Origin of the sequence: Nocardioides sp. LS1, from assembly GCF_003865225.1 — a bacterium.
Lineage (GTDB): Bacteria > Actinomycetota > Actinomycetes > Propionibacteriales > Nocardioidaceae > Nocardioides > Nocardioides ginsengisegetis.
The window spans coordinates 283,681-339,525 of the sequence record NZ_BIFF01000006.1 but is presented as its reverse complement, the minus strand read 5'-3'; the positions used below and the strand labels follow the sequence as shown (position 1 = coordinate 339,525).

At 72.4% G+C, this 55,845-nt stretch carries 57 protein-coding genes (2 of these 57 cut by a window edge); 29 read left to right on the top strand and 28 right to left on the bottom strand.

Annotated elements, in window-relative coordinates; translation table 11 throughout:
* Positions 1-817, bottom strand: the 5' portion of a protein-coding gene (locus EJF31_RS19155) for a hypothetical protein (protein ID WP_125038759.1). Its footprint begins 152 nt before the window's first position; the window shows 817 of its 969 coding nt (coding positions 1-817); the start codon lies at positions 815-817; the stop codon falls past the left edge of the window.
* Positions 818-951: 134 nt separating this feature from the next.
* Between EJF31_RS19155 and EJF31_RS19150 the strand changes: the two genes are divergently transcribed.
* A complete protein-coding gene (locus tag EJF31_RS19150; protein ID WP_125038758.1) occupies positions 952-2,736 on the top strand; it encodes a proline--tRNA ligase in 1,785 nt (594 codons plus the stop codon).
* Positions 2,733-3,437, top strand: coding sequence for an HAD family hydrolase (locus EJF31_RS19145; RefSeq protein ID WP_125038757.1), 705 nt, complete (start codon positions 2,733-2,735; stop codon positions 3,435-3,437). Before EJF31_RS19150 ends, EJF31_RS19145 begins: the two co-directional genes overlap by 4 nt.
* Before the next feature lie 154 nt (positions 3,438-3,591).
* Here EJF31_RS19145 and EJF31_RS19140 read toward each other — a convergent pair whose 3' ends face one another.
* Both EJF31_RS19140 and EJF31_RS22445 read right to left on the bottom strand, forming a co-directional pair.
* A complete protein-coding gene (locus tag EJF31_RS19140; protein WP_125038756.1) occupies positions 3,592-4,035 on the bottom strand; it encodes a DUF4439 domain-containing protein in 444 nt (147 codons plus the stop codon).
* Complete coding sequence (locus tag EJF31_RS22445; RefSeq protein WP_125038755.1) at positions 4,032-4,568, bottom strand: hypothetical protein; 537 nt, start codon at positions 4,566-4,568, stop codon at positions 4,032-4,034. The genes EJF31_RS19140 and EJF31_RS22445 overlap by 4 nt, the downstream gene beginning before the upstream one ends.
* A 100-nt stretch (positions 4,569-4,668) precedes the next feature.
* On the opposite strand from EJF31_RS22445, the gene rimP reads away from it, so the two are divergent.
* On the top strand, positions 4,669-5,175 hold the full coding sequence (rimP, locus tag EJF31_RS22440; RefSeq protein WP_125038754.1) for a ribosome maturation factor RimP: 507 nt from the start codon (positions 4,669-4,671) through the stop codon (positions 5,173-5,175).
* Positions 5,175-6,182, top strand: a complete 1,008-nt coding sequence (nusA, locus tag EJF31_RS19125) for a transcription termination factor NusA (protein WP_125038753.1) — start codon at positions 5,175-5,177, stop codon at positions 6,180-6,182. The genes rimP and nusA overlap by 1 nt, the downstream gene beginning before the upstream one ends.
* Positions 6,183-6,186: 4 nt before the next feature.
* Here nusA and EJF31_RS19120 read toward each other — a convergent pair whose 3' ends face one another.
* Complete coding sequence (locus EJF31_RS19120) at positions 6,187-6,915, bottom strand: alpha/beta hydrolase (RefSeq protein ID WP_185736352.1); 729 nt, start codon at positions 6,913-6,915, stop codon at positions 6,187-6,189.
* Here EJF31_RS19120 and EJF31_RS19115 point away from each other — a divergent pair.
* The 6 genes from EJF31_RS19115 to EJF31_RS19090 all read left to right on the top strand — a co-directional run bounded on the left by EJF31_RS19115 (position 6,881) and on the right by EJF31_RS19090 (position 13,820).
* Positions 6,881-7,339 (top strand): YlxR family protein, encoded by a 459-nt coding sequence (locus EJF31_RS19115; protein ID WP_307718984.1) that lies wholly within the window; start codon positions 6,881-6,883, stop codon positions 7,337-7,339. The two genes, EJF31_RS19120 and EJF31_RS19115, sit on opposite strands and share 35 nt — an antisense overlap.
* Positions 7,340-7,467: 128 nt before the next feature.
* On the top strand, positions 7,468-10,410 hold the full coding sequence (gene infB / locus EJF31_RS19110; RefSeq protein WP_125038751.1) for a translation initiation factor IF-2: 2,943 nt from the start codon (positions 7,468-7,470) through the stop codon (positions 10,408-10,410).
* An 80-nt stretch (positions 10,411-10,490) separates the two neighbouring features.
* Entirely contained in the window at positions 10,491-10,952 is a 462-nt protein-coding gene (gene rbfA / locus EJF31_RS19105) for a 30S ribosome-binding factor RbfA (RefSeq protein ID WP_125038750.1), read from the top strand.
* Positions 10,949-11,854 (top strand): tRNA pseudouridine(55) synthase TruB, encoded by a 906-nt coding sequence (gene truB / locus EJF31_RS19100; RefSeq protein ID WP_260430968.1) that lies wholly within the window; start codon positions 10,949-10,951, stop codon positions 11,852-11,854. Before rbfA ends, truB begins: the two co-directional genes overlap by 4 nt.
* 26 nt (positions 11,855-11,880) lie before the next feature.
* Positions 11,881-12,825, top strand: a complete 945-nt coding sequence (locus EJF31_RS19095) for a bifunctional riboflavin kinase/FAD synthetase (RefSeq protein WP_125038749.1) — start codon at positions 11,881-11,883, stop codon at positions 12,823-12,825.
* Entirely contained in the window at positions 12,822-13,820 is a 999-nt protein-coding gene (locus tag EJF31_RS19090; RefSeq protein ID WP_125038748.1) for a hypothetical protein, read from the top strand. The genes EJF31_RS19095 and EJF31_RS19090 overlap by 4 nt, the downstream gene beginning before the upstream one ends.
* Before the next feature lie 76 nt (positions 13,821-13,896).
* On the opposite strand, the gene EJF31_RS19085 is transcribed toward EJF31_RS19090, so the two are convergent.
* Genes EJF31_RS19085 through EJF31_RS19070 form a run of 4 tightly spaced genes read right to left on the bottom strand, consistent with a single transcriptional unit; the run spans position 13,897 to position 18,015 of the window.
* Positions 13,897-14,154 (bottom strand): HPr family phosphocarrier protein, encoded by a 258-nt coding sequence (locus tag EJF31_RS19085; protein WP_125038747.1) that lies wholly within the window; start codon positions 14,152-14,154, stop codon positions 13,897-13,899.
* Positions 14,155-14,192: 38 nt separating this feature from the next.
* Complete coding sequence (locus EJF31_RS19080; protein WP_125038746.1) at positions 14,193-16,283, bottom strand: fructose-specific PTS transporter subunit EIIC; 2,091 nt, start codon at positions 16,281-16,283, stop codon at positions 14,193-14,195.
* 2 nt (positions 16,284-16,285) lie between these two features.
* Positions 16,286-17,245 (bottom strand): 1-phosphofructokinase family hexose kinase, encoded by a 960-nt coding sequence (locus EJF31_RS19075; protein ID WP_125038745.1) that lies wholly within the window; start codon positions 17,243-17,245, stop codon positions 16,286-16,288.
* A complete protein-coding gene (locus tag EJF31_RS19070) occupies positions 17,242-18,015 on the bottom strand; it encodes a DeoR/GlpR family DNA-binding transcription regulator (RefSeq protein ID WP_260430967.1) in 774 nt (257 codons plus the stop codon). Before EJF31_RS19070 ends, EJF31_RS19075 begins: the two co-directional genes overlap by 4 nt.
* 95 nt (positions 18,016-18,110) lie before the next feature.
* Here EJF31_RS19070 and ptsP point away from each other — a divergent pair, with 95 nt between their 5' ends.
* The gene (gene ptsP / locus EJF31_RS19065; RefSeq protein WP_125038744.1) at positions 18,111-19,820 is read left to right on the top strand and encodes a phosphoenolpyruvate--protein phosphotransferase; all 1,710 of its coding nucleotides are present in this window, start codon (positions 18,111-18,113) and stop codon (positions 19,818-19,820) included.
* Here the strand turns inward: ptsP and EJF31_RS22185 are convergent, their stop codons facing one another.
* The 9 genes from EJF31_RS22185 to EJF31_RS19020 all read right to left on the bottom strand — a co-directional run bounded on the left by EJF31_RS22185 (position 19,821) and on the right by EJF31_RS19020 (position 31,560).
* Positions 19,821-20,255 carry a LuxR family transcriptional regulator gene (locus EJF31_RS22185; protein WP_221767663.1) on the bottom strand — a complete coding sequence of 145 codons (435 nt, stop codon included), beginning with the start codon at positions 20,253-20,255 and terminating at the stop codon, positions 19,821-19,823.
* Between the two features lie 29 nt (positions 20,256-20,284).
* Positions 20,285-21,724 (bottom strand): M20/M25/M40 family metallo-hydrolase, encoded by a 1,440-nt coding sequence (locus EJF31_RS19055; protein ID WP_125038743.1) that lies wholly within the window; start codon positions 21,722-21,724, stop codon positions 20,285-20,287.
* Positions 21,725-21,728: 4 nt separating this feature from the next.
* Positions 21,729-22,970, bottom strand: coding sequence for a hypothetical protein (locus EJF31_RS19050; RefSeq protein WP_185736351.1), 1,242 nt, complete (start codon positions 22,968-22,970; stop codon positions 21,729-21,731).
* Position 22,971: 1 nt separating this feature from the next.
* Positions 22,972-25,071 (bottom strand): hypothetical protein, encoded by a 2,100-nt coding sequence (locus EJF31_RS19045; RefSeq protein ID WP_125038742.1) that lies wholly within the window; start codon positions 25,069-25,071, stop codon positions 22,972-22,974.
* Entirely contained in the window at positions 25,068-25,616 is a 549-nt protein-coding gene (locus EJF31_RS19040; protein WP_125038741.1) for a hypothetical protein, read from the bottom strand. Before EJF31_RS19040 ends, EJF31_RS19045 begins: the two co-directional genes overlap by 4 nt.
* Before the next feature lie 5 nt (positions 25,617-25,621).
* Positions 25,622-26,941, bottom strand: coding sequence for a hypothetical protein (locus EJF31_RS19035; protein WP_221767662.1), 1,320 nt, complete (start codon positions 26,939-26,941; stop codon positions 25,622-25,624).
* Entirely contained in the window at positions 26,925-27,839 is a 915-nt protein-coding gene (locus tag EJF31_RS19030; protein ID WP_125038740.1) for a hypothetical protein, read from the bottom strand. Before EJF31_RS19030 ends, EJF31_RS19035 begins: the two co-directional genes overlap by 17 nt.
* A 31-nt stretch (positions 27,840-27,870) precedes the next feature.
* Positions 27,871-29,166 (bottom strand): hypothetical protein, encoded by a 1,296-nt coding sequence (locus EJF31_RS19025; protein ID WP_125038739.1) that lies wholly within the window; start codon positions 29,164-29,166, stop codon positions 27,871-27,873.
* Between the two features lie 237 nt (positions 29,167-29,403).
* The gene (locus tag EJF31_RS19020; RefSeq protein ID WP_260430966.1) at positions 29,404-31,560 is read right to left on the bottom strand and encodes a molybdopterin-dependent oxidoreductase; all 2,157 of its coding nucleotides are present in this window, start codon (positions 31,558-31,560) and stop codon (positions 29,404-29,406) included.
* 132 nt (positions 31,561-31,692) lie between these two features.
* On the opposite strand from EJF31_RS19020, the gene EJF31_RS19015 reads away from it, so the two are divergent.
* The 4 genes from EJF31_RS19015 (at position 31,693) to EJF31_RS19000 (ending at position 36,378) form a co-directional block, all read left to right on the top strand.
* Positions 31,693-31,938 (top strand): DUF6458 family protein, encoded by a 246-nt coding sequence (locus tag EJF31_RS19015; protein ID WP_125038737.1) that lies wholly within the window; start codon positions 31,693-31,695, stop codon positions 31,936-31,938.
* Positions 31,939-32,137: 199 nt separating this feature from the next.
* Positions 32,138-32,413, top strand: coding sequence for a 30S ribosomal protein S15 (gene rpsO, locus EJF31_RS19010; RefSeq protein ID WP_125038736.1), 276 nt, complete (start codon positions 32,138-32,140; stop codon positions 32,411-32,413).
* 355 nt (positions 32,414-32,768) lie between these two features.
* Complete coding sequence (locus EJF31_RS19005) at positions 32,769-35,003, top strand: polyribonucleotide nucleotidyltransferase (protein WP_125038735.1); 2,235 nt, start codon at positions 32,769-32,771, stop codon at positions 35,001-35,003.
* Positions 35,004-35,010: 7 nt separating this feature from the next.
* Entirely contained in the window at positions 35,011-36,378 is a 1,368-nt protein-coding gene (locus tag EJF31_RS19000) for a pitrilysin family protein (RefSeq protein WP_125038734.1), read from the top strand.
* Here the strand turns inward: EJF31_RS19000 and EJF31_RS18995 are convergent.
* The 3 genes from EJF31_RS18995 to EJF31_RS18985 form a co-directional block, all read right to left on the bottom strand.
* Positions 36,375-36,914 (bottom strand): hypothetical protein, encoded by a 540-nt coding sequence (locus EJF31_RS18995; protein WP_125038733.1) that lies wholly within the window; start codon positions 36,912-36,914, stop codon positions 36,375-36,377. The two genes, EJF31_RS19000 and EJF31_RS18995, sit on opposite strands and share 4 nt — an antisense overlap.
* Positions 36,907-37,515 carry a transposase gene (locus EJF31_RS18990; protein ID WP_125038732.1) on the bottom strand — a complete coding sequence of 203 codons (609 nt, stop codon included), beginning with the start codon at positions 37,513-37,515 and terminating at the stop codon, positions 36,907-36,909. The genes EJF31_RS18995 and EJF31_RS18990 overlap by 8 nt, the downstream gene beginning before the upstream one ends.
* An 81-nt stretch (positions 37,516-37,596) precedes the next feature.
* Positions 37,597-38,112, bottom strand: coding sequence for a trans-aconitate 2-methyltransferase (locus EJF31_RS18985; protein ID WP_125038731.1), 516 nt, complete (start codon positions 38,110-38,112; stop codon positions 37,597-37,599).
* A gap of 112 nt (positions 38,113-38,224) precedes the next feature.
* On the opposite strand from EJF31_RS18985, the gene dapB reads away from it, so the two are divergent.
* Positions 38,225-38,968: a 4-hydroxy-tetrahydrodipicolinate reductase gene (gene dapB, locus EJF31_RS18980; RefSeq protein ID WP_125038919.1), complete on the top strand. Its 744-nt coding sequence runs from the start codon at positions 38,225-38,227 to the stop codon at positions 38,966-38,968.
* A 133-nt stretch (positions 38,969-39,101) separates the two neighbouring features.
* Positions 39,102-40,703 (top strand): M4 family metallopeptidase, encoded by a 1,602-nt coding sequence (locus EJF31_RS18975; protein ID WP_125038730.1) that lies wholly within the window; start codon positions 39,102-39,104, stop codon positions 40,701-40,703.
* A 398-nt stretch (positions 40,704-41,101) separates the two neighbouring features.
* On the opposite strand, the gene EJF31_RS18970 is transcribed toward EJF31_RS18975, so the two are convergent.
* The 4 genes from EJF31_RS18970 to EJF31_RS18960 form a co-directional block, all read right to left on the bottom strand.
* Positions 41,102-41,404: an AzlD domain-containing protein gene (locus tag EJF31_RS18970; RefSeq protein WP_125038729.1), complete on the bottom strand. Its 303-nt coding sequence runs from the start codon at positions 41,402-41,404 to the stop codon at positions 41,102-41,104.
* On the bottom strand, positions 41,401-42,069 hold the full coding sequence (locus tag EJF31_RS18965) for an AzlC family ABC transporter permease (protein ID WP_260430985.1): 669 nt from the start codon (positions 42,067-42,069) through the stop codon (positions 41,401-41,403). Before EJF31_RS18965 ends, EJF31_RS18970 begins: the two co-directional genes overlap by 4 nt.
* A 35-nt stretch (positions 42,070-42,104) precedes the next feature.
* Positions 42,105-42,323: a hypothetical protein gene (locus EJF31_RS22435; protein WP_182539300.1), complete on the bottom strand. Its 219-nt coding sequence runs from the start codon at positions 42,321-42,323 to the stop codon at positions 42,105-42,107.
* A gap of 101 nt (positions 42,324-42,424) precedes the next feature.
* Entirely contained in the window at positions 42,425-42,970 is a 546-nt protein-coding gene (locus tag EJF31_RS18960) for a GNAT family N-acetyltransferase (protein ID WP_125038727.1), read from the bottom strand.
* An 86-nt stretch (positions 42,971-43,056) separates the two neighbouring features.
* Here EJF31_RS18960 and paaA point away from each other — a divergent pair, with 86 nt between their 5' ends.
* The 6 genes from paaA to EJF31_RS18930 are packed head-to-tail and all read left to right on the top strand — an operon-like array spanning position 43,057 to position 47,699.
* Positions 43,057-44,064, top strand: a complete 1,008-nt coding sequence (gene paaA / locus EJF31_RS18955) for a 1,2-phenylacetyl-CoA epoxidase subunit PaaA (RefSeq protein ID WP_260430965.1) — start codon at positions 43,057-43,059, stop codon at positions 44,062-44,064.
* Entirely contained in the window at positions 44,061-44,363 is a 303-nt protein-coding gene (paaB, locus tag EJF31_RS18950; RefSeq protein WP_125038725.1) for a 1,2-phenylacetyl-CoA epoxidase subunit PaaB, read from the top strand. Before paaA ends, paaB begins: the two co-directional genes overlap by 4 nt.
* Complete coding sequence (gene paaC, locus EJF31_RS18945) at positions 44,360-45,103, top strand: 1,2-phenylacetyl-CoA epoxidase subunit PaaC (RefSeq protein WP_125038724.1); 744 nt, start codon at positions 44,360-44,362, stop codon at positions 45,101-45,103. The genes paaB and paaC overlap by 4 nt, the downstream gene beginning before the upstream one ends.
* Entirely contained in the window at positions 45,103-45,591 is a 489-nt protein-coding gene (gene paaD / locus EJF31_RS18940; RefSeq protein WP_148099315.1) for a 1,2-phenylacetyl-CoA epoxidase subunit PaaD, read from the top strand. The genes paaC and paaD overlap by 1 nt, the downstream gene beginning before the upstream one ends.
* Entirely contained in the window at positions 45,591-46,661 is a 1,071-nt protein-coding gene (gene paaE, locus EJF31_RS18935; RefSeq protein ID WP_125038723.1) for a 1,2-phenylacetyl-CoA epoxidase subunit PaaE, read from the top strand. The genes paaD and paaE overlap by 1 nt, the downstream gene beginning before the upstream one ends.
* Before the next feature lie 33 nt (positions 46,662-46,694).
* Entirely contained in the window at positions 46,695-47,699 is a 1,005-nt protein-coding gene (locus EJF31_RS18930; protein ID WP_125038722.1) for an aldo/keto reductase family protein, read from the top strand.
* On the opposite strand, the gene EJF31_RS18925 is transcribed toward EJF31_RS18930, so the two are convergent.
* Both EJF31_RS18925 and EJF31_RS18920 read right to left on the bottom strand, forming a co-directional pair.
* Positions 47,617-48,504, bottom strand: coding sequence for a hypothetical protein (locus EJF31_RS18925; RefSeq protein ID WP_125038721.1), 888 nt, complete (start codon positions 48,502-48,504; stop codon positions 47,617-47,619). The two genes, EJF31_RS18930 and EJF31_RS18925, sit on opposite strands and share 83 nt — an antisense overlap.
* Positions 48,501-49,094 carry a DUF3043 domain-containing protein gene (locus EJF31_RS18920; protein ID WP_260430964.1) on the bottom strand — a complete coding sequence of 198 codons (594 nt, stop codon included), beginning with the start codon at positions 49,092-49,094 and terminating at the stop codon, positions 48,501-48,503. Before EJF31_RS18920 ends, EJF31_RS18925 begins: the two co-directional genes overlap by 4 nt.
* Positions 49,095-49,242: 148 nt before the next feature.
* Between EJF31_RS18920 and EJF31_RS18915 the strand changes: the two genes are divergently transcribed.
* The 5 genes from EJF31_RS18915 (at position 49,243) to EJF31_RS18895 (ending at position 53,102) form a co-directional block, all read left to right on the top strand.
* Entirely contained in the window at positions 49,243-50,028 is a 786-nt protein-coding gene (locus EJF31_RS18915) for a PspA/IM30 family protein (RefSeq protein ID WP_185736350.1), read from the top strand.
* A complete protein-coding gene (locus EJF31_RS18910; RefSeq protein WP_125038720.1) occupies positions 50,025-50,303 on the top strand; it encodes a hypothetical protein in 279 nt (92 codons plus the stop codon). The genes EJF31_RS18915 and EJF31_RS18910 overlap by 4 nt, the downstream gene beginning before the upstream one ends.
* Before the next feature lie 42 nt (positions 50,304-50,345).
* Positions 50,346-51,254: a zinc metalloprotease HtpX gene (htpX, locus tag EJF31_RS18905; RefSeq protein ID WP_125038719.1), complete on the top strand. Its 909-nt coding sequence runs from the start codon at positions 50,346-50,348 to the stop codon at positions 51,252-51,254.
* A gap of 1 nt (position 51,255) precedes the next feature.
* Positions 51,256-51,828 (top strand): hypothetical protein, encoded by a 573-nt coding sequence (locus EJF31_RS18900; RefSeq protein ID WP_125038718.1) that lies wholly within the window; start codon positions 51,256-51,258, stop codon positions 51,826-51,828.
* 74 nt (positions 51,829-51,902) lie between these two features.
* Entirely contained in the window at positions 51,903-53,102 is a 1,200-nt protein-coding gene (locus EJF31_RS18895; protein WP_260430984.1) for a GAF domain-containing sensor histidine kinase, read from the top strand.
* Between the two features lie 12 nt (positions 53,103-53,114).
* On the opposite strand, the gene nadA is transcribed toward EJF31_RS18895, so the two are convergent.
* Together nadA and EJF31_RS18885 are read right to left on the bottom strand one after the other, a co-directional pair.
* Entirely contained in the window at positions 53,115-54,287 is a 1,173-nt protein-coding gene (gene nadA, locus EJF31_RS18890; protein WP_125038716.1) for a quinolinate synthase NadA, read from the bottom strand.
* A 20-nt stretch (positions 54,288-54,307) separates the two neighbouring features.
* A complete protein-coding gene (locus EJF31_RS18885; RefSeq protein ID WP_260430963.1) occupies positions 54,308-55,216 on the bottom strand; it encodes a GNAT family N-acetyltransferase in 909 nt (302 codons plus the stop codon).
* Positions 55,217-55,250: 34 nt separating this feature from the next.
* Here EJF31_RS18885 and EJF31_RS18880 point away from each other — a divergent pair, with 34 nt between their 5' ends.
* Positions 55,251-55,845, top strand: partial view of a glycerate kinase gene (locus EJF31_RS18880; protein WP_125038715.1) — the 5' portion only. 491 nt of this gene lie beyond the right edge of the window; only the first 595 of its 1,086 coding nucleotides appear in the window; it begins with the start codon at positions 55,251-55,253; its stop codon lies beyond the right edge, outside the window.

The following is a 55,845-nucleotide window of genomic DNA, read 5'->3' as shown; positions in this document are numbered from 1 at the left end:
GCAGCAGCGTGCCGCCGACCTTGTGCAGCTCGACGACTCCGGGGCCGAGGCCGTCGGTGAGGATGTGCACGGTGGTGACCCGGTTGCCCGACGGCGAGAAGTCCATCACCGCCTGCTCGCAGCTGCGCCAGATCCGGGTGGCCGGGTCGGAGAGCGTGGAGACCACCGAGCAGCCGCCCTGGTACGGGTCGCCGGTCAGCACGGCCAGCCGGTCGGCCGGGATGCTGGCCTCGTAGCCCGTCAGGGTTGAGATCCGCTTGGTCGAGTTGCTCCCGGTGCTCCACCAGAAGGTCCGGCTCGGCAGGCTGCCGCTCAGCACCATCTTCGACCCGTCGGCGTCGAGCACGGAGATGTAGCCGGCGAAGGTGCGCTGGGCGACGGGCGTGCCGTCCGCGGAGCTCCAGGCCTTGACCTGGCTCTGCTTCGTCTTGTCGAGGTAGCGCGACCGGACCAGTCGGTCGCCGTCCCGCGAGAGGCTGATCGAGGAGGGCTCGACGCCCTTCAGGACCGTCGTGCGCAGTCCGTCCGGCGTCACACGCACGACCTTCTCGGAGGTCGTGCTGCCCTGGCGCCAGGTGCCGACGACGTAGTCGTCGCCGGACATGCCGAGGTAGATCACCTCGCGGCCCGCGAACGAGAAGTGCCGGTCGCCGTCGATCAGGTCCGAGCCGTAGACGTGGGGAACGGTCCCGGCCGGGCCGCGCTCCAGCGTGCCGGGGCGGATCACGGTGGTGGCGTCGGCGGCAGCGGCGGGCGCCACGAGGGCGGCGAGACCGGCGAGGGCGGCCAGGGTGGCGGTCAGACGGGAGTGCTTCATCGTGGGCTCCGAGGGTCGAGTCGTGGTGTGCTTCCGGATCGTCCGGCAGCCCAATGACGCCGGGGCGCGGGGAAAGGTTGCGTCCCGGCGGAACTGGTTCGCGGGCCACCACACCCCGCAAGTAGCCTTCCCCCATGATCATGAGGATGTCGAGCCTGTTCGTGCGGACCCTGCGAGAGGACCCCGCGGACGCCGAGGTGCCGAGCCACCGTCTCCTGGTGCGCGCCGGCTACATCCGCCGTGCCGCGCCCGGCATCTACACCTGGCTACCGCTGGGCCTGAAGGTGCTCCGCAAGATCGAGCAGATCATCCGCGACGAGATGGACGCCATCGGCGCCCAGGAGCTCTCCTTCCCCGCGCTGCTGCCCCGCGAGCCCTACGAGGCGACCAACCGCTGGACGGAGTACGGCGACGGCATCTTCCGGCTCAAGGACCGCAAGGGCAACGACTACCTGCTCGGCCCCACCCACGAGGAGATGTTCACCCTCGTGGTGAAGGACCTCTACTCCTCCTACAAGGACCTGCCCCTCTCGATCTACCAGATCCAGACCAAGTACCGCGACGAGGCGCGTCCCCGCGCGGGCCTCCTGCGCGGCCGCGAGTTCGTCATGAAGGACTCCTACTCCTTCGATGTCGACGACGCCGGCCTGGACGCCAGCTACCAGGCCCACCGCAACGCCTACATCCGGATCTTCGACAAGCTCGGCTTCGAGTACGTCATCGTCAAGGCCGAGGCCGGGGCCATGGGCGGCTCCAAGTCCGAGGAGTTCCTGGCCAAGGCCGAGGTCGGCGAGGACACCTACGTCCGCTGCACCCGCTGCGACTACGCCGCCAACGTGGAGGCCGTGGACACCACGCCCGCCGCGCCCACGGCGTACGACGACGCGCCCGCCGCCCACGTGGAGCAGACCCCCGACACCCCGACCATCGACACGCTGGTCGACCTCCTCAACGAGAAGTTCCCCCGCGACGACCGCCCCTGGCACGCCGGGGACACGCTCAAGAACGTCGTCTTCTCGCTCAGGCACCCCGACGGCACCACCGAGGCGCTGGCGATCGGCCTGCCCGGTGACCGCGAGGTCGACGCCAAGCGCCTGGAGTCGAAGCTGGGCGAGGGCGTCGTGTTCGAGCCCTTCGGCGACGCCGACTTCGCCTCGCGCCCGAGCCTGGCCAAGGGCTACATCGGCCCCGGTGCGCTCGGCGAGAAGAAGCCCGCCGAGGTCCGCTACCTCCTCGACCCGCGCGTCGGCGAGGGCAGCTCCTGGGTCACCGGTGCCGACGTCGCCGGCAGCCACGTGCTCGACCTGGTGGCCGGCCGCGACTTCAGCGGCGACGGCGTCATCGACGTCGCCGAGGTCCGCGACGGCGACCCCTGCCCCGCCTGCGGCGACACCGACGGCGGCGTCCTCGAGTCGGCCCGCGGCATCGAGATGGGCCACATCTTCCAGCTCGGCCGCAAGTACGCCGACGCCCTGGACCTCAAGGTCCTCGACGAGAACGGCAAGCTCGTCACGGTGACGATGGGCTCCTACGGCATCGGCCCGTCGCGCGCCGTCGCCGCGATCGCCGAGGGCACACTCGACGAGATCGGCCTGTGCTGGCCCCGCGAGGTCGCCCCGGCCGACGTCCACCTCGTCGCCGCCGGCAAGGACGAGGAGGTCTTCGCCGCCGCCGACCGCATCGCCACCGAGCTCTCGGCGCAGGGCATCGACGTCCTCTACGACGACCGCACCGGCAAGGTCAGCCCCGGCGTGAAGTTCAAGGACGCCGAGCTGATCGGCGTCCCGACGATCGTGGTCGTGGGCAAGAGCCTGGGCACCGACGGCACCGTCGAGGTCAAGGACCGCGCCACCGGCGAGCGCGAGCAGGTCGCGGCCGACTCCGTCGTCGACCACGTCGTGGGGCTCGTCCGCGCGTGACCGGGATCGAGGCCGTCCTCTTCGACTGGGGCGGCACGCTCACCCAGTGGCACGACATCGACTTCCACGCGGAGTCGCTGGCGCTCGCCCAGGCCGTGGTCAACGCCGAGCACCCCCACGAGGAGATCACCGCCCGGCTGCACGCGGCCGGGTCGCTGGTCTGGGGACGCTCGCGCGACCACCAGCAGAGCGCGACCGTGGCCGACCTGTTCGACGAGGCGGGCCTCGACCACGACCCGGCGCTGCTCACGGCGTACTACGACTTCTGGGAGCCGCACACGCTCACCGACCCGGAGGTGCGCCCGCTGTTCGAGGCGCTGCGCGCCGACGGCGTGAAGGTGGGGGTGCTGTCCAACACGATCTGGCCGCGTGAGTGGCACCGCGGCTTCTTCGAGCGCGACGGCGTCCTGGACCTGATCGACGGCGACGTCTACACCTCCGAGATCCCGTGGACCAAGCCCTCACCGAAGGCGTTCGCAGCGGCCATGGACGCCGTCGGCGCCACCGACCCGGCCCGGTGCGTCTACGTGGGGGACCGGCTCTTCGACGACATCTGGGGCGCCCACCACGCCGGACTCCGGGCCATCCACGTCCCGCACAGCTCGATCCCGCCCGAGCAGGTCGGGCACACCGAGGGCGAGCCGGACGCCGTCGTGCACCTCCTGTCCGAGATCCACGAGATCGTCGGTTCCTGGGCCTGAGACGCCCCGACTGCACGTTTGTGCAATGCACAAACGTGAGGAACCGTTCCGATGGCGGCCTTGACCTGCGGCGTTGCATGATTGTGCACAACGGAGGAGTCGGCAGTCCCCCCACACATCGCCGGCTCCACCCGACGGCCTCGTTGTCCAGGCCTCAGCGGTCCGCGTACTCGTTTGCCCCGGGGAGCATCTCGGGAGTTCCCCGGAAGACGAGTTCGCGGACCGCTGCGTCGTTCACGGCCTCCACGGCCCGACGCCGGTCCGGCCCCGTCGTGCGGGCCACCACCCAGGCATAGGTCTCGGCCGTCGCGCGCTCGAGGTGCAGCGCGGCCCGGGTGAGCGCGGTCGCGGTCCCGAGGTGGGACGGCAGCTCGTACGCCGGCTCGGCGGCCACCGGAGTCGCCCCCGCGTCGACGACGGCTCGGGCCAGCGCGTCGCGGCGGCCCCGGTGCACCGCGTAGGCCGCGGTCAGGTCCGTGCGCAGGCGCGGATCGGTGACGGGGTCCGCCTGGCCCGCGAGGGCGGCGTACACCCAGACGGCGGCGTGCTCGGCCGCCAGCGCGGTCTGGAGGGCGTCCACCCGGGAGTCCGCGGTCATGCCGGGACCTGCGTCCCGGCCGGAGCGAGATCGTGGGCGAGGCGCTGGGCGACCCCCGCCGACATGCAGGCCAGGAGCCGGGCCAGGCTGCCGCTCTCGGCGGCCACCGCCCAGTCCGCGAGCCGCCGCTGGCCGCGTTGCTCACGGCCCCGCACCTCGGCGAGCGCCTCGTTCGCCGACGCGAACGAGGGCGTGGAGCCCGCACCGGCGGGCGAGGAGGACGGCGTCGGATCACCCAGGACCTCCCGGTGCGCGTCGTGCAGCGCGGCCCACGGGGCCAGCCGCCCGCGCAGTCCGGGGAAGCCTGCGGAGACCGCCGCGACGAGCGCGGCGAGGTCGTCGATCTCCGCCAGGGCCCGGTCCACGAGGGCCGCGTCGGGGTCCGCGGACCCCGACGCGGAGGGGTCGCCCGAGCCGTCGCCGGACAGGTCCAGGTCGCAGCCCGCGAGGACCCCGGATCCCAGCAGCAGAGCGGCGATCGCCCCCCGCCGACTGGCGGGCAGGGGGGTCTCGACAGGGGGAGTGACCGGCACGGCAGCGACCCTATCCCCGTGCGGTCGGCGGCAAGATGAAGGTGGGCCGGGACAACGGCTATCGTGGTCGCCGACAACAGCACAAGGAGGTCGCCCACTCGTGAGCAGCGCCAAGCAGGACGCCATCCGGGACCGCATCGAGGCGGAGCTCGCCGACCCCCTGAGTGCCCTGGGCCTCGACATCGAGGCCGTGGAGATCACCCCTGCCGGCAAGCGCAGGGTGCTGCGCATCGCCGTGGACAAGGACGGCGGGGTGACCCTCGACGACGTCGCCGACGCGACGCGCGAGGTCAACAGGGTGCTGGACGAGGAGAGCGACGTGATGGGGGAGCACCCCTACACGCTCGAGGTCACCTCGCGGGGTGTCGACCGGCCGCTCACGTTGCCGCGCCACTGGCGCCGCAACGCCGACCGGCTGGTCAAGGTCACCCTCACCGACGGTGATGCCGTCACGGGGCGCATCGGCGCCTCCGACGACGAGCGCGTGACGCTCGACGTCGACGGCACGGACCGTGAGCTCGCCTACACCGAGGTCGCCAAGGCCCTGGTCCAGATCGAGTTCAACCGCAAGCACGCACCAGAAGACGAAGAGGACGAGGACGCCTGATGGACATCGACCTGAGCATCCTGCGCATGCTCGAGAGGGAGAAGGAGATCTCCTTCGACGTTCTCGTGGAGGCCATCGAGCAGGCCCTGCTGACGGCGTACCACAAGACGCCCGGCGCCCAGGAGAAGGCGCGCGTCGAGCTCGACCGCAAGACCGGGCACGTGTCGGTCATGGCCACCGAGGTCGACGACGAGGGCAACCCGGTCGGCGAGTACGACGACACCCCGGACGGCTTCGGCCGGATCGCGGCGACGACCGCGAAGCAGATCATGCTGCAGCGTCTTCGCGACGCCGAGGACGACATCAAGTTCGGTGAGTTCTCCGGCAAGGAGGGCGACATCGTCTCCGGCGTCATCCAGCAGGGCCGCAACCCCGACGACGTCATGGTCGACCTCGGCCGGGTGGAGGCGCTGCTGCCGATGGGCGAGCGGGTCCCCGGCGAACGCTACGAGCACGGCACCCGCATCAAGTGCCTGGTCGTCTCGGTCCGCAAGGGCATGCGCGGCCCGCAGATCACGCTGTCGCGCAGCCACCCCAACCTGGTCAAGAAGCTGTTCGCCCTCGAGGTCCCGGAGATCGCCGACGGCAGCGTCGAGATCACCGCGCTCGCCCGCGAGGCCGGTCACCGCACCAAGATCGCGGTCGCCTCGCGTGCCCAGGGCGTCAACCCCAAGGGCGCCTGCATCGGCCCGATGGGCCAGCGGGTCCGCAACGTGATGTCCGAGCTGCACGGCGAGAAGATCGACATCGTCGACTGGTCCGAGGACCCGGCCGAGCTCGTGGCCCACGCGCTGTCGCCGGCGCGGGTCACCTCGGTGGAGATCGTCGACCTGGCCGCCCGCTCGGCGCGGGTCGTCGTGCCGGACTTCCAGCTGTCGCTCGCCATCGGCAAGGAGGGCCAGAACGCCCGCCTCGCCGCGCGCCTGACCGGCTGGCGCATCGACATCCGCTCCGACGAGGCGCCGGCCGAGCCGGTCGCGCCGCCGGTCGCGCCGCCGGCGGAGTAGCCCCTCAGGGGCGGAGGAACTCCTCGATCGCCGTCCAGTACGCCGGGTCGTCGACCAGGCTGGCGTGGTCCGCGTCGGGGAAGTCCACCACCCGGGTCGAGCCCGGGAGCGCCTCCAGCAGCCGGTCGGTGCGCGGCGGCCTCACGAGGTCGTCGCGCCCGGCCCGCAGCACCAGCACCGGTGCGGCCAGGGCGGGGGCGGCGCTCGCCGAGTCCCACCGGTCGTGCACCAGGCGGTGCATCGGGAGCCGGGAAAACAGGTCGCCCGCCGTGGCCACGAGGCTGTCGAAGGGCGTGACCAGCACCAGCCGGCCCACCGGCCGGCGGACCGCGACCTGCGTCGCGACGCCGCTGCCGAGGCTGCGCCCGATGACGTCCACGGGGTGGCCGGGATGCCGCCCGGCGACGTGGTCGACCAGGGCGAGCGCGTCGTCGCGGAGCGCCCGTTCGCTGGGCCGGCCGCCGCTGGCGCCGTAGCCGCGGTAGGCGAGCAGGTAGGACGTGTGGTCGGGGAGGCGCTCGGCGAGGACGCCGCGCAGGTCGTGGACGCCCTCCCCGTTGCCGCCGTAGTAGACCAGCGCCCGCGGTTGCCCGGGGTTGACGACCCAGCCGCGCAGGTCGACGTTGCCCCTCCGCAGGTGCAGCGTCGTGCCCGCGGCCGGGACGCGGGTGCCACGGCTGGGGTAGACGAGGCGTCGGGTGACGGGAGTGAGCATCGTGGCCAGGGGTCGCACGCGCCGTACGCTAGCCAAACCCGGGCCCCCCGTGGGCTGTTCCGCACACCGCCGGTTCGATAACCGATGGCCGCGCACGGTAGGGTTGTCGACAGTGGCTCGTGAACACATCTCCCCTGCATGCCCGGATTCCCCTGCCCCCACGGGGCCGGTCCGGACGTGCGTCGGATGTCGCCAGCGGGCCGCGAAGAGCGAGTTGTTGCGGGTGACCGTCGGCTCGGACGCGCACGGCCACCCCGCCGTCGTGCCCGATCCTGGCGCCACCTCACCCGGCCGCGGAGCGCACCTGCACCCCACGGCCGAGTGCTACGAACTCGCGGTGCGCCGGCGAGCTTTCGCCCGGGCCCTGCGACATGCGGGCCAGGGCGGGCTGACCAGCGCACCGCTCGGGGAGTACCTCGACTCGCCAGCACATCAACCGTGATCGACCAACAGGAACTGGAGCAGCAGCTCATGAGCACTCGATGAGTAACTCGCGATGAGTTTGCACAACCACTAACGGTCCGATTCACCCCCACCGACAGGCGAGGGGCTCGGGCCAGAAGGAGAAACGTGGCTAAGACCCGAGTCCACGAACTCGCCAAGGAGTTCGGTGTCGAGAGCAAGTTTGTTCTCGAGAAGTTCAAGGAGATGGGGGAGTTCGTCAAGTCGGCGAGCTCCACTGTTGAGCTGCCTGCGGAGATGCGTTTCCGCAAGGAGTACGGCGACAAGCTGAAGACCGAGGCGCCTGCCGCCCCGGCGTCGGCCCCGTCCGAGAAGGCCGCTGACAAGCCGGCTGCCCCCCGCAAGGCTCCGGCCAAGAAGGCCGAGCCCGAAGCCCCCGCTGCCGAGCCCGAGGCCCCCGCGGCCGCCGCTCCGGCCGCCGAGACCGAGGCCCCCGCGGCCCCGGCCGCCAAGGCCGCCCCGGCGCCCAAGGCTCCCGGCCCGCGTCCCGGCCCCAAGGCCGCCCCCGCCCCGGCTGCGGAGACGCCCGCGAAGGTCGAGCCCGCCCCGGCCGCGCAGGCCGCGCCCCCGGCCGAGCCCGAGGCCCCCGCGGCCCCGGCAGCCTCCGCAGGTGCGACGCCTAAGGCGCCGTCTCCTGCCCCTCGTCCGGTCGGCCGCCCCGGCGCGCCGCGTCCGGGCAACAACCCCTTCGCCTCCAGCCAGGGCATGGGCCGTCGTCCGTCGGCTCCCGGCGGCGACCGCGGTCCTGCCCAGGGTGGCGGCGCCGGCGCTCCTGCCGGTGGCGGCGCCCCCGGTGGCTCCGACCAGCGTCCGCCGCGCCCGCCGGCCGGCCGTGACGGTGGTGCTCCGGGTCGCCCGGGCATGCCGCGCCCCAACCCGGCGATGATGCCCAAGTCCCCGGCTGCCTTCGGCTCCGGCCCCGGTGGTCGTCCCGCCGGTGGTCCCGGTGGCGCCCGTGGTGGTGCCCCGGGTCGCGGTGGCGCTCCCGGCCGTGGCGGTGCCCCCGGTCGCGGTGGTCCCGGTGCTGGTGCCGGTGCCCCCGGTGCCGGTGGTCGTCCCGGTGGCTTCGGCCCCGCGGGCGGCGGTCGTCCCGGCGGCGGTGGCCGTCCCGGCCAGCGTGGCCAGACCCAGGGTGCCTTCGGTCGCCCCGGTGGCCCCTCGCGTCGTGGTCGCAAGTCCAAGCGGGCACGTCGTCAGGAGTTCGAGGCCATGCAGGCCCCGACGATCGGTGGCGTGCGCGTCCGCAAGGGTGACGGCGAGACCGTCAAGCTGCCCCGCGGCGCCTCGCTGACCGACTTCGCCGAGCGGATCGGCGTCGACGTCTCCGCCCTCGTCCAGATGCTGTTCTCCCTGGGCGAGATGGTGACGGCGACCGAGTCGGTCAACGACGAGACGCTGGAGCTGCTCGGCGAGGAGCTCAACTACGTCGTCCAGGTCGTGTCCCCCGAGGACGAGGACCGCGAGCTGCTCGAGTCCTTCGACCTCGAGTTCGGCGAGGACGAGGGCGAGGACTCCGACCTGGTCATCCGACCGCCGGTCGTCACCGTCATGGGTCACGTCGACCACGGCAAGACCAAGCTCCTCGACGCCCTGCGCAACGCCAACGTCGTCGACAAGGAGGCCGGTGGCATCACGCAGCACATCGGTGCCTACCAGGTCACCGCTGACGTCGACGGCAACGAGCGCCGCATCACCTTCATCGACACCCCGGGTCACGAGGCGTTCACCGCCATGCGTGCCCGTGGTGCGCAGGCCACCGACATCGCGATCCTCGTGGTCGCGGCCGACGACGGTGTCATGCCCCAGACGGTCGAGGCGCTCAACCACGCCAAGGCCGCCGGTGTCCCGATCGTGGTCGCGGTCAACAAGATCGACAAGCCGGACGCCGACCCGACCAAGGTCCGTGGCCAGCTGACCGAGTACGGCCTGGTGCCCGAGGAGTACGGCGGCGACGCGATGTTCGTCGACGTCTCGGCCAAGTCCGAGCTCAACCTCGACAAGCTGCTCGAGGCCGTCGTCCTGACCGCCGACGCCTCGCTCGACCTGCGGGCCAACCCCCACCAGGACGCCCAGGGTCTCGTCGTCGAGGCACACCTCGACCGCGGCCGTGGCCCGGTGGCGACGGTCCTGGTCCAGCGCGGCACGCTGCGCGTGGGCGACTCGATCGTCGCGGGAGCCGGCTACGGCCGGGTCCGGGCGATGCTCGACGAGCACGGCGAGAACATCACCGAGGCAGACCCGTCGCGTCCCGCGATGGTGCTCGGCCTCACCGCGGTGCCCGGCGCCGGCCAGACGTTCATCGTCGTCGAGGACGACCGCATGGCCCGCCAGATCGCCGAGAAGCGCGAGTCGCGCGAGCGGGCGGCCATGCAGGCCAAGCGTCGCGTGCGTCGCACCCTCGAGGACTTCATGGCCTCCATGGAGAAGGGCGAGACGCAGGAGCTCAACCTCATCCTCAAGGGCGACGTGTCCGGTTCGGTCGAGGCCCTCGAGGACTCGCTGTCCCAGATCGACGTCGGCGACGAGGTCAGCCTCCGGGTCATCGACCGCGGTGTCGGTGCGATCACCGAGACCAACGTCGACCTGGCCGCCGCCTCCGACGCCATCATCATCGGGTTCAACGTCCGCCCCCAGGGCAAGGCGACCGAGATGGCCGAGAAGGAGGGTGTCGAGATCCGCTACTACTCGGTCATCTACCAGGCGATCGAGGAGATCGAGGCGGCTCTCAAGGGCCTGCTCAAGCCCGTCTACGAGGAGTCCGTGCTCGGACAGGCGGAGATCCGCAACATCTTCCGCTCCTCGAAGATCGGCAACATCGCCGGTTGCATGGTCACCAGTGGCCTGCTCCGTCGCAACGCCAAGGCGCGCCTGCTGCGCGACGGCAAGGTCGTGGCCGACAACCTCGACCTGGCCTCGCTCAAGCGGGAGAAGGACGACGCCTCGGAGGTCCGCGAGGGCTTCGAGTGCGGTCTGGTCCTGAAGAACTACCAGAACATCGAGATCGGCGATGTCGTGGAGTCCTTCGAGATGCGCGAGATCCCGCGCGCCTGACCCAGCAGTGCAGTGTCGGCGGGACCCCGTTCGCGGGGTCCCGCCGACTCACGTTTCCAGACTCTTGAGAAGGTAGGACCATGAGCAGCCCCCGCGTGCGCAAGATCGCCGACCGCATCCAGGTGATCGTCGCCGAGATGCTGGAACGCCGGATCAAGGACCCGCGCCTCGGCTTCGTCACCGTCACCGACGTACGCGTCACCGGCGACAGCCAGCAGGCCACGATCTTCTACACCGTCCTCGACGCGACCGGTGACGACGAGGCCGCCCTGGCCGCCACCGCCGTCGCCCTCGAGTCGGCCAAGGGCCTGATCCGCTCCGAGGTCGCCAAACAGCTCGGCATGCGCATCACCCCGACCCTGACCTTCATCGCCGACGCGCTGCCGGAGACCGCCCGCCACCTCGACGAGGTGCTCGAGCTCGCCCGCAAGCTCGACGAGGAGGCCGCGGCCCGCCGCGTCGAGTCCTATGCCGGCGAGAGCGACCCCTACAAGAAGCCGCGCGAGGACGAGGACGACCTCGCCGAGGACGACGAGGCGTGACCGTTGGGTCCGGCGGGTCCGGGCCGGTGTCCGGCCTGGTCGTCGTCGACAAGCCCGGCGGGATGACCTCGCACGACGTCGTCTCCCGCGTACGCCGGCTCGCCGGCACCCGCAAGGTGGGCCACGCCGGCACGCTCGACCCGATGGCGACGGGCGTGCTGGTCCTGGGCGTCAACCGCGCCACCCGGCTGCTCGGCCACCTGATGCTGACCGAGAAGGCCTACGCCGCCACGATCCGGCTCGGCGAGGCGACCACGACCGACGACGCCGAGGGCGAGACCACGGCCGTCGTCGACGCGAGCCACCTCGACGAGGCCGTCGTCCGGGGGTGCCTCGCGGAGTTCGTCGGCGCCATCGAGCAGGTGCCGACCGCGGTCTCGGCGATCAAGGTCGACGGCAAGCGCGCCTACCAGCGTGTCCGCGACGGTGAGGAGGTCGAGCTCAAGGCCCGGCCGGTCACCATCCACGAGCTCGAGGTCGTCGACGTGCGGGTCTCGGCAGGCTCGACCACCGAGGTGGGCCACGTCGACGTCGACATCGCAATGCGCTGCTCGAGCGGCACCTACGTCCGCGCGGTCGCCCGCGACGCCGGCGCCCGGCTCGGGGTGGGCGGCCACCTGACCGCCCTGCGGCGTACGGCTGTCGGGCCCTACGACCTCGGCGTCGCCCGCACGATCGAGCAGCTGACCGAGGAGTTCGTGATGCTGCCGATCGCCGACGCCGCGCGCGCGGCGTTCCCGGCGTGCGAGCTCGACGAGACCCAGGCGGCGGACGTGCGCGTCGGCCGGCCGCTCGGGATCGACGTGGACGGCCTGACGGCGGTGTTCGCTCCCGAGGGGGAGTTCCTCGCGCTCTACGAGCCCCGCGGCGACGTGGCCCGCCCGGTCGCCGTCTTCGTCTGACCACCGCCCTCGATAGGCTGCCGCCCGTGCACATCTGGCGTTCGACCGACGAGGTCCCCGGCGACCTGGGCCGCTCCGCGGTCGTCATCGGCAACTTCGACGGGGTCCACCTCGGGCACCGTCACGTCCTGGCCCGGGCCCGCGAGCTTGCCGACGAGCAGGGGCTGACCCTCGTCGCGGTCACCTTCGACCCGCACCCGATGGCGGTGCTGCGGCCCGAGCACGCTCCGACCATGCTGACCACGCTGGAGCACCGGGCCGAGCTGCTCGTCGCGGCCGGGGCCGACGCCGTGCTGGCCGTCCCGTTCGACCGCGAGGTCGCCGACTGGTCGCCGGAGGAGTTCATCGTCCGGGTCCTCGTCGACGCGCTGCACGCCGCCGTCGTGGTGGTGGGCGCCAACTTCCGCTTCGGCAACAAGGCCGCCGGCGACGTCGCGACCCTGCACGAGTCCGGGGCGACCCACGACTTCGTCGCCGAGGGGATCGCGCTCGACGGCGGTCCGCAGGTCTGGTCCTCGACGTACGTCCGCACCTGCCTGGCGGCCGGTGACGTGGCGGGCGCCGCCGAGGCGCTGGGGGCGCCGTACGCCGTGCGCGGTGTCGTCGTCCGCGGCGACCAGCGGGGGCGCGAGCTGGGCTTCCCCACGGCCAACGTGCCCACCAACGAGAAGGTGACGGCCGCGCCCGCCGACGGCGTGTACGCCGGGTGGCTGCGACGGCTCGACACCGGCGAGACGTTCCCGGCCGCGATCAGCGTCGGCACCAACCCGACCTTCGACGGCGTCCGCGAGCGCCGGGTGGAGAGCTACGTGCTCGACCGCACCGACCTCGAGCTCTACGGCGTCGAGGTCGAGGTGTCCTTCGTCGAGAGGCTGCGCGGCATGGTGGCCTTCGAGTCGGTGGAGAAGCTCGTCGAGCAGATGGACGACGACGTCGACCGGGCGCGCGAGCTGCTCGGGGCGGTCGCGTGAAGCCGGTCCCTGCCGACCCGGTGCAGGCCGCGGAGCAGTGGTTCCTGCAGCACGGGCTGACCTACTTCGTGCCCGAGCAGCGGGCGCACGTCCGTCAGGCCCTCAAGCCGAGCCGGGTGGTGACGTTCCTCGTGGTCGTGGCCGTCCTGGCGACCGGGGCCGGGGGACTGGTCGCGTGGCTGGCGGACCAGGTCGCCCTCGGCCCCGCGACCCTCGCGACCCTGCTGCTGCTGGCCGCCGTCTGGTACGCCCTGGACCGGCTGCACGCCGCCCCGATCGTCACCTGGGCGCTCTCGCGCACCTTCGGCAGCCTCCGGACGCTGCTGCCGATGACGACCCGGGCGCTGCCGCTGCTGCTGCTCTTCATCACGTTCCTGTTCATCAACACCGAGGTGTGGCAGGTCGGCTCCAACCTCAGCCCCGGCACCCTCTGGCTCACGGTGATGCTCTTCGTGGTGCTGGCCGTCGGGTTCCTGCTGGTGCGCCTGCCCGAGGAGGTCGACCGCACCGACGACGACGTGACCGACCGGCTGCTCCTCGACGCCTGCCGGGGCACGCCGCTCGAAGGGGCCTGCCGCGAGCTGGTCGAGGACCCCGACGCCGACCCGGCTGCGCACGCCGAGGTCACCGGCTACGAGCGCTGGAACCTCGTGATCGTGCTGATGATCGTCCAGTCCGTCCAGGTGCTGCTGGTGACGCTGTCGGTCTTCGTGTTCCTCATGGTCTTCGGGTCGCTGATCATGACCCAGCCCGTGATGGACGCCTGGCTGACCTCGCCGACCCACAGCGTGCCGCACGTGAGCAGCGTGTCGGTGGCCCTGCTCCAGGTGGCGACGTTCCTCTCGGCGTTCTCCGGCCTCTACCTGACCGTCTCCACGGTCACCGACGAGACCTACCGCGAGCAGTTCTTCGGCAGCGTCCTGCGCGAGATGGAGCGGGCCGTGGGCGTGCGGGCGATCTACCTCGCCGTCCGCAACCGACCCGTCGCTTCCTGACGCAGAAACGCGTCGACCCGTCGTCAATTGACGACGGGTCGACGCGTTCTGGCGTCAATTCACGACGGGTCGGCGATCAGGCGTCGAGGTCCTTCTCGACCAGGGCCGCGATGGCGTCGAGCGCGGCCTGGTCGTCGCTCGAGACCTCGACCGTGTCGCCGTTGCCGGCGCCGAGGGTCATGATCAGCAGCGCCGAGCTGGCGTCGACCGGCTCGTCGCCCGGGATGCCGATCAGCACCTCGGAGTCGAGGTCACCGGCGGCCTCGGAGATGATCGCGGCGGGGCGGGCGTGGAGGCCGACGGCGGAGCCGACGACGACGGACTTGGTGGGCATGGTGCTCCTTCGGTGGATCGGGTGGGAGGAGAGGCAGGTCAGACGGTGACGACGTCCTCGTCGCTGGGGCCCAGGCTCTTCAGGGCGATGACGGCGGCGCTGCCGACGAGGACGCCAGCCGCCAGGCTGATCAGGTAGCCGAACACGTTGCTGACGGCGAAGATCACGAAGATGCCGCCGTGCGGGGCCCGGACGCTGACGTCGAGCGCCTCGGAGAGGCCGCCCGTGACCGCGCTGCCGAGCATGATCGCGGGGATGACCCGCAGCGGGTCGGCCGCGGCGAACGGGATCGCACCCTCGGTGATGAACGACGCGCCCAGGAGCCACCCGGCCTTGCCGTTCTCACGCTCGGGGATGTTGAACAGGTGCGGTCGTACGACGGTCGCGAGCGCCAGGGCGATCGGGGGCACCATGCCCGCGAGCATCACAGCGGCCATGATCTTCAGGCGCGGGTCCGACGCGGAGGCCGTGGCCGCAGCGCCGACGCCGGCGGCCGCGAAGCTGTAGGCCACCTTGTTGAGCGGGCCACCCATGTCGAAGGCCATCATCAGGCCCAGGATGATGCCGAGCAGCACGGCGCTGCTGCCGCTCATGGACGTCAGTCCGTCGTTGAGCTGGTTCATGAGCCAGCCGATCGGCTTGCCGAGGACGACGATCATCAGCAACCCCGCCACGATCGACGTGACGAGCGGGATCACCATGACCGGCATCAGGCCACGGGCCCAGGAGGGCACCGTGCGCTGCGCGAGCCAGTGGGCGATCAGGCCGGCGAGGACACCGCCGATGATCGCGCCGAGGAAGCCGGTCGCCGGGAGGGCCGTGCCGTTGGGGTCGACGACGCCGAACAGGTTCGAGGCGAGGCCACCCATGACGAAGCCGGGAGCGATGCCGGGCCGGTCGGCGATGGCGTAGGCGATGTAGCCGGCGAGGGCCGGGATGAAGAACGCGAACGCGGTCTTGCCGATGATGAAGAAGATCGCGCCGATGTAGGCCAGGAAGCCGGACCCGAACAGGGCGTGGTCCAGCCCGAGCCCGCTCGCGCTCGGCGGGTTGAAGAGGGTGTTGTTGACCGCGATGTCGCCGTAGGGCCCGACGATCTCGTAGCCGCCGAGCAGGAAGCTCAGGGCGATCAGCAGACCACCGGCCGCGACGAACGGGATCATGTAGGACACGCCGGTCATCAGGACGCGTCGTACGCGCCCGCCCCAGCTCTCCTGGGCACCCGCGCCCCCGCCCTCGCCGGCGGTGACCGAGCCCTCGACGCGCGGGGCGTTGGGGTCGTCGGCGTAGCGGAGCGCCTCGGCGATCATCTTGTCCGCCTCGTCGATCGGGCGCTTCACGCCCGAGGAGACGACGGGCTTGCCCGCGAAGCGGCCCCGGTCGCGGACGCCCACGTCGACCGCGAAGATCACGGCCGCTGCCTGGGCGATGGTGTCGGGGGAGAGCGGGTGCGAGCCCGCCGAGCCCTGCGTCTCGACGGCGATGGTGACGCCGGCGCGCGCGGCGGCCGCCTCCAGGGCCTCGGCGGCCATATAGGTGTGCGCGATGCCGGTGGGGCACGCGGTCACGGCGACGAGGCTCTTGGGAGGCGCAGCGCCGGCGGACGTCGGCACCGCCGTGGCCGCGGGGGTGGACGCAGCACCAGCAGAGTGCTTCGCCGTGGCGGCGGACGCCGGGCTGGTGCCGAGCTCGTGGTTGACGAGGTCGACGACCTCGTCGGGGGACTCGGCCGCCCGCAGGGAGTCGGTGAAGGCGGGCTTCACCAGCGCCCGGGCGAGCTTGGTCAGCAGCTGGAGGTGCGTGCTGTCGCCGCCCGCGGGGGCCGAGATCAGGAAGGCCAGGTCGGCCGGGCCGTCCTTGGCGCCGAAGTCGACCGGCGGGGCGAGCCGGACGAAGGCGAGCGTGGGCTCGTCGACGCCGGTGGTGCGGCAGTGGGGGATCGCAATGCCGCCGGGCAGGCCGGTGGGTGACGTGGCCTCGCGAGCGAGGGCGTCCTCCACCAGCTGGGCCACGTCGGTGGCGCGTCCGGCGCCACCGACCACGTCAGCAAGCGCGCGGATCGCCGACTCCTTGTCGGAGCCGAGGTCCACGTCGAGGCGAACCAGATCGGTCGTGATCAGGTCGGACATCGTCACCCTCCTAGGGTGAGGTTGAGGTCGCGCACCGTGACGAGCTCGGGCTTGACCTGGTGGGGATGCGGGATGGTGGTGCCGGGCAGCCCGGCTGCCGCGCTGCCGTAGGCAACAGCGAGCGCGAGTCGTTGGTCGGGGGTCCGACGCTGGATGTCCCCGAGGAGGTAGCCGAAGAGGCTGGAGTCGCCGGCACCGACGGTGCTGACGACGTTCGTGGGAGGCGGGGTGGCGTGCCACGCCCCTCCTGCGGTGACGAGCACGGCGCCGTGCGGGCCGAGGGTGGCCAGGACGGCATCGACGCCCTGCGCGACCAGGCCCATGGCCGCCTTGGCGGCGGCGTGCGGGTCGGACTCGAGCAGCTCGGGGTCGCCGCCGGTGAAGGAGGCGAGCTCCTCGCCGTTGGGCTTCATCAGGTGGGGTGCGGCCTCGGGCAGTCGGCCGACCAGGGCGCGGAGCGGCTCGTCGGAGGTGTCGACGGCGATCCGGGCGCCGTACTCGCGGAGCGCGGCGACCAGGTCGGCGTACCAGTCGACGGGGGCGCCGGGCGGCAGCGAGCCGGCGAGCACGATCCAGTCGGCGGTGCCGGCCCGGCGGCGCAGCGCCTCGAGGAGGCCGGTCAGCACCTCAGGCGTGACCGTCGGACCGGGGCTGTTGAGCTTGGTCGTGGTGCCGTCGGGCTCGCTGATGGTGATGTTGACGCGGGGACCGCCGTCGCTCGGCACCGTGCGGCAGTCGATTCCGGCCGCGAGCAGCTCGAGGACGAAGGGGTCGTCCTTGGGGGCGGGCAGGACCGCCAGGGACGGGATGCCGGCCGAGACCGAGGCGCGGGAGATGTTCACGCCCTTGCCGCCGGCCTGGGAGGTCACCGACTCGGCGCGCTGGACCGCGCCGCGCTCCAGAGGAGCGCTCAGGGTGACCGTCCGGTCGTGGGAGGGGTTGGGGGTCAGGGTCACGATCATGCGACGACCACCTCGAGGCCGGCTCTGGTCAGGGCCTTGTGGTCGGCCTGGTGGATGGAGTCGTCGGTGACCAGGACGTCGACCTCGTCGAGCGCGGCGAACCGCACCGGGGTCTCGGTCCCGATCTTGCTCGCATCGGCGAGCACGACCACGCGCCGGGCGCTGGCGACCATGGCGCGCTTGGTGGCCGCCTCGTCGTGGTCGGGGGTGGACAGTCCGTGCTCGACGGTCAGCCCGTTGGTGCCGAGGAAGACGATGTCGGCGCGGAGGTTGCCCAGGGCCACCACCGTCTCGGAGCCGACGGCGGCGTGCGTGGTCGAGCGCACCCGGCCCGGCAGCAGGTGCAGCTCGATCTGCGGGCTGCCCGCGAGCCGCGCCGCGATCGGGACGGCGTGGGTGACGATCGTGAGCCGGTGGTCGCGGGGGAGCATGCTGGCCAGCCGGCTGGTCGTGGAGCCTGCGTCCATCAGCACCGTGGATCCGGCGGGGGGCAGCAGGTCGAGGGCGGCGCGGGCGATCCGCTCCTTCTCCGCGGTGAAGGCCTGGTCGCGCTCGCCGAGGCCCGACTCGATCACCGCGAGGCTGTCCGCGGGGACGGCGCCGCCGTGCACCCGCCGGACCAGGCCCATCCGCTCGAGCGCGGAGAGATCACGCCGGACGGTTTCGGTGGTGACGTCGTACTGCTCGGCGAGTACGTTGACCGAGAGACGCCCGTGCTCGGCCACCAGTTGGGCCATCGCCTGCTGCCGCTCTTCGGCATACATGCTCATCCGGGCCCTTTCTCTCGTCGCATCAATCTGTGTATCTGTGGTTTTACGCCCGAATGTGTTGACTGTCAAGGGGTACGAGGCGTTAACTTGTGACCATGGTCACCAGTTCGGACACCCAGGCACAGCCCACGTCCCCGACCCTCCTCCGCGGCACCCCGGTCGTCCCGGGCGTGGCCCACGGGCCCGCGCTGGTCGCGCGCGGCGAGGTCTCGCCCGAGGCCATCGCGGCCTACGGGGTGGGCTCCTTCGCCGACGCCGAGGCCGCCCTCGCGGCGTACGACGAGGCGGCGGCAGCGGTCTCCGAGGGGTTCTCCCGCAAGGCGGCGAAGGCATCGGGGGCGGCCGCCCAGGTGCTCACCGCGAGCGCCGGCCTGGCCACCGACAAGGGACTGCGCGGTGCGGTGCGCAAGCAACTGCGAGCCGGTGACGACCTGCTGTCCTCGGTGCACGCGGCCGTCGAGCAGTTCGTCGGCATCTTCACCGGCATGGGCGGCCTGATGGCCGAGCGCGTCACCGACCTGCGCGACATCGAACGCCGCGTGGTGGCCCACGTCGTCGGCGAGCCCGAGCCCGGCGTGCCCGTCCCCGACGTGCCGTCGGTGCTGGTGGCCGAGGACCTCGCCCCCGCCGACACCGCGGGACTCGACCCGGCGGTCGTCGTCGGCCTGGTGACCGAGCGCGGCGGCCCGACCAGCCACACCGCGATCATCGCCCGGCAGCTCGGCATCCCGTGCATCGTCGGCACCGCCGGCATCCTGGCCGTCCGGGGCGGCACGCGCCTGCTGGTCGACGGCACCGCCGGCACGGTCGAGGTGGAGCCCGACGAGGCCTCCGCCGAGGAGCGCGTGCGCACCGACCGGGAGGCCCGCGCCGCGCTCGCGACATGGTCCGGGCCGGGCCGCACCGCCGAGGGCACACCGGTCAAGATCCTGGCCAACGTCGCCGACGGCGAGTCCGCCCGCACGTCCGCCCAGGCCCCGGTCGAGGGCGTCGGCCTGTTCCGCACCGAGCTGTGCTTCCTCAACCGCAAGGAGGAGCCGTCGGTGGAGGAGCAGGCCGAGATCTACGGCGAGGTGCTCGCTGCGTTCTCCGGCGACAAGCAGTACGTCGTGGTCCGCACGCTCGACGCCGGGTCCGACAAGCCGGTGGCGTTCGCGACGCACGAGGGCGAGGAGAACCCCGCCCTCGGCGTCCGCGGGCTCCGGCTCTCCTTCAGCAACCCCGCGCTGCTCGACCGCCAGCTCGACGGCATCGCGGCCGCGGCGCAGCAGACCGGCACCGAGACCTGGGTGATGGCGCCGATGGTGGCGACCGTCGCCGAGGCCGAGGAGTTCGCGACGAAGGTCCGCGCCCGCGGGCTCAAGGCCGGCGTGATGGTCGAGGTGCCGAGCGCGGCCCTGCTGGCCCACCGGATGCTCGAGGTCGTCGACTTCCTGTCCATCGGCACCAACGACCTCACGCAGTACACGATGGCCGCCGACCGGATGGCCACCGACCTCGCGCACCTCACCGACCCCTGGCAGCCCGCGGTGCTCCAGCTGATCGCGATCACGGCCGAGGCCGGGCGCCAGGCCGGCAAGCCGGTCGGGGTCTGCGGCGAGGCCGCCGCCGACCCGTTGCTGGCCTGCGCCCTGGTCGGCATGGGCATCACGTCGCTGTCGATGGCCGCGGCCGCCGTACGCCCCGTGGGTGCGCGGCTCGCGACGGTCGGGATGCAGGCCTGCGAGGACGCCGCCGAGGCCGCGCTGGCCGCCTCGGACCCGATGGCCGCGCGCGCGGCCGTGCTCGAGGTGCTCGGGGGCTAGTCAGTGCTCGTCGCCGGGGGCGAGCAGCGGCGCGTAGTCGTGCTCGCTCACCAGCCGTGCCACCATCTCGGCGCGGCTGGAGACGGCGAGCTTGGCGAAGATCCGCCGCAGGTGGGTGGAGACCGTCCAGACGCTGATGTCCAGGGACGTCGCGATCGCCTGGTTGGTGCGCCCGTGCGCGACCATCAGGGCGACCTGCCGCTCCCGCGGGGAGAGGGTGACGCGCAGCGCCGGCTCCTGCTCGATCATCAGGCAGCGCACGCGGCCGATCGTCACGTCGAGGAGCACGCCCTCGCGCACGTCGGTGTGGAAGTCGCCGGACTCGACCGCGTCGGCCAGGTCCGCGACGACGTCCGCGAGGCGGTCGGTGTCGGGGGCGAGGGGCGCGCGTGGCGACGGCGCGGCGGGCGGGCCGCTCGTCGGGGACGGATCCACCAGGCGGCTCGTGGTTGTGAATGACGCAGTCATGTGACTCCCGAGCGTGTCGCGCGCGATCCCCATGGCTTGACGACAGATTCGACGGTAGCAGTTCGTAAAGTCGACGGAAGCCGTTCTGCGGCGGGGTTTCGACCGATGGACGCCAAAGTTGCGAGCAGGACGACGTGGGTGTCGATCCCGGGTCGCCACCCCCGCAGGTCGAGGTGCTCGTCCGGCCCGTGCGCGCCGTCGTCGGCCGGCCCCAGCCCCAGCAGCACCGGCGGCTGGCCGAACACGCGGGCCAGCATCCCGACCGCGGGGATCGACCCGCCGGACGCCGCCACCACCGGAGTACGTCGATCGCCGGTGAGGGACGCGGCCGCGCACGCGAGGCGGACCGCTGCCCGGACGTCGGGGGCCGGGTCGAGGCAGAGACCGGCCGCGCCGCCGGCCACCTCGGTGCCGAGGCGGACACCCGCGGGGAGGTCGCGCCGCAGCGCCGCCTCGACCGCGGCCCGTCCGTCCGCGAGCACGACCCCCGGCGGCAGCCGCACGTCGACGACGGCGCGGGCCCGGGTGGGGATCGCGCCGCCGGCGGCGAACGCCTCGAGCCGCGAGACGGTCAGTGCGCCGCGCAGCGTGCTGCGCGCGGCCAGGTCGGTGGCGCGCACCGCCCGCGTCCCCGCGGCCGCGCGCACGGACGCGTCGGTGGGGAGGGTCGCCCGCAGCCCCGGGCAGGGCCGGGAGAGGGACTCCAGCACGCCAGACGCCCGGAGCAGGGCCCGCGCGAGCACCAGGCCCGGATCGACGACGGCCCCGCCGAGCCGCCCCGCGTGGACGGGCGCGCCGCCGACGTCGACGGTGACCCGGAGTGCCAGGACCCCGCGCTGCGAGACGGTGATCGTGGGGCGGCCCGGCCCGGCCGCACGGGTGTCGACCACCACGACCGCGGCCACGGGCCCCGCGAGCAGGTCGCGGCGCAGCCGGGCCAGCAGCGGCCCGAGCCCGGGGGAGCCGATCTCCTCGGCGCCGTCGACGATCGTGGCGACGTCGCCGGGTGGGCCGCCTGCACGGGTCCAGGCGGCGAGGGCCGCCAGGTGCATCATCAGCTGGCCCTTGTCGTCGCTGGCCCCGCGGGCGACCAGCCGGTGCCCGACCCGGGTCGGGATGAAGGGCGGCGAGGTCCAGCCCGGCCCGGGCGGCTTCACGTCGAGGTGGCCGTAGACGACGGTGAGTGGCCCCCGGCCGCGCCCCCGGGCCCGGCCCACGACCACGGGGCCGTGCGGGGTGCGCCGGGTCGCGACGGTCGACGTACGTGCCCCCACGCGGAGGCGGCGCGCCACCCAGGCCGCGGCGCGGTCCACGTCGGCGGCGTGCGCGCGGGACCCGCTCACGGAGGGGATGCGGAGCCACTCCTCCAGCAGCGCGAGCTCGCCGGGAGCGGCTCGCGCTGCCTGGGAACGGACCGCCCCGAGACGGTCGTCCACGGTGCTACCGCGGTCGTCGGGTGCCGGAGCGCCCGCCCCGGTAGGTGCCGCGGCCGCTGCGGCGCGGGTAGACCGGCGCCGGGTAGCGGCGCGGCTGCGCGTAGCTCGGCGGCACCGTCAGCGGGCTGCGCTCGGCGACCGGCGCCGCGATGCCCGACTGGCCCAGCGACTCCCAGGGCAGCACCCGGTCGCTCCCGCTGCGGCGCGCCAGGCTCATCGCCTGCGCGGAGGTCAGCCACTCCTCGGCCGGCTCCGCGATGTCCATCAGCAGCGCCTCGAACTCGCCGCGCGAGGTCTCCAGGATGTGCGGGCCGGCGAGCCAGCGCAGCACGTCCCGGCCGGTGACGGCCATCCGCTGCCGCGGCGAGCTCTGGAGCCGCTCGTCGAAGTAGCGGATCAGCACCTCGTCGACGACGTCCCAGGCGTTGTCGGCACCGAACAGGTCCTTGACGTCTTCCGAGCCGAGGATCGCGAAGCACTCCTCCAGCACCTGCATGACCTCGATCCGCATCACGTTGAGGTGGCCGAAGGAGGTGAACTTCAGGTTGTTGCGCAGGTCGAGCCCGGCCCGCCGGACCACGGCGATCGAGCCGAAGCTCGGGTCGATCGCCCGCTCGCGGATCACGTCGCTGATGCGCTTGTCGCGCCAGAACAGCGTGACCTGGTTGACGAAGTGGCCGAAGAGCAGGTGGAAGTCGGTGTTGGGCCGGCTCTGAGCCGAGCCCAGCCCGCGCCCGTAGCCGAGCACCCGGCGGTAGGCGTCGTGCCGGTCCTTGCGGGTGTAGCGCAGCACGTCGCGCCGGTCGAACTGGTAGAGCCGGTAGGCGCCGGGGCCCGCCGAGAGCCGGACGGCGCCGCTCTCGAAGAGCTCCTTGAGCTTCTGGACGACCTTGAAGACCCCGATCTGCTCGTGCTGGTAGAGGTAGTAGAGGTCGCCCACGGCCACGATCCGCTCGGAGCTGACCGTCTCGTCGTACGGCGTGACACCGTGCGTCGTCAGCGTCTCGCCGAACTCCCGTGCCGCGTCGGGCCCGATGCCGACCAGCGCGGCCAGGCCCCGGTCGGGCGGCCCGCCGGCGAGGTTGTCGGCGGCAATGGCGGCGTTCTCCAGGTCGTCGATCTGGCCGTTGAGCTCCTCGGCCAGCGCCGGGTTGGAGACCAGGCTGCCGGACAGCTGGTCGGCGACCTGCTCGCGCAGCGCGTGGATCCGGTCGATCCGCTCCTGGTACTGCTTCTCGGTCAGCATCTCAGTACTCCTCGTCCTCGGTCGCGGCCGTCGCCCACTCCACGTGGTCGGTCAGGTAGCGGTCGACGTCGTTGCTCCCGGCGGCCGCGTCGGCGGTCGCCGACGCCCAGCCGGCGACCAGCTGCGCCTCCCGGGCGGCGGCGTCGCGGGCCAGCGAGACCAGCTGCTCCCGATCGTCCAGTGCCGCGCGCTCCTCGCGGATCTCCCGCATCCGGGTCGCGTGCGGGCGCTTGCGGTCCCGGGGCGCCTTGGTGTGCTTGGCCTCCTCGCTGGCGTACTCCGCGTCCAGCTCCGCGCGCCGTACGTCGATCGCCTCGAGCTCGACGACCGCCAGGGCCCGGGCGGCCTCGGTGTCGCGCAGCTGCCGCTCGGCTTCCGCGCGCATCCCGTCGAGCTGGCCGGCCAGCGCGCGGGCCCGACCCGCCGCCGCCATCGTCTCCTTGAGGTCCTTCGGCCCGGCCGGGCCGGGCTCGGGCTTCTCGGGGTGCCAGTCGAGGCCGTCGGGGTCGTCGGCGACCACGAGGCGCGGCCAGGTGCGCACCGGCGGTGCCACCACCACCCGGCCGAGCTCGGTGTCGACGACGGCCGCGGGTGCGTGGGACGCCGGCAGGACGGCGCCGGCCTCGGTGAGCGGGACCCCCACCTCCCTCAGGATCGGCCTGATGTCCTTGACCCGGAACAGCGCCGAGATGCTCTCCCCGTCGGTGGTGGTGGTGTTCTTCAGCGGCAGGATCAGGTCGCGCGGGTCGGCGTCGGCCACGTCGCAGTCGCCGGTGCGCAGCTGCTGGCCGCGCGGCACGAACGCCGGCATGTGGGTGGCCCGCAGGTTGTGGCCGCGGAACTCGACGTTGGCGACGTGCGTCTGCTTCTTGTCGTCGGCCCGCAGCCCCAGCTCGGACACGGTGATGTCGACCAGGACCACCCCGGCGAACCGGCCGATCCGCTGGGCGCGCCGGGCCAGCTCCATGAGCAGCCGGCACAGGGAGGCCACCGCGATCTGGACCCGGGCGGCCCGCATCCCGGCCGGCCAGCGGCTGCAGCACGAGGTCGGCAGGTAGCGGACGGGGACGCCGCGGCCCGCCGGACGCGCCGGCAGCAGCGGGTCGGCGAGGAAGTGCTTGAAGGTGTCGGCGAGCGTGACGGCGGTCGGCGTCAGCCCGGCGACCACCCCGTCGCGGCCGGCGTCCTGAGCGAGCCGGCGGCCCTCGTCGGTCAGGAAGGCCGACAGCCACTGGAGCAGCCCGTCGAGGGTGAGGTTCGCGTCGTCGTCGAGCATGATCGTGCGCCGCTCCGACAGCCCGACCAAGACCGAGTCGAGCACCGCCTCGAGCTCCTCCACCTGGTCGGAGGCGGCCTCCATGAGCCGGCTGATGAAGATCAGCTCGGTGCCGAGGAAGCCCCCGCCGTCCTCACCCGTGAAGCGGGACCGCTGCCGGTCCCACGCGTCGCGCAGGTCGGCGACGAGGTCCGCGAGGGTCCAGAACGCCGTGCGCAGGCCCTCCTCCTCGACGGTGTTGACGTTGTCGTCGGTCAGGCCGAAGCGGTCGCGCAGCGCACCGAGCTGGCCGCCGACCGTGTCGGCACTGACCCGGCCGGTGCCGACGAGCCCGGCGAGGTAGCTGTCCACCATGCTCACGCGCGGACCGCCGGGGGAGCCGAGCTCGTCGACCAGCGACTGCACGGCGTTGCGGACGATGACCCGGTAGGCCTCCATGTCGTCGGCGTCGCCGTCGGTGCGCAACGGGGTGAGCCCGTCGAGGATCCGGAGGATCTCGGCCCGGGCGATCAGGGCCCGGCGGTAGAGCGAGGCCTGGCCACCGGACACGGCGCCGAGGTCGGCCTGGACGGCGTAGCCGCGGGGCACGAACTGCGACTCGACGTGCCCCTCGACCTTCACCAGGCGGAAGGCCGCGGTGAGCGCGTCGACGAACGCCTTCGGGTCCTCGTGGCGGCTGCGCACCCCGAGCACGTTGCGGATCGCGGTGCGCACTGCGGGACCCTGGTCCAGGGCGGTCACGGCGGCCGGGCGGGCGGTGTCCACCATCGTCGGGAACGCCTGGTCGACGTCGACCACCGGCATGGTGTGGGCTTTCTTGGTCACGATGTCCTCCAGGTGATCGGGGCTGCTGTGTCGGTCTCGGGGCTGTCCTGCTGGTCCGGCGGCGGCGCCTCGGCGGGCGGGTGGCGCAGCCAGAGCGTGATCAGCTCGGCGAGCTCCATCCAGACCCGGCGGGAGCTCGCGACGGCGTCGAGGAGCGGCTGCTCGCAGCGCTGCTGCGACTGCTCCACGCTGCCCTGCCAGGCCCGCCAGTCCCGCCCGCCGCGACGGGCCACCTGGCGCATCGCGCCCACGGCGGCGTACGAGCGCAGGTCGCGCCAGTAGCAGGTGGTCGCCGCGGCGAGGGCCTCGTCGACGACCGGCATCCGCAGCGAGACGAGGGTGGGGCCGTCGATGCCGAGCAGCTCCTGGCCGGCCGCGACGACCGACGACTGGAGCTCGGTGACCTGCTCGGCGAAGTGGTCGACGGCCGCGACCTCGCTGCCGTCGGGCCGGTCCTCGTGGGTGATCATCACCAGCTCGGTGACGGCCTCGGAGAGGCGCTGGGTGGAGTCGCGCAGGTCGCGCAGGGCGAGGGAGATCGTCATCGCGATCACGTCCCCGCCAGGGCCGCGTAGAAGTTCCGCATCAGCACGTCGGGTGCCGCCAGCCGGCGGTCGACGGCGATCCGGACCGCGCCGATCAGGAAGCGCTCGGGGACGACGCCGGGGTCGGTGCCCTTCGCGAGCCGGCCCGCGGCCTCCTCGATCATCGCCTGCTGGCGCGGCTCGAAGGTGATCACCTGGCGCAGCGACTTCTCGCCCAGCGAGGGGAACGAGGTGTAGCAGACCGCGTCCACGACCGCCTTCACCGCGGCCGGCCTCGTCTCGAGCATCGCCCGCGGGATCGTCGTACCGCGCGTGGAGGGGTAGAGCCGCCGCCACAGGCGCTCGTAGTCGCGGGCGATCTCGGGGAAACCCATCCGGCGGAGCAGGTGGCTGGAGAGGTAGGTGCGGAGGTACGGCGTGGGGTGGACGCCGTGCGGGGAGAAGGCCAGCACCTGCTCGGGGGAGCGGCCGATCACGTCCATCAGCGAGGCGACGAAGGCCTCGCCGCCGAGCATGCAGCCCATCAGGTCGGCGAAGATCTCGCGGTCCCACTGGGCCCAGGTGCGCGCGACGGGGGCCGGTGCCCCGGCCGCGAGGACGGCCCGGTGGATCGCCTTCGGGATCTCGTGCTGGAGGCCGAGCTCGTTCTGGAGGTTGTGGCAGACCTCGTGCAGGACCGCGCCCATCGTCCAGGGGTTCACCATCCGGTGATAGGGCAGCTGGACGAGCGGGAACGGGTTGAGCTGGCGGCCGAGCTTCCGCAGCGGGATGTTGCGGCGGTACGTCGCGGGCGAGAAGCCGGTGCGCATGTAGGCGAACGGCCCCGGGCTCGGGATCGAGAGCGGCCGGCCCAGGTGCATGTGCACGTGCTGGTAGCAGTCGAGCGCGATCTTGTCGCAGGCGTAGAGCCAGTCCCCGAAGGCGCCCTGACGCTGGCCGAAGAGCTCGAAGTAGAAGTCCCAGACCCGCTCGGTGGCGCGGACCCAGTCGTGGGCCCGGCTCTTGAGCCGCAGCAGGTCCCCGACGTCGTCCCGGCGGCCGCGCCCGGCGGCCTCGACCTCCAGCACCGCCGACTCCAGCGGCCGCCGGAGCCGGGCGAGCAGGTCGTTGACCGCCTGCACGTGCCCCTCGGATGGGCGGGCCACGCCGGTGCCGAACTCCGCGCGGCGGAAGTCGCGCAGGGCCTCGAGGTGGCGTCGTACGTTGACGCCCTGGCCGACCGCGAACGCGGCGACCGGATCGGGTGCGGAGCCGGCCCCCCGCACCCGGGCCTCCCTCCCGGGGGCGAGGTGCTCGGGGCCGACCCGCTCAGCGACGGCGGACACGGCGGTTCACCCGCCGGTTGGCCGGACGCACGGGGCGGCGGTAGCCGGGGCCGTAGCCGGGGCGACCGCTGTAGACGCGGTAGGCCCGGTTGCCGCGACGGCGCGAGCTCCACCGGGCCCGGCGGTTCCAGCGCCGGTCGAAGCTGGTGACCGCGCGCATCGGCGAGGCCGGTTGGCGCAGCACGCGCCCGGTCATGGTGCCGAGGGTGCGGACCACCGTGGTGGCGTCGATCGGACGGCCGTTGGCAGCCTGGTCGGCGAGGCTCTGTGCGGTGCGCTGCAGCACCACGGGCAGGGCGCGCACGAGGCGGCGGGTCTGCGGGCTGCGCCGCAGCCGGCGGGCGATCCGGGTCGCGCCGCGGATCAGGGCCGGCGCGTTGCGGGCCAGCACGGACGCGGCCCGCGGGATGAGCCGCGCCGCGATCGGCACGAGGGCGCCGACGAAGGCCTCGGCCTCGGCCTCGGACTGCGCGCGCTCGGCGCGCACCGCGAGGTGGGCCATCGTCTCGGCATCGCGGTAGATCCGTCGGACCGGGTTGACGAAGCCCTCGGCCTCCTCCTCGGCCTCGTCCTCGAACTCCGCCTCGAGCTCGGCCTCGGACTCCATCTCGGCCTCCGCCTCGAACTCGAACTCGTACTCCTGCTCGTCCTCGTACTCGCCCTCGCCGCCCAGGAGGGAGCCGGCGATCTTGGCGAGCGGGCCGAAGAAGGCCTCGTCCTCGAGCTCCTCCTCGTACTCGTCCTCGTACTCACCCTCGCCGAGCAGGGAGCCGGCGATCTTGGCGAGCGGGCCGAAGAACGCCTCGTCCTCGTACTCCTCCTCGCCCTCATACTCGTCCTCCAGCTCGTCCTCGTACTCGCCCTGGATGGCGGGGTAGCGGTGGTTCATCGTGGTCATCTCGACTCCTCCGGGCATGACAGGTGGGGGATCAGCGGCGGCGCTTGCTGGCGGCCAGCCCGACGGGGCGGCCGGTGGGCACGGCGCCGCGGGGCACCTTCACGTCGCTGACGACGCGGACGGTGCGGGCCGGGGCGCCACCGCGGGCGGGCACCCGGACCGGCGTGACGACCCGGACGAACCCGGGACGCGGCCGGCTGATGCGGGCCCCGGCACGGACCGTGCGCTGGGCGACGGGACGGCGGCGCACCGTGGCGACCGGCCGGCGGCGAGCGACGTACGACGTCCCGCGGGTGCGGCGAGCGGGGTGGCGCTGACCGGGGCGGTGGCCGTGGCGGTGCCGGCGGCGGTGCACGTGGGCCAGTCCGCGGGCGTGGCGGCGGGAGACGGCGCGCTGCCAGCGGCCGTCGGTCAGCACGCGCTGGGCGCTGCCGGCCATGACGGCGCCGACGTCCTCGGGCCGGATCCGGCGACCGGACGCCTGGAGCTGGGCGATCGTGCCGGCCGTGGAGCCGACGATGCCGGGCACCAGGCGGACGCCGGGCCGGGAGGCGGGGTTGCGGTGCAGCACGCGGGTCAGCACGGCCGCTCCGCGGAGCAGGTGGGGGAGCAGGTGCTCGAGCTCGCGGCGCTCGCGGGCGCTCATCGTCATCGTGACCGCCGAGCCGACGAAGCTCTCGGCCTCCGCCTCGGACTCCGCGGCCGCGGCGCGGGCGGCGAGGTACTCCGCCTGGGCCTGGTGGCCGGTGACCGGCGCGGTCGCCATCTCCTCCAGCTCCGACTCCAGCTCGTCCTCGAACTCGCCCTCGAGCTGCGAGGTGACGGCGCGGGCGAGCATCCCGGCGGCGGGGCCGCCGACGGCGGTGGCCACGAGTGGGGCGGCGGTCTTCGCGATCCGCTTCAGCAGCGGTGCGGCCCGGCGCAGCGCGCGCCCGATGCGCTTGAAGAAGAGCTCGGCCTCGGCCTCCGCCTCGTCCTCGTACTCACCCTCGAGCTCGTCCTCGTACTCCTCCTCGCCGAGGAGTGAGCCGGCGATCTTGGCGAGCGGGCCGAAGAAGGCCTCGTCCTCGTACTCCTCCTCCAGCTCGTCCTCGTACTCGCCTTCGTACTCGTCCTCGAACTCCGACTCGAGCTCCATCTCGAACTCGTCCTCGTACTCGCCCTCGAGCTCGTCCTCCATCTCGAGCTCGTACTCGTCCTCGTACTCCTCCTCGCCGAGCAGGGAGCCGGCGATCTTCGCCAGGCCCCCGAGGAATGCCTCCTCCTCGGCCTCGTACTCGTCCTCGTGCTCGAGTTCGTCCTCGAACTCGGTGTGCGCCTGCGTCATCGCTCTCGTCCTCTCAGCGCGTCGAGCCGGCGGGCTCGCCGATGGAATGGCCCCCAGTCAACGGCCGGGACGCGGGCGCGCGTCAGTCCCACGTGCGGGGTCGCCGGAGTGGGGTCGGGCGGGCGTGGTCACGCACCCGAGGTGACGCAGGGATGTCTCACCCGGGCAGGTGAGACGCAGGTGTGCTGCCCCGTCCGGGCCAGCGGCAGGGGTCCGTCCGGGCCAGCCCCGACGCCGTCAGACGGTGACGGTGACCGGTACGCCGTTGAGCGCGGCGTTCCCCGAGATGTCGAGTCGCTCGGGGTCGGTGAGGTCGTTGATCGAGACGCCCGGCACCTTGGCCGCGTGGCCGAGGCGGGTGCCGTCGACCTGGTGGCCGTAGCCGTGGGGGAGGGACACGACGCCGGGCATCATGTCCTCCGCGCCGGTGACCTCGACGACCACCGACCCCACCCGCGAGGTGACCGTCACGTGCGTGCCGGCCTCGATGCCGCGCGCGGCCAGGTCGTCGGGGTGCATGAGGAGCTGGTGGCGCGGCTTGCCGCGGGTGAGCCGCTCGGTGTTGTGCATCCAGGAGTTGTTGTCCTGCTGGTGGCGCCGCCCGATCAGCAGCAGCTGGTCGGGGTCGGGCACCTCGGTCGACGCCAGCGACGCACGCAGCCGGGCCATGTCGTCGGTGACCAGGGTCGGGTTCAGCGAGATCCGCTTGTCCTTCGTCTGGAGCCGCCCGGGCAGCGTGGGGCGCAGCGGCCCGAGGTCGACGCCCTCGGGGTGGGCGCGCAGCTGCCGCATCGAGACCTTGCGTCCGGTGGCGAGCAGCGCCGTGAGCTGGATCGTCGGCGACATCGCGAAGCGCGCCCGCTGTGCCAGCCGCTTGCGCAGCCCGGGCTTGTGGTCGAGCCGGTCCTGCACGCGCCGGGCCAGCTCGGCGAAGACCTGCCAGTCGTGGCGCGCGTCGTCGGGCTTGGCGAACACGGCAGGGGTGAACCGCGCGGTGTTCCGCACGGCCAGGCCGTGGAAGACGATGTCGTAGTGGTCCCGCTCGAGCGCGGTCGTCGGCGGCAGGATCACGTCGGCGTGGCGGGTCGTCTCGTTGAGGTAGATGTCGATCGCCGCCATGAAGTCCAGCGAGTCGAACGCCCGCGAGAGCGACTTGCCGTCCGGCGTCGACAGGACCGGGTTGCCCGCCACGGTCAGGACCGCCCGGATCTGCCCGTCGCCGGGCGTCTCGATCTCCTCGCGCATCACCGAGACCGGCAGCTCCCCGCCGTACTCCGGGATCCCGCGCACGCGGCTCCGCCAGATGTCGAAGTGACCGCGCCCGATGATGCCGCGCCCGACCGCGTCCACCGCCGGCTCCGGGAACAGCAGCCCGCCCTCGCGGTCGACGTTGCCGGTCAGCAGGTTCAGGCACTGGATCGCCCACTGGCAGATGGAGCCGAAGCCGTGCGTGGAGACGCCCAGCCGGCCGTACGCCGCCGCGCCGTCGGCCGCCGCGAACTCGCGGGTGATCCGTCGGATCACGTCGGCCGGGACCCCGCTGAGCGGCTCGGCGTGCTCGGGGGTGAAGTCCGCGACGAGTTCCCGGACCGCCTCGACGTCGTCTACGTACGCCGCGGGGGAGGTCAGGTCCTCCTCCAGCAGCACCTGCAGCATCGCCAGGAGCACCACCGCGTCCGAGCCCGGCCGCACGAAGTGGTGCTCGGTCGCGACCTTCGCGGTCTCGGTGCGACGCGGGTCGAGGACGACCATCCGGCCGCCGCGCTTCTTCAGCGCGCGCAGCCGCTTCGGGAAGTCCGGCACCGTCATCAGGGAGCCATTGGAGGCCATCGGGTTGGCCCCGAACACCAGGAAGTACGACGTGCGGTCGATGTCGGGGATCGGCAGCAGCAGCTGGTGGCCGTACATCTGCCAGGCCACGAACTGGTGCGGGATCTGGTCGACCGAGGAGGCGCTGAACCGGTTGCGGGTGCGCAGCGTCTTGATCATCGGCAGCCCGTGCGTGGACGACCCGAGCGAGTGGGCGTTGGGGTTGCCCAGGTAGATCCCGATCGCGTCGCGGCCGTGCCGGTTGGCCGCGGTCGCCAGCCCCTCGGCCACCAGGTCGAGCGCCTCGTCCCAGTCGATCTCGACCCACTGGGCGTCGGGGCCGCGGCCGATCCGCCGCACCGGGCGTCGCAGCCGGTCCGGGTCGTCGTAGATGTCGGCCAGCGCGACGCCCTTGGGGCAGATGTGGCCGCGGGACAGCGGGTCGGCCTCGTTGCCCCGGATCGAGGTCACCCGGCCGTCCTCGATGCCCAGCTCGAGCCCGCAGATCGCCTCGCAGAGGTTGCACACGCCCAGGCGCGTGCCCGTGAAGTCGTCGGGAACCGGTCCGTTCGTCAGGATGCCCACGGCCGCCATCGTGCCACCGGAACTGTCACGGTGACAGGGGCCGGGTCCACCGGATGGCCACCCCACCCGGCTAACCTGCGGGTGCAGAGCCGCCCGCCACCCGGGCGGCCACGTCTGAAAGGGACTCCCGCCATGGGCTACGGACTCGGTGTCTTCCTCCTCGCGATCGGCCTGATCCTGGCCCTCGCGGTGACCGACAGCATCAACAGCGTCGACCTGACGATGGTCGGGTGGATCCTCACCTTCGCCGGCGTGCTCGTCATCGCGCTGACGGCCGTCCAGGCCAACCGCAGTCGCCGCTCCACGGCGGTCGTCACGCACGCCGACGGCTCCCAGACGGTCAGCGAGCGCCGCGACGACGTGCCCCCGGCCGTCTGACCCGAACGCCTGGGCAGCACCCTGCTCCATCCCCGGCGCCCGGCGCGGGACCGCGATTCGGCGGTGCCGCCCGGGCGTTGGTAGTCTCTCCCGGTTGCCCCCGTGAGGGGTGACACGCCGTCCAACGGCCGCGGACAGAGAGCGCCCCGGGCACCAGGCCCGGAGCACCGCGCAACGGAAGAACTGGAAGGAGCCCCGCATGTCGATCGGTACCGACGCGGAGACCAAGAAGAGGATCATCGCCGAGTACGCCACGGGCGAGGGCGACACCGGTTCGCCGGAGGTCCAGATCGCGCTGCTCAGCCACCGCATCAGCCACCTCACCGACCACCTCAAGACGCACAAGCACGACCACCACAGCCGTCGTGGCCTGCTGCTGCTCGTCGGCCAGCGCCGCCGCCTTCTCAACTACCTGCAGAAGACGGAGATCGACCGCTACCGGTCGATCATCGAGCGTCTCGGCCTGCGTCGCTGATCTCCAGCTTCGAAGGGTGGAGCGGCTGCCCTGTCCGGGTGGCCGCTCCACTCACATTTCGGGTCTTTCCCGCTAGGGTCTGACCGTCGGCGGTCACCGGCCGTGCCCGGAGCCGCCACAACTGAACAAACACACCACACCAGGAGCGACCCGCACGTTCTGGCCCGGTCCTCGGTAGTGGCTCTCAGGGCTCCCGCCCCGCTCACGCGGGCGAGTCGCTGCGAGCCTCGATCGAAGACCGGCCCCCTCCCAGCACACACGGCGAGGGACCACAGGGCGGGATCCTCGAGAGAGAGACACCCCGCCACCGCAGCGGGACGCCGCGGATCGCTCCGCGAACAGAAAGGGACACCCCTTGAACGAGGGCCCCGTCATCTCCGCCGTCGAGACCGTTCTCGACAACGGCAAGTTCGGCAAGCGCACCGTCAAGTTCGAGACCGGCCTGCTGGCCCGTCAGGCGGCCGGTTCGGTCACCGCCTACCTCGACGACGACACGATGCTGCTCTCGGCCACCACGGCCGGCAAGCACCCCAAGGACCACTTCGACTTCTTCCCCCTGACGATCGACGTCGAGGAGCGGATGTACGCCGCGGGCCAGATCCCCGGCTCGTTCTTCCGCAGCGAGGGTCGTCCCGGTGAGGACGCCATCCTCACCTGCCGCCTGATCGACCGCCCGCTGCGCCCGACCTTCAAGAAGGGTCTGCGCAACGAGGTCCAGGTCGTCATCACGGTCATGGCGCTCAACCCCGACACCCCCTACGACGTGCTCGCGATCAACGCCGCGTCCATCTCCACCCAGCTCTCCGGCCTGCCGTTCTCCGGCCCGGTCGGCGGCGTCCGCGTCGCCCTCATCGAGGGCCAGTGGGTTGCCTTCCCGACGCACAGCCAGCTCGAGGACGCCGTCTTCGACATGGTTGTCGCGGGTCGCGTGACCGACACCGGTGACGTCGCGATCATGATGGTCGAGGCCGAGGCCACCGAGCAGACCTGGACCCTGGTCCAGGGCGGCGTGCAGGCTCCGACCGAGGAGGTCGTCGCCGGCGGTCTCGACGCGGCCAAGCCGTTCATCAAGCAGCTCGTCGAGGCGCAGCAGGAGCTCGCCAACGTGGCGGCCAAGCCCGTCCAGGAGTTCCCGATCTTCCTCGACTACGAGGACGACGTGTACGACGCCGTCGAGGCGTCCGTGAAGGCCGACCTCGCTGCGGCGATGACCATCGCGGACAAGCAGGAGCGCGAGGCGAAGACCGACGAGCTCAAGGCTGCGCTGCTCGACGACCTCTCGGGCAAGTTCGAGGGCCGCGAGAAGGAGATCGGCGCGGCGTTCCGCTCGGTCAACAAGCAGGTCGTGCGCGAGCGCGTGCTGCGCGACCAGGTCCGCATGGACGGCCGCGGCCTCGCCGACATCCGTCCGCTGCACGCCGAGGTCGCGGTCCTGCCGCGCGTCCACGGCTCGGCGCTGTTCGAGCGTGGCGAGACCCAGATCCTGGGCGTCACCACCCTCAACATGCTGACGCTGGAGCAGAAGCTCGACACCCTCTCCCCGGAGAAGTCGCGCCGCTACATGCACAAGTACGTCTTCCCGCCGTTCTCCACCGGCGAGACCGGTCGCGTGGGCTCGCCCAAGCGCCGCGAGGTCGGCCACGGTGCGCTCGCGCGCCGTGCGCTGCTGCCGGTCCTCCCGACCCGCGAGGAGTTCCCCTACGCGATCCGCCAGCTCTCCGAGGCCATGGGCTCCAACGGCTCCACCTCGATGGGCTCGGTCTGCGCCTCGACGATGTCGCTCCTGCAGGCCGGTGTCCCGCTGCGCGCGGCCGTCGCCGGCATCGCCATGGGCCTCATCTCCGACGAGGTCGACGGCGAGACCAAGTACGTCGCGCTGACCGACATCCTCGGCGCCGAGGACGCGTTCGGCGACATGGACTTCAAGGTCGCCGGCACGCGCGAGTTCGTCACCGCGCTGCAGCTCGACACCAAGCTCGACGGCATCCCGGCCGAGGTCCTCGCTGCGGCGCTGACCCAGGCCAAGGACGCCCGCCTCGCGATCCTCGACGTCATGGCCGAGGCCATCGACGAGCCCGAGGAGATGTCGGTGCACGCGCCGCGCATCATCACGGTGCGCATCCCCGTCGACAAGATCGGCGAGGTCATCGGCCCGAAGGGCAAGGTGATCAACCAGATCCAGGACGACACCGGTGCGTCGCTGTCCATCGAGGACGACGGCACGATCTACATCGGTGCGACCAACGGTGAGGCCGCGGAGGCGGCCCGCCAGGCGGTCAACGCGATCGCCAACCCGACGATGCCCGAGGTCGGCGAGCGCTACCTCGGCACCGTCGTGAAGACGACCAACTTCGGTGCGTTCGTCTCGCTGCTGCCCGGCAAGGACGGCCTGCTGCACATCAGCAAGCTGCGTGGCCTCGCCGGTGGCAAGCGCGTCGACGCCGTCGAGGACGTCCTCTCGGTCGGCCAGAAGATCCAGGTCGAGATCGGCGAGATCGACGACCGCGGCAAGCTGTCGCTGGTCCCGGTCCTCGAGGAGGGCGCGGCTGACGCCGAGGCCGAGGCTCCCGAGACCGAGTCGGCCGAGTGATCACTGCGTGACGCAGAGCAACAACGCCGCGACGACCGGCCAGCAGGCATCTGCTGGCCGGTCGTCCGGTCTCACCCAGAAGTCCGGCACCACCCGCACCCTGCAGACCGTGCGCGACCCCGAGGGGCAGGTCACCTCGCGGGTGCGCCGTACCCTCCTGCCCGGTGGCCTGCGCGTCATCAGCGAGCAGATGGCGGGCGTGCGGTCGGCCAGCATCGGCGTGTGGGTCGGTGTCGGCTCGCGCGACGAGACGCCCACCCTGCACGGCTGCTCGCACTTCCTCGAGCACCTGCTCTTCAAGGGCACCGCCGAGCGGTCCGCCCTCGACATCTCGATCGCGCTCGACGCGGTCGGCGGTGAGTTCAACGCCTTCACCGCCAAGGAGTACACCTGCTTCCACGCCCGGGTCCTCGACGAGGACCTCGGCCTGGCCGTCGACGTGATCGGCGACATGATCACCAGCTCGACGATCACCGACGCGGACGTCGAGGCCGAGCGCGACGTGATCCTCGACGAGATCGCCATGCACGACGACGACCCCGACGACGTGGTGCACAACCTCTTCGCCCAGCAGGCCTGGGGCGACTCGCCGCTGGGCCGGCCGATCGCCGGCACCGACGCGTCGATCACCGCGCTCACCCCGGCGCAGATCAAGCGCTTCTACGCGCGCCACTACCGCCCGGCCAACATGGTCGTCTCCGCCGCCGGCAACGTCGACCACGCCGCGCTCGTGCGGATGGTGCGCAAGGCCTTCGGCCGCAACGGCTGGCTGGACCGCGAGGAGTCCCCGGTGCCGCCGCGGCACGGCCGGACCCGCCGCGTCGCGCCGGGCGAGGTGCACGCGACCCGGCCCTTCGAGCAGGTCAACGTCGTGCTCGGCATGGAGGGCCTGACCCGTCAGGACGAGCGGCGCTTCGCGCTCGGCGTGCTCAACACCGCCCTCGGCGGCGGCACGTCCTCGCGGCTCTTCCAGGAGGTGCGCGAGCACCGCGGCCTGGCCTACTCCGTCTTCTCCTTCGCCAGCCACCACGCCGACTCCGGCCTCGTCGGGGTCTCCGTGGGCTGCCTGCCCAGCAAGCTCGACGACGTGCTGGCCGTCGTGCGCGCCGAGCTCGCCAAGGTCGCCGCGGAGGGCATCACCGCCGAGGAGCTGGCGCGCGGCAAGGGCCAGCTGCGCGGGGGACTGGTGCTCGGTCTGGAGGACTCCGGCTCGCGGATGTCGCGGCTGGGCAAGGCCGAGCTGGTCTACGACGAGCTGCTGGCGATCGACGAGGTGATGGCGCGCATCGAGGCCGTGACCCTGGAGGAGGTCCGGGCCGTTGCCGCGGACCTGTTCGCCAAGCCGGAGATCCTGGCCGTGGTGGGCCCCGCCTAGAGCCAGAGGACGAGCCGGACCGTGCCCGCGCAGGCGGCGGCCCAGAGCACGCTGGTGAACGTGCCGATGATGAAGCGCTCCGCGGCGCCGGCGACCTCGCCGCTGCGCAGCTCGGGGTAGCGGCCCAGGCCCTTGAGGCCGAGCACGATCGCCACGCCCTCGGGGATCCCGGCGGCGAGGCTGGCGAAGACCGCGGCGCGCTCGAGGGCGCCGATCCAGGTGCCGCCGCGCAGGATCTCGCCGGCCCGGCTCACCGAGCCGTCGTCCTGCGTGTGGCGCGACCCGTCGACGAGCGCGAACACGCGCGTCGTGACCGGGCCGCCGCCGGCGATGGCCAGGAGGGCCGAGACGGCCACGATCAGCGCCCGCTCGCCCTCGTTGAGCACCGGGTCGGTGACGTGGGCGGCCGCGAGGTAGGCCGTCGTCGCCAGCCCCAGCAGCGTCAGCGGCAGCGCGACGACGACCGCGCGGCGCAGCCAGGCCAGGCCCGCGGCCAACAGCGTGAGGGTGAGCAGGAGCAGGAACACGTCAGGCATCCTGCCCGAGCAGGCGGGCGGTCAGCGCGGAGGCGAGCTCCCGGGCGCGTCGGCCCTCCACGATGCCGGCGGCCTGGGCGCGCTGGCTGACGGCCGACTGGGTGACACCGAGCCGCTCGGCGGCCTCCTGGTAGGTCAGCGCCGAGTCCGCGCGGTCGACGAGGTCGGCGACCTCCCACCCGCGCTCGGTACGCCGGCCCAGCACCGCCGCCCACAGCCACAGCGTGGTCTCGAGCGACCGGACGTCCGGGTCGGCGCCGCAGACCCGCAGGTGCCACGGGCTCCCCTTCGCGGTCGTCACGGCCTCGCGCGCCGCCAGGTAGGCCGGGCCGCGGCCGGCACGGGCGGTCTCGGGGACCGGGTCGTCGATGACGCCGATGCCGATGCCGATGTTCCAGGCGTCCTCGCGGAGCAGCCGTTCCACGATCCGGGGGAGCGTCGCCGGGTCGTCGGTGACGCCCTGGAACTCGTCGCCCGCGGTGCGCTCGAACGGCAGCAGCAGCGGGACGCCGGACAGGGCCTCCACCGTCGCGGGGACCAGGTCGGGACCCAGGCGGCTGCTGCGTTGGTCGACGGTGAGGACGGCGACGGAGCGGCTCATGCGGTTCCTCCTCGGCTCGTTCCTGATGACGAGCGTACGTTAGGGAAAAACCTAATGCAAGAGTCCTATAAGGCTGAAACCTTATCGGCGCCCGATGATGCCCACGACCGCCGGCGCCTTCTGCTCCACGACCGAGACCCGGAAGCCGCCGTCGGCCAGGGCCTTGGAGGACTTCTCCACGATCGTGCGCACCAGCTCGGGGCTCTTGGCCTCGTAGAACAGGAACACCGCGCCGCCCGGCACCACCCGCTCGTGCAGCAGGGCCACCTCGTCGGCGCAGGCGCGCACCCAGAAGAGGTTGACGTTGAAGGAGTAGACCTTGTGCAGTCGCTTGACCGGGACGCGCAGGGTGGCGAGGTCGATCTGCCTCACGGTGAGCCGGCCGGACTCCACGAAGGCGTGGTTGCGGCGCTTGGTGCGGTCGACGCCCGACTCGGAGCGGTCGATGGCGAAGAGCTTGCCGGTGGTCAGGCGGTTGCAGATCAGCTCGGCCCCGGCGCCCGCGCCGCACCCGATCTCGAGGACGTGGTCGGAGGGTTGGACATCCATGAGCTCGACCGCCCACCGGATCCGCGCCGGAATCTGATGCAGTGCCATGGGGCCAGCCTGCCAGAAGCCCGCCGACGCAGTCAGAGACCCTCCGGCCATGAGTCGGAGGCCACGTCGGCGGGGCGCCGGGATGGCCTAGGTTTGGGGGGTGAGCGAGCAGATGAAGGTGGGCGTGCTGGGCGCGCGCGGCAAGGTCGGGTCCGAGGTCTGCCGGGCGGTGGAGGCGGCCGACGACCTCGCGCTCGTCGCGCAGGTCGACGCCGGCGACGACATCGCCGAGCTCGTCGAGGCGGGGGTCGAGGCGGTCGTCGACTTCACCCACCCCGACGTCGTGATGGACAACCTGGAGTTCTGCATCCGCCACGGCATCCATGCGGTCGTCGGCACGACCGGCTTCGACGCCGGGCGGCTCGAGACCCTGCGCGGCTGGCTGGCCGACAGCCCCGCAGCCGGCGTGCTCATCGCCCCCAACTTCTCCATCGGCGCGATCCTGATGATGCGGTTCGCCGCCGCGGCCGCGCCGTTCTACGAGTCCGTCGAGGTCGTCGAGCTCCACCACCCGGACAAGGCCGACGCGCCCTCCGGCACCGCCCGGCGTACGGCGGAGCTGATCGCCGCTGCCCGGCGTGAGGCCGGCTGCCCGCCGGTCCCGGACGCCACCACCACCTCGCTCGACGGCGCGCGGGGCGCGGACGTCGACGGGATCCGCGTGCACGGGCTGCGGATCCGCGGCCTCGTCGCCCACCAGGAGGTCGTGCTGGGCGGGGTGGGGGAGACCCTCACCATCCGGCACGACTCGCTCGACCGGGCCTCGTTCACGCCCGGCGTGCTGACCGGCCTGCGCGCCATCGCCGCGCACCCCGGCCTCACCGTCGGGCTCGAGCACTTCCTGGACATCGACTGAGGCTGGACCGGGGCTGGGGCTGGGGCATTGCACCTTTGTGCGATGCACAAACCTGCAAGTGACGATGCGTTACCCGTCTCGTTGGGCTGGGCAAGAAGGTGCAAACCACCCATGCACGACGAGAGGGATTTTCATGCGTAGAACCTTGGGGCTCGCCACTGCCGCGGTGCTCGCTGCCGGCACGATGGGCGTCCAGGCCGCCGACGCGTCGGGTCAGACCGCTCGCACGGCGAACACCGGAGTCTCGGCGATCACGGCGCTCCAGCAGCACCCGGGAGCGGCCCGCGCCACCGACGGCCAGGCCTTCCGGGTCACCGACACCATCATCGACAAGGACGGCACCAGCCACGTGCGGATGTCCCGCACGATCGACGGCGTCCCCGTCCTCGGCGGCGACGTCGTCGTCCACCGCGGCCCGCAGGCCGGCTGGCGTGGGGTCAGCCAGACGCTCGCCGCCCCGCTGGACCTCTCGACCACCCCGGTCGTGACCGTCGCGGCCGCCAAGGCGAAGGCCCTCGCGCCCGCCGCGGCCACCCGCACCATCACCGGCGCCACGGCCACCGGCTCGCGCCTGGTCATCGACGCCACCTCCGGCACCCCGCGCCTCGCGTGGGAGGTCATCACCGGCGGAGTCCAGAAGGACGGCACGCCCAGCCGCCTCGCGTCGTACGTCGACGCCCGCACGGGCACCGTGATCCGCCGCGAGCAGCAGATCGAGACGATCGACGGCTCGGGCCAGACCCTCTACTCCGGCACGGTGCCGCTGAGCGTGACGCAGTCGGGCTCGACGTACCAGCTGAAGAACCAGGGCATCCGCGGCAACACGTACACGACCGACATGAACAACAAGTCGGACTCCTACCTCTGCCAGGTCCTCGGCAGCGGCTGCTCGACCGGCACGCTGATCACCAGCACCACGACGACGTTCGGCAACGGCAGCAACACCAACCGGGCCACCGCCGGCGCCGACGCGCAGTACGGCTCCAACGAGACGTGGGACTTCTACAAGGCCACGTTCAACCGCGACGGCATCTTCGGCAACGGCAGCGGCTCCTACAACCGGGTCCACTACGGCAGCGGCTACGTCAACGCCTTCTGGGACGGCACGAAGATGACCTACGGCGACGGCGACGGCACCAACTACGGTCCGCTCGTGTCGCTCGACGTCGCGGGCCACGAGATGAGCCACGGGGTCACCGAGAACACCGCAGGCCTCGACTACTCCGGTGAGTCCGGCGGCCTCAACGAGGCCACGTCCGACATCTTCGGCACGATGGTGGAGTTCTACGCCGCCAACGCCAACGACCCGGGCGACTACCTCATCGGTGAGGAGTTCGACCTGAAGAACCACGTCGGCTTCCGCCGGATGGACAAGCCCAGCAGCGACGGCGCGTCGTACGACTGCTGGTCGGCGCTGGCCGGCCAGGACGACGTCCACTACTCCTCGGGCATCGGCAACCACTTCTTCTACCTCCTCTCGGAGGGCTCGGGTGCCAAGACGCTCAACGGGGTGGCCTACAACAGCCCGACCTGCAACGGTTCGACCGTGACCGGCATCGGTCAGGCCGCCGCCGGCAACATCTGGTACCGGGCGCTGACGGTCTACATGACCTCCAGCACCAACTACTCCGGTGCCCGCACCGCCACGATGAACGCTGCCCGGGACCTCTACGGCGCCGGCAGCGCCCAGCAGAACGCGGTCGCGGCCGCGTGGAGTGCCGTCAACGTCAGCTGACCCTCCCACCCCCGGCCAGGGGGGTGAAGGCCCGCATCTCCATGGGGGATGCGGGCCTTCGCCGTTCGTCGGGGTGCTGTCGGGGGTGACTCGGCGCCCGCGCGCGTGGCCGACCGTCTCCCGGCGTCAAGGACCCTCGCTGCGCTCGGTCCGCTGCGCGGCGGCCTGCGGCCGTCCTTGACTCCGGGTCCCGGACGGTCGGCCGGCGGCGCGCTTGTCGGCGCGGCTTCGCCGCGCCGCCCGCATGCGCGGGCGCCCTGGACCCGTGGCTTGGTCTGGGGTCGCATGTGCGCAGGATCATCCTTTCGGGGCGCGCAGTGATGATCCTGCGCACCTCGGCGGTCGGGATCACCGGTTAACCGGTGATCCCGACCTACGCGGCGCACCCCTCCGACACGTCACCCGAGCAGCCGCAGCAGCGCTGCCGCGAGCGCGGCCCCGAAGACGACGACGAGGAACGGCGCACGCAGCAGGAGCAGCACGACCGCCACGGCCAGGCCCGCGGCCCGGGCGTCCAGCACGAGGTCGTGGCCGCTGGCCACGACCTGCACCGCCACGAGGCCGGCGAGCAGGGCGACGGGGATGAGGTCCGCGACGCGTTCGACCAGCGGTCGCTCCAGGACCCGTGGTGGCACGGACAGGCCGGCCAGCTTGAGCAGGTAGCAGCCGAGGCTGCCGACCAGGATCGCCGCCCAGGTCATCGGTCCTCCGCGGGCAGGTCGGCGACGCGGAAGTGGGTGAGCAGGCCGATCAGCAGGGCGACGCCGGCGGCGGCGAGGACGGGCACCCCGGCGGCCGTGAACGGTACGGCGCCCAGCGCGACGGCCGCGGCCGCGACGGCGACCCAGCGGTGCAGGGCCGAGTGGAGGCGCGGCCAGAGCAGGGCGAGGAACGCGGCCCCGACCGCGGCGTCCAGGCCGTAGTCGCGCGGGTCACCGATCGCGGTCCCGGCGACGGCCCCGACCGCGGTGGCGGCGTTCCAGAGCACGAAGATCGTGACGCCGGTGGTGAGGAAACCCGTCCGGGCGGCGGCCGTGGACGTGCGGTTGACCGCCATCGCGGTCGACTCGTCGATGAGCACGTGGGAGGCGGCCGCCCGGCGCCACCCGGCGTACGAGAGAAGGCGGGCGAGCCGGAGCCCGTAGAGGGTGTTGCGGGTGCCGAGGAGCAGGGCCGCGAGGGCTCCCGACAGGGGTGCGCCACCCGCCGCGAGCACGCCCACGAGGGCGAACTGCGAGGCGCCCGTGAACATCAGCAGGGAGAGCGTGCAGGTCTGCGCCACGCTCAGCCCCGAGGCGACCGCCACGGCGCCGAAGGAGACGCCGTAGGTGCCGGTCGCGAGGCCGACGCCCAGGCTGTCCCGGATGATCGCCGATCGCTCGGCCGACGCGTCTGGCGCCCTCAGTGCCGGTGCACGCGGACGGGGCGGGGCCGGTGCGACCAGTCGTGCACGAGCACGTAGCCGAGGAGCACCCCGGCGAGGGCTCCGAACGCGGCGCCCACGGTCGCGGCCACCGGCAGGACGGTGAAGTGCGCGATCCAGGCGCCCGAGGCGAGGCCGACCACGAGGGCGGTCGTGAGCAGCAGCCATCGGTGCAGCTGAGGCAGTGGTCCGAGCACGTGCGCCTCCTTCATCGGGGCCCCGGATGTCGGGGTGACGCTCTCCATCGTCGCCCGGATCGGGCGGAAATCAAGGCGCGTCGTGGGGAACTTTCCCGACATCAGGAGAACGCCGTGTGCAACCGCACCTGCTTGACCACGGTCGTGCCCTCGCCGTCGAGGTCGAGCTCGCGGTGGGCGGTGTCCGGGGCCCAGCCTGCCTCGGTCAGGAAGGCCCGGAGCGCGTCGTCGCCGGCGATCGCCCACGTCACGGCGCGCGTGAAGCGGTCCGCGACCATCGTGTCGACGGCGGCCTGGAGCAGCCGCGAGCCGTGGCCCTTGCCCCGCTCGGCCGGGTCGACGGTGAGGTCGGCCAGCTCGGCGTCCTGGACGGGGTCGCAGTCGGGGTCGCCGGCGGGGGAGGTGATCGCGAAGCCGCACACCCGGTTGCGCTCCAGCGCCACGAGCACCCTGTTGCGGGCGTCCCGGGGGGCCTGCAGGCTGCTCCGCCAGGCGGCTGCCGCCGTCTCGACGTCGGCGGGCAGGGCGTCGTCGGGGAGGAGGCCGGCGTACGCCTCGCGCCAGGTCCGCAGCTGCAGCTCGGCGATCGCGGGGGCGTCGTCGGCCCAGGCGATCCGCACGGACACGTCGGAGGTCGGGCTCGTCATGCCGTCAGTCTCCCCCCTCGGCAATCTGTTACGAAATCAAGTCTCGAATGCATATCTGCGTAACAACCGCTGGTAGCGTGGGGGACGTGTACGGCAACGACTTCAGTGCCCCCGACGAGACGGCCCCGCGGGCCGTCCCGACGGGCGCCGACGGCGACCCCGAGAGCTTCCGCGAGCTGCTGGCCGGCGACGGCCGGGTGGAGCCGCGCGACGAGATGCCCGAGGCCTACCGCAAGACGCTGATCCGTCAGATCGCCCAGCACGCACACTCCGAGATCATCGGGATGCAGCCCGAGGGCAACTGGATCAGCCGGGCGCCCAGCCTGCGCCGCAAGGCGATCCTGATGGCCAAGGTGCAGGACGAGGCCGGTCACGGCCTCTACCTCTACGCCGCGGCCGAGACGCTCGGCGTCGACCGGGCCGACCTGCTCGACCAGCTGCACTCCGGCCGGCAGAAGTACTCCTCGATCTTCAACTACCCGACGCTGACCTGGGCCGACGTCGGCGCGATCGGCTGGCTCGTCGACGGCGCCGCCATCGTCAACCAGGTGCCGCTGTGCCGCTGCTCCTACGGGCCCTACGCCCGCGCGATGATCCGCGTCTGCAAGGAGGAGTCCTTCCACCAGCGGCAGGGCTTCGAGATCCTCCACACGCTCTCGCACGGCACGTCCGCGCAGAAGGCGATGGCCCAGGACGCGGTCGACCGCTACTGGTGGCCCAGCCTGATGATGTTCGGCCCGCCCGACGACGACTCGCCCAACTCGGCCCAGTCGATGGCGTGGGGGATCAAGCGGTTCTCCAACGACGACCTGCGCCAGCGCTTCGTCGACATGACCGTGCCCCAGGCCGAGGCGCTCGGGCTCTCCCTGCCCGACCCGGAGATCCGCTGGAACGACGAGCGCGGCCACTACGACTTCGGCACCGTCGACTTCACCGAGCTCTTCGAGGTCATCAAGGGCAACGGTCCCTGCAACCAGCAGCGGATGTCCCACCGGGTGCGCGCCCACGAGGATGGCGCGTGGGTCCGCGACGCCGCCAACGCGTACGCCGACAAGCAGGCGGCCCGCGCGGCCCGCACGGAGGTCGTGGCATGAGCACCCCCACCAGCACCCGGCGCGACTGGCCCCTGTGGGAGGTCTTCGTGCGCTCGCGCCGCGGGCTCTCGCACGTCCACGTCGGGTCCCTGCACGCCCCCGACGCCGACATGGCGCTGCGCAACGCCCGCGACGTCTACACCCGCCGTCAGGAGGGCGTCTCGCTCTGGGTGGTGCCCGCCGCCCAGATCGTGGCGAGCAGCCCCGACGAGCGTGACTCCTTCTTCGACCCGGCCGCCGACAAGATCTACCGGCACCCCACCTTCTACGACGTCCCGGAAGGCGTGGAACATCTGTGAGCGCCCTGTTCGACTACGTCCTCGGGCTCGCCGACGACGCCCTGGTCTCCGCCCAGCGGATGGGCTGGTGGATCAGCCGCGCGCCGCAGCTCGAGGAGGACGTGGCGCTGGCCAACATCGGCCTCGACCAGCTCGGCCAGGCCCGCACCCTGCTCGCCTACGCCGGCAGCATCGAGGGGCAGGGCCGGGGCGAGGACGACCTGGCCTACTTCCGTGACGAGCGCGAGTTCCGCAACGTCTGGCTCGTCGAGCGCGCCCAGACCGACTTCGGCGTCGCCATGGCCCGGCTGCTGCTCTTCGCCACCTGGCAGTCCGAGCTCTACGCCGCCCTCGTGCACAGCACCGACCCCACCCTGAGCGGGGTCGCCGGCAAGGCCGTCAAGGAGGTCGCCTACCACGTCGACCACGCGGCCCACTGGGTCGTGCGGCTCGGCGACGGCACCGAGGAGTCCCACCAGCGCATGCAGGCCGCGCTCGACGCCGAGTGGCCCTTCCTGGAGGAGCTGTTCGGTCCGGTCGACGACCAGCTGGTCGCCGACGGTGTCGCCGTCGACCCGGCCCGCCTGCGGTCCGCCGTACTCACCCGGATCGAGGAGGTGCTCGCCGAGGCGACGCTGACCGTGCCCCAGGGACGGACCGCCGTCGGCGGCGGCCGCGACGGCAGGCACACCGAGGAGATGGGCTTCCTCCTCGCCGAGCTCCAGCACCTCGCCCGCTCGCACCCCGAGGCGACCTGGTGATGACCACCTCCCCCTTGTCGCCCGCCTGGAAGATCGCCGCCGACCTGCCCGACCCCGAGCTGCCGGTCGTGACGATCGCCGACCTCGGCATCCTGCGCGACGTCACCGAGGACGACATGGGACGCGTGCACGTGCAGATCACCCCGACCTATTCCGGCTGCCCCGCCATGGAGACCATCAGCACCGACCTGGTGACCGCCCTGACCGAGGCCGGCTACCGCCACGTCGACGTGGAGTTCGTGCTGTCCCCGGCGTGGACCACCGACTGGATGACCGACGAGGCCAAGGACAAGCTGCGCGCCTACGGCATCGCGCCGCCGGGCAACCGGGACGAGCGCACCGCCGTACCCCTCGCGCTGTCCGTGCGCTGCCCGCAGTGCGGCAGCCTCGACACCCGCGAGTCCAGCCGCTTCGGCTCCACCGCCTGCAAGTCCCTGTGGGTGTGCCGGTCCTGCCGCGAGCCCTTCGACCACTTCAAGGCGATCTGATGTCCGGACCCCGTGCCGCGTTCCACCCCCTCAGGATCTCGGCGATCGACGAGCTGACCGACGACGCCGTCGCGCTGACCTTCGCCGTGCCGGAGGAGCTCGCCGACGACTACGCCTTCGTCCACGGCCAGCACCTCAACATCAAGGGCGGCGACGACGTGCGCCGCAGCTACTCCATCTGCGCCGCGCCCTCGTCGAAGGTGCTGCGGATCGGCGTGAAGAAGCTGCCCGGTGGCGCGTTCAGCGAGGGCGTCCTCGCGGGGCTGCGCGTCGGCGACGAGCTCGACGTGATGCCGCCCGCCGGCCGCTTCACCACCACGCTCGACCCCACCTCCCGCAAGACGTACGTCGCCCTCGCGGCCGGATCGGGCATCACCCCGGTCCTCTCGATCCTGGCGGCGATCCTCGAGGGCGAGCCGCAGGCAGCGGTGACCCTGGTCTACGCCAACCGCACCCATCGCACGGTGATGTTCCTCGACGAGGTGCACGACCTCAAGGACCGCTTCCCCGAGCGGTTCCAGGTCCTGCACGTGCTGTCCCGGGAGACCCAGGACGTCGAGCTGCTGTCGGGGCGACTCGACGCCGAGCGGCTCGGCCGGATCCTCGACGCGTTCGTGCCGCCCGAGGAGGTCGACGACTGGTTCCTGTGCGGTCCGCAGCAGATGGTCGCCGAGCTGCGGGAGGTCATCGAGAAGGTCGGCCGCGCCGACGCCCACATCCACACCGAGCTCTTCCACGCCGACCCGGTCCCGCGGGCGCCGGTCGTCGAGCTGGCGGGGGCGGCCGACGGCGCCGCCCAGGTGACGATCCGGCTCGACGGCCGCGGCTCCGACTTCGCCCTGCGGCCCGACGACGTGGCCGTCCTCGAGGCCGCGCTGCGGGTCCGCTCCGACCTGCCCTTCGCGTGCAAGGGCGGCGTCTGCGGCACCTGCCGGGCCAAGGTGGTCGAGGGCAGTGTCGCGATGGACGTCAACTACGCGCTGGAGCCCGAGGAGGTCGAGCGCGGCTACGTCCTGACCTGCCAGTCGCACCCGACGTCCGAGCGGGTCGTGCTCGACTACGACGCCTGATCCGCGTGTGGCGGTCTGGGTAGGGTCGGGTCCATGAAGACTCGCAACCTCGGTTCGTCCGGTCTCAAGATCTCCGAGATCGCCTACGGCAACTGGCTCACCCACGGTTCCCAGGTCGAGGAGGACGCCGCCACGGCGTGCGTCCGCCAGGCCCTCGAGGAGGGGATCACCACCTTCGACACCGCCGACGTCTACGCCAACACGGCCGCCGAGAGCGTGCTCGGGCGGGCCCTGAAGGGGGAGCGGCGCGAGGGCCTGGAGATCTTCACCAAGGTCTACTGGCCGACCGGCCCCGGCAAGCACAACGACCACGGCCTGTCCCGCAAGCACATCATGGAGTCGATCAACGGCTCGCTGACGCGGCTCGGCACCGACTACGTCGACCTCTACCAGGCCCACCGCTACGACTACGAGACGCCGCTCGAGGAGACGATGGAGGCCTTCGCCGACGTCGTCCGCCAGGGCAAGGCGCTCTACATCGGCGTCTCGGAGTGGCGCGCTGAGGAGATCCGTGAGGCGCACGCGCTGGCCCGCGAGCTGCGGATCCCGCTGGTCTCCAACCAGCCGCAGTACTCCATGCTCTGGCGCGTCATCGAGTCCGAGGTCGTCCCGACCTGTGAGGAGCTCGGCATCGGCCAGATCGTCTGGTCGCCCATCGCCCAGGGCGTGCTGACCGGCAAGTACCTCCCGGGCCAGGCCCCGCCGGAGGGCTCGCGCGCCACCGACGAGAAGGGCGGGGCGAACATGATCTCCCGCTGGCTGCAGGACGACGTCCTCGAGCGGGTCCAGCAGCTCAAGCCGCTGGCCGACGAGGCCGGGCTCAGCATGGCCGAGCTGGCCGTGGCCTGGGTGCTGCAGAACGACAACGTCTCGGCCGCGATCATCGGCGCGAGCCGCCCCGAGCAGGTGACCCAGAACGTCAAGGCGGCCGGCGTCACCCTCGACGCCGGGCTGCTCAAGAGGATCGACGAGATCGTGGACCCGGTCGTGGAGCGCGATCCGACGAAGACGGTGTCGCCCCCGCGACGGGACTTCTGACCCCGTCCTCGTTGCTCAGCAGGATGGCGCCGGCCGTCGACAGGACCAGTCCTGCCACGACGGCCGGCCACCATCCGGGGCGCACCCCGTCGCCCAGGAGCAGGACGCCGATCACGGCCGGGACGAACGTCTCGCCCACGATCAGCGGGGCGGTGCTCGCCGAGACCGGCGCACGGTCCAGCGCGATCGAGTAGAGCCAGAACGCCAGCACGCCGTAGACGGCGACCGCGGCGGCCGCCACCACGATCGCGACCGTGACGGGCGTCCCGACCCCGCGCACGGCGATCGCGGACCCGGCGTAGCCCAGCCCGCCCAGCCAGCCGAGCGAGCTCCCGCTCAGCCCGGTGCCGCGCCAGCCAGCCAGCGCCAGCGCGACCGCCCCGGCCCAGACGGCCACGGCGAACCACACGTGCACGACCAGGTCGCCGGGGTCACCGGAGCCGACCGAGAGCAGCACCAGCCCGACCACGACGACGGCCACGGCCCACCAGTGCATCGGGGTGAGCCGCTCGTGCACCACGGTCGAGGCGATCGCGGTGACCGGCAGCGACATCGCGACCGCGGCCTGGGCGAGGTAGAGCGGCAGCAGCCAGATCGCCACCGCATGCAGCACGAAGCCGAGCAGGTAGGCCACGACGACGCCGACCGTCCACGGGTCGCGCGCCGAGCTGACCAGGAAGGCCCGCAGGTTGGTCGGCGAGCCGTCGAGGCGCCGTACGGCGTGGGCCTGGACGACGGCGCCGAGCCCGAAGAGCAGGGCCGCGACGAGCGCGGCGGCGATCCCGAGGACGAACCCGCTCGTCACCGGTAGTGCTCGGGGAGCTCCTGGCCGATCTTGACCTTGGCCTTGGGGAGCCGCATGAACTTCATCTGCAGCGCACGGGTGATCGCGTAGTAGGTCAGGCCCTTGCCCGACTCGTCGGGGAAGCGCGCGGCGAGCTGCTTCTTCAGGCGGAAGCGGAGCAGCAGCATGTCCAGGATCACCAGCAGGATGGTGCCCATCAGGATCGTGTTGCCGATGGCGGCCAGGCGCGCGTTGCCGCTGTAGCCGAGCACCATCGTCACGACGAGCAGCGGCACCATCAGCTCGATGAACGAGAAGCGGCTGTCGACGAAGTCGCGCACGAACCGGCGCACCGGGCCCTGGTCGCGGGGGAGGTAGTAGCGCTCGTCGCCGGCCTTCATCGCGGCCCGGACGTTGCGGCTCGACTCGGTGCGGGTCTCGCGCTGCGCCTGGGCGAGCTCCTTGCGGGTGCGCGGCACCTTGGCGCGCGCCCGGGCGGCCGCCTCGGCCTCCCGGCGGGTGGGCGTGGGACGGCCCTTGCCGCCCTCCTTGGCGAGTGCCTCGGTGGCGGGGGCATCAGACTTGGTACGACGGAACACGCGTGGCCTCACGACGAGCTCGATCCGGGTCTGACCGAGCGGTGGAACTTGGGTCCTGCCAACCCTACCGGCGTGCTCGCACGGCCTTGTGTTTGCGCCTAGGGTGAATCACACAGACCCACCACGTCACCACCGCACCGCCACGAGAGGCCGTCACCCCATGAGTCTCATGAAGCGCATCAGCCTGATCTTCCGATCGAAGGCCAACAAGGCCCTCGACCGTGCCGAGGACCCACGCGAGACCCTCGACTACAGCTACCAGCGCCAGCTCGACCTCCTCTCGAAGGTGCGCCGCGGCGTCGCCGACGTCGCCACCAGCCGCAAGCGCGTCGAGCTCCAGGTCAACCAGCTCGAGTCCCAGTCGGCCAAGCTCCAGGACCAGGCCCAGAAGGCACTGGAGATGGGTCGCGAGGACCTCGCCCGCGAGGCGCTGACCCGCAAGTCCGGCGTCACCGGCCAGATCACCGACCTCAAGGCCCAGCACGCGCAGCTCCAGGGCGAGGAGGAGAAGCTCACCCTCGCCCAGCAGCGGCTGCAGGCGAAGGTCGAGTCGTTCCGGACCCGCAAGGAGACCATCAAGGCGACCTACACCGCGGCCGAGGCCCAGACGCGCATCAACGAGGCGATGTCGGGGATCGGCGAGGAGATGGGCGACGTGGGCCTGGCGATCCAGCGGGCCGAGGACAAGACGGCGCAGATGCAGGCCCGGGCGGGCGCGATCGACGAGCTGATCGCCTCCGGCGCCCTCGACGATGCCAGCGCGATCGGCCGCGGCGACGACATCGCCCGCGAGCTCGACGCGATGAGCTCGCAGGCCGACGTGGAGGCCGAGCTGGCCCGGCTCAAGGCGGGCTCGGCACCCCAGGCCATCGAGGCGGCCGAGGACGGCGGCGACATCCTCGCCGCCGAGCCGGAGAAGAAGGCGGCCGAAGGCGGCGCAGAATGATCGTCCGCATCCTCGGCGAGGGCCAGTACGACGTCTCCGACGACGCCCTGACCCGGCTCAACGAGCTCGACGCGGCGGTCGAGACAGCCGTCGAGGGTGGCGACGAGGCCGCGTTCGCGACCGCGCTGGAGGCGCTGCTCGAGGGCGTCCGGACCGTTGGCGTGCCGCACGCCCTGGACGCCCTGGACGAGTCCGACCTGATTCTCCCGGGGTCCGACGCGACCCTGGAGGAGGTCCGCGACCTGCTCAGCGGCGACGGGCTGATCCCCGGCTGACGCTGTCAGACCCTGTTTGGCCCCCCGGACAAGACTGGATCCATGGCTCGCACCCGCTTCGTCCCCGACCGGGGGCTCACCGCGCGGATGACGCTGGTGATGTTCCTGCTCGGCGCGCTCTTCGTCGCGCTGGTCGTGGCGCTCATGTACGCCTTCAGCAGCTTCGCGCTGATCATCGGGATCGGCGGCCTCGGTGTCGCCTGGTACCAGTGGTACTCCTCCGACACCCTCGCCATGCGTGCCATGCGGGCCCGTGAGGTCACCCCGGAGGAGGCTCCCGAGCTGCACGGCATGATCGACCGGCTCTGCGCGATGGCCGACATGCCCAAGCCGCGCGTCGGGGTGGCCGACCTCGACCTGCCCAACGCCTTCGCCACCGGCCGGTCGCCGGACCGGGCCGTGGTCTGCGTGACCACCGGCATCCTGGGCCGGCTCACGGCCGAGGAGCTGGAGGGCGTGCTCGCCCACGAGCTCTCGCACGTCGCGCACCGCGACGTGCTCGTCATGACGGTGGCCTCCTCGGCCGGCATCGTCGCCGGCATGCTGACCCGCGGCGCCCAGTGGGGCGGCCTCGGCTTCTTCGGGCGACGCAACAACAACAACGGGGGAGCGCCGGCGTTCCTGGTCGCCCTCGTGGTCAGCCTGGTCGTGTACGCCGTGAGCTTCCTGCTCATGCGGCTGCTCTCGCGCTACCGCGAGCTGTGCGCCGACCGGGCCGGCGCCTACCTCACGATGAAGCCCGGCGCCCTGGCCTCGGCCCTGCAGAAGATCACCGGCGAGATATCCACGATCCCGCAGCGGGACCTGCGCGCCTCCAGCGCCATGAACGCCTTCTTCATCGCGCCGGCGATCAGCGGCATCTCGATGCACAGCATCACCTCGACCCACCCCTCGCTGGAGCAGCGGCTCGAGCAGCTCGCCCGGATCCAGGCCGAGCTCGGGCGGGCCTGACGTGGGCCTCTGGGAGACGCTCACCGGGCGCACCCGCCCCAAGCAGGCCAACCTGGACTCGCTCTTCCTCGTCCCCAGCGCGGCGGTCACGCTCCAGACCGCCGCCGGGCTGGTGCCCACGGGGGACGGCGCCGTGTGCTTCCGGGCGGTGGCCGGCCCGGCCTTCCAGCAGGTCCGGGACGACGTGGTCCGGCTGCTCGACGACGACCCGGACGCCCCCGACGTACGCCTCTCGACCGACGAGTTCGGCTACACGTGGCTGGTCGCCCACCGCGAGCCCGACGACGTGTCCGGCCTGTGCACTGACCTGCATGCGGTCAACACCGCGCTGGAGGAGCAGGGCTTCGGGTCCGGGCTCCTGTGCTCGGTGGTGCCGTTCGCCGACACCGCTGGTCGCAGGGTGGGGCTCGTCTACCTCTACAAGCAGGGCACGTTCTACCCCTTCGCGCCGACCGGCGCCCAGGCGCGGGACAACCTGCTGGAGATCCAGGTCCGCGACCTGCTCGCCGCCGAGCTCCCCGTGGAGAAGGAACTTTCTCGCTGGATGGCGCTGTGGGGCGCACCTGGCCTGTGAGTTGTCGCTAGCATCTGACGACGGCTCGGGGGACGACAGCCACTGGGGAAGGGCCTCCGCACGACGTGACGACGATGATGCAGCGCGACGCCGAACGCGTCGCCGAGATCGGCAACTACCGGGTCCTGCTCCGTCCGCCCCGCAGCGACCTCCAGGCGCTCGTCGAGGTGGCGGCGCAGGTGGCGCAGGTCCCGATGGCGACCATCAACCTCGTCACCGACACCGAGCAGCACCAGATCGCCACCCACGGCTTCGACGCCTCGGTGTGCTCGCGCGAGGACTCCATGTGCAACCTCGTGCTGCACGCGGGCCACCCGGTGATCGTCCCCGACGCGAGCCGCGACGACCGCTTCAAGGACAACCCCTTCGTCACCGGGGTGATCGGGCACGTGCGGTTCTACGCCACCCACCAGCTCGTCACGCCGCAGGACGTCGTGATCGGCACGCTGTGCGTCTTCGACACCCAGCCCCGCACGTTGTCCGACGACCAGGAGCACGCGCTGGTCACCCTGGCCGACCGGGTCGTCGACCTGCTCGAGCTCGAGCTCCGCACCCGTGAGCTCAGCGCCACGGTCGAGCAGCTCAGCCAGGCCCAGGCCGAGCTGCGCCGGTCCAACGAGCAGCTGGCGGCCTTCGCCGGGCAGGTCAGCCACGACCTCCGCAACCCGCTCACGGCGGTGTCGATGTCGCTGCGGATGATCGGCGACACGGTCGAGGAGCAGCCCACCGACGACGGCGAGATCGGCTGGCTGGTCACCCGGGCGATCGGCGGCGCCGACCGGATGCAGAACCTCATCGACGACCTGCTCTCCTTCGCCCGGCTCGGCGGCGAGCTCAACCGGGTCGAGGTCGACCTGTCCCGGGTGGCCGACGACGTGCTCGACGACCTCTCGACGGCCCTGGAGGGCGCCACCCTCGACGTGGCCGACCTGCCCACGGTCACGGGTGATCCCGTGCAGCTGCGGGCGGTCCTGCAGAACCTCGTCGCCAACGCCGCCAAGTTCACCCGCCCGGGTGCGAAGGCCGAGATCACCGTCTGCGCCGGTCGCCGCGACGACGTCTGGCGCATCGAGGTCTCCGACCGCGGCCTCGGCATCGCCCCGGAGGACCGCGAGCGGGTCTTCCAGCCGCTCGCTCGCGTCGACGAGGACGTCGACGGCTCCGGCATCGGCCTGACGACCTGCCGCCGGATCATCGAGGCGCACGGCGGCACGATCGGGCTCGCCGAATCGCCGTGGGGTGGCACGACCGCCTGGTTCGAGCTGCCGGCCTGACGCCGACCCGGGTCAGTCCTTGTGGGACCGGCCCGGCAGGTCGAGCATCCGCTGCAGCGCGACCTGCGCCCAGCGCTCGGTCTCGGGGTCGACCTCGATCTGGTTGACGACGGTGCCGGCGACGAGCGACTCCATGGCCCACACGAAGTGGGGGAGGTCGATGCGGTTCATCGTCGAGCAGTAGCAGACCGTCTTGTCCAGGAAGGCGATGTGCTTGTCCGGGTGGGCAGCCGCGAGCCGCTTGACCAGGTTGAGCTCGGTGCCGATGGCCCAGCTGGAGCCCGCCGGCGCGGCCTCGATCGTCTTGATGATGAACTCCGTCGACCCGACGAGGTCGGCCTTGAGCACGACCTCGTGCTGGCACTCGGGGTGCACCAGGATCTGCACGCCGGGGATCGTGGCGCGCAGCTCGTCGACGACGGCGGGGGAGAAGCGTCCGTGGACCGAGCAGTGGCCCTTCCACAGGATCATCTTCGCGTCGCGCAGCTGTTCGGCGGTCAGGCCGCCGTGGGGGCGGTGCGGGTCCCACACGACGCAGTCGTCGAGGGTCAGGCCCATCTTGAGGACGGCGGTGTTGCGGCCGAGGTGCTGGTCGGGCAGGAACAGGACCTTGGCATCGGGCTTCTGGTCGAAGGCCCACTCCAGGGCCACCTCGGCGTTGGAGGAGGTGCAGACCGCGCCGCCGTTGCGGCCGCAGAAGGCCTTGATGTCGGCCGAGGAGTTCATGTAGGTCACGGGCACGACGGAGTCGGCGATACCGGCCTCGGTCAGGGCGTCCCACGCGTCCTCGACCTGCCGGAGCCGGGCCATGTCGGCCATCGAGCACCCCGCGGCGAGGTCGGGCAGGATCACCTTCTGCTCGGGCCCGGTCAGGATGTCGGCCGACTCGGCCATGAAGTGCACGCCGCAGAAGACGATGAACTCCGCCTCCGGCCGGGCGGCCGCGTCGCGGGCCAGCTTGAAGGAGTCGCCGGTGACGTCGGCGAACTGGATGACCTCGTCGCGCTGGTAGTGGTGGCCGAGGACGAAGACCCGGTCTCCCAGCGCCTCCTTGGCGGCCAGTGCCCGAGCCACCAGGCCCGGGTCGGAGGCTGCCGGCAGGTCGCCCGGGCACTCGACGCCGCGCTCGGCGGACAGGTCGGTGCCGCGTCCGAGCGGCAGCAGGGGGAGGTCGACGGTGGTCATGGGCCCAATCCTAGGGTCCGCTACAGCAGGGCGCCGTTGTGGAGGTACGGCGTGGGCGGCTCCATGCCGCGCAGCCCGAGGTAGCCCTCGGTCCGCAGCTCCAGCCGCGCCGCCAGCCCGACGTCGATCGCCCAGTGGTTGGCGGCCGTCACGTGGGGCACCGACGCGGTGCCCCCGTCGTCGGGTCCCGTGTCGGCCAGGGCCGTCCACAGCAGCCGGCTCGCCGTACGCCGGTTGGTGGCCGCGAGCAGCGCGACCGAGCCACCGCCGACGTACGCGTACCCCGCCCCGGTCGTGGTGTCGGAGACGAGGAGCCGCCAGGTGTCGAGCAGGACTTCGTGGTCGGGGCCGTGGGCGGCGCCGCGGGTCAGCCGGTCCACGGAGTCCATCAGGTCGATGTCGCCAGCCGACCCCTCACGGACCTTCTCGCCGGTCCCGACCGGGATCGCGGTGCGGTCGACGGCGCCGTGCAGGTACATCTGCGGGTGCAGCGTGAAGCTCGCCAGCCGGTAGCGGCGCACCGCCCGGGGGTCGCTGGAGCTGGACAGCATCCCGCGCAGCGAACCCCGTCCGTGGTGCAGGGCCGCGGCGAGCAGCGGCCTGCCCAGCCCCTGGCCCTGGAGCGCCGGCCGCACGGCGTAGGTCGCCAGGCACCAGAGCTTCTCGCGGTTGTACGACGTGGCGAAGCCGAGCATGCCGCTCGCGTCCTCGGCCACCCAGCAGCCCTCGGGGTCGGTCTCGAGGAAGTGCCGGGTGCGACGCACCCAGGCGGCCCCGCGCTCCGGGGGACGGATCACGGGCTCGGGCAGTGAGCGGGGGTGCATCCGCAGGTCGAGCTCGTGGAACGCCTCGGCGCTCAGACGTTCGGCGGTCTCGACGTCATCGGGTCGCATCGGCCGGATCGTCGCCTCGGGATGCTGGTCGCTCACCCGCTCAACCTAGGCGTCGGCAACAATGCCGCGCATGCGCATTCTGGTCGCCCCCGACAAGTTCGCCGGCACGCTCTCGGCGGTCGAGGCGGCCGGCGCGATCGCGACCGGGTGGCGACGCCACGCGCCCGACGACGAGCTCGACCTCGCCCCGATGTCCGACGGCGGCCCCGGCTTCGTGGCCGTGCTGCACGCCGCTCTCGGCGGCCAGCTCCTCGCGGTCACCGCCTCCGGTCCGTTCGGCACGACCATCCCCGCGACCGTGCTGCTGGTCGACGGGACGGCCTACGTCGAGAGCGCCCAGGCCTGCGGCATCCACCTCACCGGCGGCGAGGGCACCGAGTCCGCCTCGACCTTCGGGGTCGGCGAGCTGGTGCTGGCGGCGGTCGGCACGGGCGCGCGCCGCGTGGTGGTCGGGCTCGGCGGCAGCGGCACCAACGACGGCGGAGCCGGCCTGCTCTCCGCCCTCGGCGCGACCGCCGACCGTCGGCTCGACGCTGGGGCCGCCGGGCTGGACGGGATCACCCGCATCGACGTGGCGACGGCCCGGGCGCGGCTCGGTGACGTCGAGCTGGTCGCCGCCTCCGACGTCGACAGTCCGCTCACCGGGCTCTTCGGGGCCACCAAGA

Bases quoted from the DNA above. Each gene is read 5' to 3' on its own strand.
- EJF31_RS19140 (WP_125038756.1), bottom strand. From the start codon at position 4,035: ATGACCGCGGACTCCCGGGTGGACGCCCTCCAGACCGCGCTGGCGGCC.
- EJF31_RS19025 (WP_125038739.1), bottom strand. From the start codon at position 29,166: ATGACGCAGGCGCACACCGAGTTCGAGGACGAACTCGAGCACGAGGAC.
- dapB (WP_125038919.1), top strand. From the start codon at position 38,225: ATGAAGGTGGGCGTGCTGGGCGCGCGCGGCAAGGTCGGGTCCGAGGTC.
- EJF31_RS19150 (WP_125038758.1), top strand. From the start codon at position 952: ATGATCATGAGGATGTCGAGCCTGTTCGTGCGGACCCTGCGAGAGGAC.
- EJF31_RS18995 (WP_125038733.1), bottom strand. From the start codon at position 36,914: ATGCCTGACGTGTTCCTGCTCCTGCTCACCCTCACGCTGTTGGCCGCG.
- EJF31_RS19075 (WP_125038745.1), bottom strand. From the start codon at position 17,245: ATGATCGTGACCCTGACCCCCAACCCCTCCCACGACCGGACGGTCACC.
- paaB (WP_125038725.1), top strand. From the start codon at position 44,061: ATGAGCACCCCCACCAGCACCCGGCGCGACTGGCCCCTGTGGGAGGTC.
- EJF31_RS19040 (WP_125038741.1), bottom strand. From the start codon at position 25,616: ATGACGATCTCCCTCGCCCTGCGCGACCTGCGCGACTCCACCCAGCGC.
- EJF31_RS18915 (WP_185736350.1), top strand. From the start codon at position 49,243: ATGAGTCTCATGAAGCGCATCAGCCTGATCTTCCGATCGAAGGCCAAC.
- htpX (WP_125038719.1), top strand. From the start codon at position 50,346: ATGGCTCGCACCCGCTTCGTCCCCGACCGGGGGCTCACCGCGCGGATG.
- EJF31_RS18910 (WP_125038720.1), top strand. From the start codon at position 50,025: ATGATCGTCCGCATCCTCGGCGAGGGCCAGTACGACGTCTCCGACGAC.
- EJF31_RS18985 (WP_125038731.1), bottom strand. From the start codon at position 38,112: ATGGCACTGCATCAGATTCCGGCGCGGATCCGGTGGGCGGTCGAGCTC.
- EJF31_RS18930 (WP_125038722.1), top strand. From the start codon at position 46,695: ATGAAGACTCGCAACCTCGGTTCGTCCGGTCTCAAGATCTCCGAGATC.
- nadA (WP_125038716.1), bottom strand. From the start codon at position 54,287: ATGACCACCGTCGACCTCCCCCTGCTGCCGCTCGGACGCGGCACCGAC.
- EJF31_RS19050 (WP_185736351.1), bottom strand. From the start codon at position 22,970: ATGCTGACCGAGAAGCAGTACCAGGAGCGGATCGACCGGATCCACGCG.
- EJF31_RS19085 (WP_125038747.1), bottom strand. From the start codon at position 14,154: ATGCCCACCAAGTCCGTCGTCGTCGGCTCCGCCGTCGGCCTCCACGCC.
- EJF31_RS19080 (WP_125038746.1), bottom strand. From the start codon at position 16,283: ATGTCCGACCTGATCACGACCGATCTGGTTCGCCTCGACGTGGACCTC.
- EJF31_RS18975 (WP_125038730.1), top strand. From the start codon at position 39,102: ATGCGTAGAACCTTGGGGCTCGCCACTGCCGCGGTGCTCGCTGCCGGC.
- EJF31_RS18960 (WP_125038727.1), bottom strand. From the start codon at position 42,970: ATGACGAGCCCGACCTCCGACGTGTCCGTGCGGATCGCCTGGGCCGAC.
- EJF31_RS19070 (WP_260430967.1), bottom strand. From the start codon at position 18,015: ATGAGCATGTATGCCGAAGAGCGGCAGCAGGCGATGGCCCAACTGGTG.
- rbfA (WP_125038750.1), top strand. From the start codon at position 10,491: ATGAGCAGCCCCCGCGTGCGCAAGATCGCCGACCGCATCCAGGTGATC.
- EJF31_RS19030 (WP_125038740.1), bottom strand. From the start codon at position 27,839: ATGACCACGATGAACCACCGCTACCCCGCCATCCAGGGCGAGTACGAG.
- EJF31_RS19015 (WP_125038737.1), top strand. From the start codon at position 31,693: ATGGGCTACGGACTCGGTGTCTTCCTCCTCGCGATCGGCCTGATCCTG.
- paaD (WP_148099315.1), top strand. From the start codon at position 45,103: ATGACCACCTCCCCCTTGTCGCCCGCCTGGAAGATCGCCGCCGACCTG.
- nusA (WP_125038753.1), top strand. From the start codon at position 5,175: ATGGACATCGACCTGAGCATCCTGCGCATGCTCGAGAGGGAGAAGGAG.
- ptsP (WP_125038744.1), top strand. From the start codon at position 18,111: ATGGTCACCAGTTCGGACACCCAGGCACAGCCCACGTCCCCGACCCTC.
- rpsO (WP_125038736.1), top strand. From the start codon at position 32,138: ATGTCGATCGGTACCGACGCGGAGACCAAGAAGAGGATCATCGCCGAG.
- EJF31_RS18895 (WP_260430984.1), top strand. From the start codon at position 51,903: ATGATGCAGCGCGACGCCGAACGCGTCGCCGAGATCGGCAACTACCGG.
- paaE (WP_125038723.1), top strand. From the start codon at position 45,591: ATGTCCGGACCCCGTGCCGCGTTCCACCCCCTCAGGATCTCGGCGATC.
- EJF31_RS18970 (WP_125038729.1), bottom strand. From the start codon at position 41,404: ATGACCTGGGCGGCGATCCTGGTCGGCAGCCTCGGCTGCTACCTGCTC.
- EJF31_RS18990 (WP_125038732.1), bottom strand. From the start codon at position 37,515: ATGAGCCGCTCCGTCGCCGTCCTCACCGTCGACCAACGCAGCAGCCGC.